Here is a 40,952-nt window from a genome sequence, read left to right on the forward strand (position 1 = left end):
CGCCGCCGCGGTGCCCGAGTCTACCCCCGATAACATGGATCAGTGACTCCCGCAGAACTCGCCGAGGTCGTCCTCGCCGCAGCCCACGCCGTCTTCGACGAGCGGGGACTGGACCGCGCCGCGCTGCCCGCGCAGACCACCGTCGAGCGACCCCGTAATCCGGATCACGGTGACTACGCCTCGACGCTGGCGCTCCAGCTCAGCAAGAAGGTGGGTGTGCCCCCGCGGGAGCTGGCCACCGCGCTGGCCGACGAGCTGGCCAAGGCGCCGGGGATCAAGTCGGTGGAGATCGCCGGGCCCGGCTTCCTCAACGTCCGCCTGGACGCGGCCGCCGCCGGTCAGCTCGCCAAGGTCATCGTCGAGGCCGGTCCGGCGTACGGGCGCAGCGACACGCTCGCCGGTCAGCGGATCAACCTGGAGTTCGTCTCGGCGAACCCGACCGGCCCGGTGCACATCGGCGGGGTCCGCTGGGCGGCCGTCGGCGACGCGCTCAGCCGCCTGCTCCGCGCCACCGGCGCCGACGTGGGCACCGAGTACTACTTCAACGACGCCGGCTCCCAGATCGACCGGTTCGCCCGCTCGCTGCTGGCCGCCGCGAAGGGCGAGCCCGCGCCGGAGGACGGCTACGGCGGCGCGTACATCGCGGAGATCGCCGCCGAGGTGGTCCGGCTGCGGCCGGATGTGCTCGAGCTTCCCGAGGACGCCGCCCAGGATGTGTTCCGGACCGAGGGCGTCCAGCTCATGTTCGCCGAGATCAAGTCCTCGCTGCGCGACTTCGGGGTGGAGTTCGACACGTACTTCAACGAGAAGGACCTGCACGACCGGGGCGCGCTGGACGCGGCGCTGGCCCGGCTGCGCGAGCAGGGGCACGTCTTCGAGTCCGAGGGCGCGACCTGGCTGCGCACCACCGAGTTCGGCGACGACAAGGACCGGGTGCTGCGCAAGTCCAACGGCGAGTGGACCTACTTCGCCGCCGACTGCGCCTACTACCTGAACAAGCGGGAGCGCGGCTTCGACCGGGTCGTGATCATGCTGGGTGCCGACCACCACGGCTACATCGGCCGGATGAAGGCGATGTCCGCGTGCTTCGGCGACGACCCGGCGCGCAACCTGGAGATCCTCATCGGCCAGCTGGTCAACCTGGTCCGCGACGGCGCCCCGGTGCGGATGAGCAAGCGGGCCGGCACCGTGGTCACGCTGGAGGACCTGGTCGACGCGATCGGCGTGGACGCCGCCCGGTACGCGCTGGCCCGCTACTCGGCCGACTCGCCCATCGACATCGACGTGGAGCTGTGGACCCGGGCCAAGAACGACAACCCGGTCTACTACGTGCAGTACGTCGCGGCGCGTACCGCCGGGGCGGCCCGCAACGCGGCCGAGATCGGGCTGACCCGTGGCGACGCCGCCGCGTTCCAGCCGGAGCTGCTCGGCCACGACAAGGAGAACGAGCTGCTCAAGGCTCTCGCCGAGTTCCCGGCCGTGGTGGCCACCGCCGCCGAGCTGCGCGAACCGCACCGGGTGGCGCGCTACCTGGAGGAGAGCGTCGCGCAGGCGTACCACCGGTTCTACGACAACTGCCGGATCGCCCCGCAGGGCGACGAGGAGATCACCGACACCCACCGGGCCCGGCTCTGGCTCAACGACGCCACCCGGGTGGTCGTCGCCAACGGCCTGCACCTGCTCGGGGTGTCCGCGCCGGAGCGGATGTGACGGCATGAGGGCTCACGAGGCGGGCGCGCTGCACGGCGAGATCGGCACCCGGGGGCCGGCCTGGCTGCGTACCCCGGTCGACGTCAACGCCCTGGTGCCGCACCTGTGGCCGCGCAACGTGGCGCGGGGCCCCGGCGGCGCGCTGACGGTCGCGGGCGTGGACGCCGGCGACCTGGCCGCCGAGTACGGCACCCCGGCGTACGTGCTCGACGAGGACGACCTGCGCGAGCGCTGCCGGGAGTTCCGGGCGGCCTTCCCGGACGCGGACGTCTACTACGCCGGCAAGGCGTTCCTGTGCCGCGCCGTGGTCCGGATGATCGCCGAGGAGGGCCTGTTCCTCGACGTCTGCACCGGCGGTGAGCTGGCCACCGCGCTGTCGGCCGGGATGGAGCCTGCGCGGATCGGCTTCCACGGCAACAACAAGTCGGTGGCGGAGCTGACCCGGGCGGTGGACGCCGGCGTGGGCCGGATCATCGTCGACTCGTTCACCGAGATCGACCGGCTCTCCGAGCTGGCCCGCGAGCGCGGGGTACGCCCGATGGTGCTGATCCGGGTCACCGTCGGCGTGGAGGCGCACACCCACGAGTTCATCGCCACCGCGCACGAGGACCAGAAGTTCGGGTTCTCGCTGGCGGGCGGCGCAGCCGCGGCGGCCGCCTTCAAGATCCTCGACGAGGACGTGCTGGAGCTGCGCGGGCTGCACTCGCACATCGGCTCGCAGATCTTCGACGCCAGCGGCTTCGAGGTGTCCGCCCGCCGGGTGCTCGCCCTCCAAGCGCAGATCCGCGACGCGCGCGGCGTGGAGCTGCCCGAGCTGGACCTGGGCGGCGGCTTCGGCATCGCGTACACCACCCAGGACGACCCGGCCTCGCCGCACGAGCTGGCGAAGCGGCTCCGCAAGATCGTCGACGGGGAGTGCGCGGCGGAGAACCTGGCCGTGCCGCACCTGTCCATCGAGCCGGGCCGCGCGATCGTCGGTCCGGCCGTGTTCACGCTCTATGAGGTCGGGACCGTCAAGTCCGTGCCGCTGGGCACTGGCGGTGACGCGGTGGCTGGTCGTGCTTATGTCAGCGTGGACGGGGGGATGAGCGACAACATCCGTACCGCCCTGTACGACGCCTCGTACTCGGCCACCGTGGCGAACCGCACGTCGGCCGCGCAGCCGATACTCGCCCGCGTGGTGGGAAAGCATTGTGAGTCCGGGGACATCGTGGTGAAGGATGAATTCCTGCCCGCTGACGTGCAGCCCGGAGATCTTGTCGCGGTGCCCGGCACCGGGGCCTACTGCCGGAGCATGGCGAGCAACTACAACCATGTCCCGCGGCCGCCGGTCGTCGCCGTCCGCGAAGGTCGGGCGCGGCTGATCGTCCGCCGGGAGACCGAAGACGACCTGCTGGCATTGGATGTGGGATGACCTCACCGGTTCGCTTGGCGCTGCTCGGCTGCGGCACTGTCGGCAGCGACGTGGTCCGGCTGCTGCACGAGCAGTCGGAAGACCTCGCCGCCCGGATCGGCGCCCCGCTGGAGATCGTCGGGATCGCCGTACGCCGGATCGGCCGTGACCGCGGCGACCTGCCGGTCGACCCGGCGCTGTTCACCACCGACGCGCTCGGGCTGATCAAGCGCGACGACGTGGACGTCGTGGTCGAGGTGGTCGGCGGCATCGAGCCGGCCCGGGGCTGGCTGGTCGAGGCGCTGCGCGCGGGCAAGAGCGTGGTCACCGCCAACAAGGCGCTGCTCGCCGAGGACGGCGCGTCACTGCACGACGCCGCCGCCGAGGGTGGCGCCGACCTCTACTACGAGGCGAGCGTCGCCGGGGCCATCCCGCTGCTGCGCCCGCTGCGCGAGTCGCTGCACGGCGACCGGATCACGCGGGTCACCGGCATCGTGAACGGCACCACGAACTTCATCCTCTCCGCCATGGACGCCACCGGCGCCGGGTTCGCCGAGGCGCTGGAGGAGGCCACCGAGCTGGGGTACGCCGAGGCCGACCCGACGGCCGACGTGGAGGGCTTCGACGCCGCCGCCAAGGCGGCCATCCTCGCCTCGCTGGCGTTCCACACCCGGGTGACCGCCGCCGACGTGCACCGCGAGGGCATCACCGAGGTGACCGCCGCCGACGTGGCCAGCGCCAAGGCCATGGGCTGCACGATCAAGCTGCTCTGCATCGCGGCCCGGGGCGTCGACCCCGGGGGCCGGGAGACCGTGAACGTCCGGGTGCACCCGGCGATGATCCCGCTGACCCATCCGCTCGCCAGCGTCGGGGACGCGTTCAACGCGGTCTTCGTCGAGGCCGACGCCGCCGGGCAGCTCATGTTCTACGGCCGGGGCGCCGGTGGCGCGCCCACCGCCAGCGCGGTGCTCGGCGACGTGGTGGCGGTGGCCCGCAACCGCCTCGCCGGGGTGCGCGCGGCGAGCGAGTCGGCGTACGCGGACCTGCCGGTGCGGCCGATGGGGGAGGCGCTCACCCGCTACCACATCAGCCTCGACGTGGCCGACCGTCCGGGCGTGCTGGCCGGGGTGGCCGGCGTCTTCGCCCGGCACGAGGTGTCCATCGCCACCGTTCGTCAGGGGCCGGCCGGCGGCGACGCGGAGCTGGTTATCGTCACCCATGTCGCGCCCGACGCCGCGCTCGCGGCCACCGTGCGTGAGCTGCGCGGACTCGACATCGTCAGGTCGGTGACGAGTGTGTTGCGGGTGGAGGGCGGCGCGTAACCCACGCGTCCCGCCTGATGGTTAGGTCAGGGTGTGCCGGTGACCGGCCGAGCCGGCTGGGTCACGCTGGTGGCAGGCCCCGGAGCGGGGCGACAGAGGCGAGGAGCACGACATGTGGCGGGGACTGATCGAGGCGTACCGGGATCGGCTGCCGGTCACCGAGGCGACTCCCGTCGTCACCCTGCACGAGGGCGACACGCCGCTGCTGCCGGCGCCGGTGCTCTCCGCCCGGGTCGGCGCGGACGTGTGGCTCAAGGTCGAGGGCGCCAACCCGACCGGCTCGTTCAAGGACCGGGGCATGACTGTGGCGGTCTCCAAGGCCGTCGAGGCCGGTGACAAGGCGATCATCTGCGCCTCCACCGGCAACACCAGCGCCTCCGCCGCCGCGTACGCGGCCCGGGCCGGGATCACCTGCGCGGTGCTGGTGCCGCAGGGCAAGATCGCGCTGGGCAAGCTGGCCCAGGCGCTCGTGCACGGCGCGAAGCTGCTCCAGGTGCAGGGCAACTTCGACGACTGTCTCGGGCTCGCCGGCAAGCTCGCCCAGGACTACCCGGTCGCGCTGGTCAACTCCGTCAACATCGACCGGCTGCACGGCCAGAAGACCGCCGCCTTCGAGATCGTCGAGGCGCTCGGCGACGCGCCCGACATCCACTGCCTGCCGGTCGGCAACGCCGGCAACATCACCGCGTACTGGATGGGCTACTCCGAGGACCTGCGCGACGGCAACGCCACGAAGGCCCCCCGGATGTACGGCTTCCAGGCGGCCGGCGCCGCGCCGATCGTCACCGGGCAGGTGGTGCCGGAGCCGTCGACCATCGCCACCGCCATCCGGATCGGCAACCCGGCGAGCTGGACGAAGGCCCTCGACGCGCGGGACGCCTCGGACGGCCTGATCTCGGCGGTCACCGACCGGGAGATCCTGTCGGCGTACCGGCTGCTGGCCCGCGAGGTGGGCGTCTTCGTCGAGCTGGGCAGCGCGGCCAGCGTCGCCGGTCTGCTCCAGCAGGCCGCTGCCGGGCGGGTGCCGGCCGGGTCGCGGGTGGTCTGCACGGTCACCGGGCACGGCCTGAAGGACCCGGAGTGGGCGATCTCCACCGCGCCGGCGCCGGTGACCATCGCCAACGACGCGCTGGCCGCCGCGCGTTCCCTCGACCTGGTCTGAGGGCGAGGCGTCGGCGGGCGGCGCCGGCGGGAGTGTCATCGGCCGGGGCGGATGCCGGGAGTGCCGGGGCGTGCGGCAGACTCAGACACCCCCCGCCGGACACCTCTCAGGAGTGAGTAACGCCGATGTCGCTGCTCGCCAGATTCAGCCTCGCCAACCGGGGCCTGATCGCCCTCGTCGCGTTGGTGACCACGGCCTTCGGCCTGTTCGCCGTGCCGTCGCTGAAGCAGCAGCTCCTGCCGTCGCTGGAGTTTCCCGCCGCGTTCATCGTGGCGACGTACCCGGGCGCCGCGCCGGAGATCGTGGAATCCCAGGTCGCCGAGCCGATCGAGAACAGCCTCCAGGGCATCCCCGGCCTGGACAAGGTCACCTCCACCTCGCGCGAGGGCGCGGTCACGGTCCAGGTGCAGTACGAGTTCGGTACCGACCTGGACGACGTCGTGAACAAGATGGAGACCGCGCTCAACCGGGTCGACTCCCAGCTCCCCGAGGGCGTCGACCCGCAGGTGATCGCCGGTAGCACCGACGACCTGCCCGCCCTGGTGGTCGCCGCGACCGGCGACGGCGACGAGCGGGCGCTGGCGGAGAAGCTGCGCAACGCGGTCGTGCCGGAGCTGGAGGCGCTGGACGGGGTCCGCTCGGTGGACGTCACCGGCGCCCGGGACCAGGTCGTGACGATCACGCCGGACCCGGCGAAGCTGGCCGCCGCCAAGGTGGCGCCGACCGCCATCGCCTCGGCGCTCAAGAGCAACGGCGTGGCGGTGCCGGCGGGCGCGCTCGCCGACGGCGACCGGTCGCTGCCGGTCCAGGTCGGCACCCCCATCCGTACGCTCGACGACCTGCGCGGCATCGTGCTGACCACCGCTCCCGCCGCCCCGGTACGCCTCGGCGACGTGGCGGCGGTGGAGCAGCAGCTCGCCCCGGCCACCTCGCTGACCCGTACCAACGGCAAGCCCAGCCTGGGTATCGCGGTGACCGCCGCTCCGGACGGCAACGCGGTGGAGATCTCGCACGACGTGCGGGACCGGCTGGACGAGCTGGGTGACGCCGCGGGCGCGGAGCTGACAGTGGTCTTCGACCAGGCCCCGTTCGTCGAGCGGTCCATCGAGAGCCTGACCACCGAGGGCCTGCTGGGCCTGGTCATGGCCGTCGTGGTGATCCTGGTGTTCCTGCTGTCGGTGCGCTCCACGGTGGTCACCGCGGTGTCCATCCCGCTGTCCGTGCTGGTCGCGCTGATCGTGCTCTGGTCCGGCGACTACTCGCTGAACCTGCTCACCCTCGGCGCGCTGACCATCGCGGTCGGGCGGGTGGTGGACGACTCCATCGTGGTGCTGGAGAACATCAAACGCCATCTGGAGTACGGCGAACCGAAGCGGGACGCCATCCTGACCGCGGTCCGCGAGGTGGCCGGCGCGGTGACCGCGTCCACGCTCACCACCGTCGCCGTGTTCGCGCCGATCGCTCTGGTGGGCGGCTTCGTCGGGCAGTTGTTCGCCCCGTTCGCGATCACCGTGACGGTGGCGCTGCTCGCCTCGCTGCTGGTGTCGCTGACCGTCATCCCGGTGCTGGCGTACTGGTTCCTGCGCCCGCGCGGCGGTGCCGACGACGCCGCCGCCCGGCGGGCCGCCGAGGAGAAGGAGCTGCGCAACCCGTTGCAGCGGGCGTACCTGCCGGTGATCGACTTCGCGACCCGCTCGCGGAAGACCCGCTGGGCCACCGTCGGTCTCGGCCTGCTCGTGCTGCTGGGCACGTTCGGCCTGGCGCAGAAGCTGGAGACGAACTTCCTGGACGACTCCGGCCAGGACACGCTCGCCATCCGGCAGGAGATGCCGGCCGGCACCTCGCTCGCCGGCACCGACCGGGCCGCCGCGCGGGTCGAGGAGGTGCTGCGGCGTACCTCGGGGGTGGAGACCTACCAGGTCAGCGCCGGTGGTGGGGACAACCCGTTCGCCGGCGGCGGCAGCGACCGGGCCACCTGGTCGCTGTCGCTGTCCGACGACACCGACGCCGCGACGGTACGGCAGGCCCTGCGCAAGGAGTTCGACGCGCTCGGCCCGGAGGTGGGCGAGTTGACGTTCGGCGGCGGGCAGAACGCCTCCGCCAACCAGGTCGAGGTGGTGGTGCAGGCCGCCGACCAGGAGACGCTGGCCCGGGCGGCCGAGGCGGCGCGGGGCGCGCTGGCCGGCACGCCGGGCGTGGAGGACGTGACCACCAGCCTGGCCACCCAGGTGCCGCGCGTCGAGGTGACTGTGGACCGGGTCGCCGCGGCCCGCGCGGGTCTCACCGAGGCGGCGGTGGGGCAGCTCGTCGCGCAGACGTACCGGGGGGCGCCGCTCGGGCAGGTGACGCTGGACGGCTCGACGCAGACCGTGGTGCTGAGCAGCGGCGCCCGGCCGCCGCTCACCGTCGAGGAACTGCGGGCGCTGCGGGTCGGCGCGGTGCCGCTGGACGCGATCGCCGACGTCAACCAGGTCGACGGCCCGCAGCAGGTGACCCGGATCGACGGGGAGCGCAGCGTCTCGGTCACCGGCACGGCGACCGGCTCGAACCTCGGCGCCACCACGCAGGAGCTGCAGAAGCGGCTGGACGCGCTGGACGTGCCGGGTGCCACGTACGTGATCGGCGGTGTCAGCGCCGACCAGGCCGACGCGTTCGCGGACCTCGGTCTCGCGGTGCTGGCCGCCATCGCGATCGTCTTCCTGATCATGGTGGCCACGTTCCGCAGCCTGACCCAGGCGCTGATCCTGCTGATCTCGGTGCCGTTCGCCGCTACCGGCGCGATCGGGCTGCTGCTGGTCACCGGCACACCGCTGGGCGTGCCGGCGCTGATCGGCGTGCTCATGCTCGTCGGCATCGTGGTGACGAACGCGATCGTGCTGCTGGACCTGATCAACCAGTACCGGGCACAGGGCATGGGCGTGACCGAGGCGGTGGTCGAGGGCGGCCGGCGCCGGTTGCGGCCGATCCTGATGACCGCGGTGGCCACCATCTTCGCGTTGCTGCCGATGGCGCTCGGCCTGACCGGTGAGGGCGGCTTCATCTCCAAGCCGCTCGCGATCGTGGTGATCGGCGGCCTGCTCAGCTCGACGCTGCTGACGCTGGTGCTGGTGCCGACGCTCTACACCATGGTCGAGCACACGAAGGGCTCGTTCCGGAACCGCCGGCGGGGCGTTGCCGAGCCGGTCGAGCCGCAGCCGCAGCCGCAGCCGGACCCGGTGCCGGTGCCGGCCGGCGGGGCCGCGGAACGGTCCGGGGAACGGGCCGAGGTCGCGCCGCCGCCGGCCCGCCCGTCGGGCGCGCTTGTCGACGGCACTGATCAGTTCGAGGTGCTGCGCCTGCCCAAGAGCCGCCGCTCGCCGCTTCCGCCCACCGAGTAACGGCGCCGGGAGGGGCCCGTGGGCCCCTCCCGGCGCCTCGGTGCGCGGGACACACCAGAGCGACATCCAGCGGTACGCTCAGTGAGCTGTTGCACACTTTCGGTTCGGGGGCGTGATGGCGGGGGGCGCGGGCCGGCGGGATCGGCGCAGCGTGCTGCGCGGCTTCGCGCTGCTGATCGGGGGTGCCGCGGTCGGCTCCGCCGCGACCGTCGAGAGCACCTGGGTGGCCGACCGCCGGCTTCCGATCGGGGGCGGGCCCGCGAGTGCCACGCTCGGCAGCCGCCACCAGGACGTCGGCGCCGGCGCGGTGCAGGTCGTGTGGGGCGTACGCACCGAGGAGCTCCTGGTGGCGCTCACCTTCGACGACGGCCCGCGCCCACAGTGGACCCCGATGGTGCTCGACACGCTGGCCGAGCACCGGGTGCCGGCCACCTTCTTCCTGGTCGGTGAGCGGGCCCGCGAGCACGCCGCGCTGCTGCGGGGCCGGATGGACGCGCACGAGGTCGGCAACCACAGTTGGGCGCACCGCGACCTGGCCCGGATGGACGCCGCCACCGTCTACGACGACCTGCGCCGCAGCCACGACGCGATCACCGCGGCCACCGGTTCGGCGCCCCGGCTGCTCCGCCCGCCCTGGGGGCACCTGGGCGGTTCGGTGCTGTACGCGTCGGCCCGGCTGGGCTACCGCGTGGTGCTCTGGACGCTCCAGATGGTCGAGGGCGACTTCCCGCACGACCCGGCCGGGCACGCCCGGCGGATCGTCGCCGACATGCGCCCCGGCACGATCCTGCTCGCCCACGACGTGGGCGTCGACTCGCGGCTGGTGGCGCTGCGCGGCCTGCCCGACATGATCGGCGGGCTGCGGGCCAGGGGATACACGTTCGTCACGGTCTCCGAGCTTCTTCGCCGAGCTGCCGCGACCGGGGCGGCCCGGTAGGGTGCCCGCGTGTCGCCGACCCTCTCGGTAGTCGTCCGCAATCGCGACTTCCGCCACCTGTTCCTCGCCCAGCTGGTGGTCTTCGGCGCGGACTGGTTCGTCATGGTGCCGCTGCTGGTGCTGCTGCCCGACCTGACCGGCAGCGGCGTCTGGGGCGCGCTGGTGCTGGCGGTGGACACCGGCACGACGGCGTTGCTGCTCCCGTACGCCGGGACCGTCGCCGACCGGTTCGACCGCCGCACGGTGATGATGGTGGCGAACGTGGGCGCGCTCGCCGGTGTGCTGCTGCTGCTCGGCGTGCGCGGCGCCGGCACGGCCTGGCTGGCGCTGGCGGCGATCGCGCTGGTGGCGGTGGCGAAGGCGTTCTACTCGCCCGCGGCCCAGGCGGCGCTGCCGAACGTGGTCGACCCGGAGGACCTGGCGGCGGGCAACGCGGTCGCCGGTTCGGCGTGGGGCACGATGACGGTGGTCGGCGCCTCGCTCGGCGGCATCCTGAGCGCCGCCGCCGGGCCGTACGCCAGCTTCTGGGTGGCGGCGGTCGGCCTGGTCGCCGCCGCGGGCCTGGCCGCGCTGATCCGCCGGCCGTTGCAGGCGCCGCGCGACCCGGCGGCGGCGGTGCCGCGCACCTGGGCGGCGATCCGGGAGGCGCTGCGCTACATCGCCCACCGTCCGCGCGTGCTGGCGCTGGTGACCGTCAAGTCGGCGGTCGGCCTGGGCAACGGCGTGCTCACCGTCTTCCCGCTGCTCGCCGGGGTGTACGGGGTCGGCGCGGTCGGCGCCGGCCTGCTCTTCGCCGCCCGTGGCGCCGGGGCCCTGGTCGGCCCGATCATGATGCGCCGGGTGCTGAGCAACCGGGCCTGGCTGCTCACCGGCCTGGCACTGTCCATGTCGATGTACGGCCTGGCCTACCTGGGCGCCTCAGTGGTGACCTGGTTCCCGCTGGTGCTGGTCCTGGTCTTCCTGGCCCACCTGGGCGGCGGCAGCAACTGGGTGCTGTCCAACTACGCGTTGCAGGGCGAGGTGCCGGACCGGCTGCGCGGCCGGGTCTTCGCCACCGACATGATGCTGGCGACGCTCGCCATCGCGGTGAGCCAGCTGGTGGTGGCGCTCGTCGTGGACCGGGTGGACGAGCGCACCGTGCTCGCCGGCTGTGGCCTGGTCACAGTCCTGTACGCGATCGGCTGGCGGTTCGCCACCCGGCGGCTCTCGCTCACCGACCCGGTCGACGTGCCGGTGCCGGACCGGGCGGGATGACACGTCGGTCTCACGCTCCGGGCGGTACGGACGGCTTGTCCGCCGTACGTCCTAGCATGAGCCGGTGCCGACCACATTCATCCCCGGCCCGGTACGGGTCCGGGTGCCCGCGACCAGCGCCAACCTGGGCCCCGGCTTCGACGCGCTCGGGCTGGCCCTCGGCCGCCACGACGACGTCACGGCCGAGGTGACGGACGGCGGCGTACGGGTGTCGGTCACCGGCGAGGGCGCCGGCGAGCTGCCGTCGGACGAGCGGCACCTGATCGTCACCGCCATGCGGGCCACCTTCGACGCGCTCGGCGCGCAGCCGGCCGGCCTGGCGCTGGAGTGCGTCAACCGCATCCCGCAGGCCCGCGGGCTCGGCTCGTCGTCGGCGGCGATCGTGGCCGGGGTGCTGGCGGCCCGCGCGCTGGTTGCAGGCGGCGAGCGGCGGATGGACGACGACGCCGCGCTGCGGCTGGCGGCCGAGCTGGAGGGGCATCCGGACAATGTCGCGCCCTGCCTGCTCGGCGGCTTCACGATCGCCTGGACGGAACCGGGCGGGGCGCGGGCGGTGTCGCTGCCGGTGGCGGCGGCCGTGCGCCCGACGGTGTTCGTGCCCGCCGAGCGGGGCCTGACCTCGGTGGCCCGGGCGGCGCTCCCGGCCACCGTGCCGCACGCCGACGCGGCCTCGAACGCCGGCCGGGCGGCCCTGCTGGTGCACGCGCTCACCGCCGACCCCGCGCTGCTGCTTCCCGCCACCGTCGACCGGCTGCACCAGGACCAGCGGGCCCCGGGCATGCCCGCCACGGCGGCACTCGTCGCCGCGCTGCGTGCGGCGGGTGTGGCGGCTGTGGTCAGCGGGGCGGGTCCGACCGTGCTGGCGCTCTCCCGGGTCTCAGCGGACTTCCAGGCGGGAACAGACTGGCGGCGCTGGGAGTTGCCGATAGATGTCAGCGGTGCCCGGGTCATCCGGGGTAGACTTTGACACGCCGAGCGGGGCCCTGTTGCCGCAGGTCGGACGAGGCGATTACGCTCTAGACCTAGCACAGCCGCGAAGCATGCGATCTTCCTGCGGTTCGGCGCACCCCCGAAGCTCTCGGCGGTAGCCCGTCACCCCTGCTCAAGGCCCACGCCGCGCCGCAGTTTCCAAGGTCGCCGCAGACGGCGAGACCTGCTCACCGACGGTGGTGAGTCGGGAAACCACCGGCTGCTGTGTCACAGACTCCCGCGACGCGTCATGCGAGGCGGGTGCACCGAGGCCGCCCGGCCACCTGGTTCCACGACTCCGGGCAGCCCGGCCTATCGAGGGAAGGAATCCATTGAGCGACACCACCGACGTGACGTCGGATGTTTCCAACGTCGCTGGCGATGCCACCACCGCCGCCCCCACGCGCCGCCGGCGTAGCGGCACCGGTCTGTCGGCGATGCTGCTGCCGGAGCTGCAGAGCCTGGCCGCGTCGCTCGGCATCTCTGGTACCGCTCGCATGCGCAAGGGCGAGCTGATCAGTGCGATCACCGAGCGGCAGCAGGGCGGCGCCGCGGCCGGAACCCCTCGACCGCGAGCCGAGGTGGCGGCGGCTGCCGCTCCCGCCCGTGAGGAGGTGCACGCGGAGGTCCGTGAGGAGCGGGCCGAGGCACGCCCCGCCGAGCAGGCGCCGGCCGCCGAGGTGACCGAGGGTCGTACCCGTGGTCGCCGCAGCCGGGCTGCCGCCGCGACCACCGAGGCGCGACCGGCCGAGGCGCCGGTGGCCGAGGCGCGGCCGGCCGAGACGACGCGCGCCGACGAGGCGCCCGCCGAGACCGGCGAGCGGGCCGAGCGTGGCGGTGACCGGGCCGAGCGCGGTGAGCGTAACGAGGGCCGGGGCCGTGAGCGTGCCGAGCGTGGCGGCGAGCGGGCCGACCGTGGCGAGCGTGGCGGTGACCGGGCCGAGCGCGGCGAGCGCAACGACCGTGGTGACCGTGGTGAGCGGGCCGAGCGTGGCGACCGCAACGAGCGGGGCGACCGTGGCGAGCGGGCCGAGCGGGCCGAGCGCGGCGGCGACCGTAACGAGCGCGGCGGTGACCGTAACGACCGTGGCGACCGCAACGACCGTGGCGACCGCAACGACCGGGGTGACCGCAACGACCGGGGTCAGCGCGCCGAGCGGGACAACGACGGCGACGACGACGAGGGCGGCGGCCGGCGGGGCCGGCGCAGCCGGTTCCGGGACCGTCGTCGCGGCCGTGGCGAGCGGGGCGAGGGCGACGGCGGTGGCAGTGGCGGCCGCGAGCCGCAGGTCGGCGAGGACGACGTGCTCGTCCCGGTGGCCGGCATCATCGACGTGCTCGACAACTACGCCTTCGTCCGGACCACCGGCTACCTCGCCGGCCCGAACGACGTGTACGTCTCGATGTCCCAGATCAAGAAGTACGGCCTGCGCCGCGGTGACGCGATCACCGGCGCCGTGCGGGCCGCGCGGGACGGCGAGCAGCGGCGCGACAAGTACAACCCGCTGGTCCGGCTGGACACCATCAACGGGATGGAGCCGGACGAGGCGAAGCGCCGGCCGGAGTTCTACAAGCTCACGCCGCTCTACCCGCAGGAGCGCCTGCGGCTGGAGACCGAGCCGCACATCCTCACCACCCGGGTGATCGACCTGGTCATGCCGATCGGCAAGGGCCAGCGGGCGCTCATCGTGTCGCCGCCGAAGGCCGGTAAGACGATGGTGCTGCAGGCGATCGCGAACGCGATCACCCGCAACAACCCGGAGTGCCACCTGATGGTGGTGCTCGTCGACGAGCGGCCGGAAGAGGTCACCGACATGCAGCGGTCGGTGAAGGGCGAGGTCATCGCGGCCACGTTCGACCGTCCGCCGCAGGACCACACCACCGTCGCGGAGCTGGCGATCGAGCGGGCGAAGCGCCTGGTCGAGCTGGGACACGACGTGGTCGTGCTGCTCGACTCGGTGACCCGGCTCGGGCGGTCGTACAACCTGGCGGCGCCGGCCAGCGGCCGGATCATGTCGGGTGGTATCGACTCCACCGCGCTCTACCCGCCGAAGCGCTTCCTCGGCGCGGCGCGCAACATCGAGAACGGCGGTTCGCTGACCATTCTCGCCACCGCGCTGGTGGAGACCGGGTCCATGGCGGACACGGTCATCTTCGAGGAGTTCAAGGGCACGGGTAACGCCGAGCTGAAGCTGGACCGGAAGATCGCCGACAAGCGGGTCTTCCCGGCGATCGACATCAACCCCTCCGGCACGCGTAAGGAGGAGGTCCTGCTCGCGCCGGAGGAGCTGGCAATCATCCACAAGCTCCGCAAGGTGCTGCACTCGCTGGACTCGCAGGCGGCGCTCGACCTCCTGCTGGACCGGCTCAAGCAGTCCCGCACCAACATCGAGTTCCTGATGCAGATCGCGAAGTCCACTCCGGGCGAGTGAGCTGACGATCCGACGCACGAGGGGCACGGCCGAACGCGGCCGTGCCCCTCGTCGCGTACCGGGCGGCCCGCCCGTGAAGTTTTTCTACGGTTAAGCCGTTAGGTATTGAAACTTCTGTTCACCGTCGGGTTGACTGTCGTCCATGCGAACCCGCAGTCGACCCGCCCGCCTCGCCGGCGTCCTGCTGCTGACGCCGTTGCTGACGATCACCACGCCGGCGCCGTCCGCCGCCACGGCCGCCGGGCCGCCGGCTGCCGCACCGCCGGCCGCCACCGCCGCCGAGGACGCGCCGCGCGCCTCGTCCCGCCCTGACTCCGCCGTCGCGCTCGCCGGTGTGGAACCGGCCGGCGGCCTGGAGACCGCCAAGACCACCCGGCCGGTCGCGCCCGGCCTCGACCTGACCTCCTTCGACAGGTACGACGCGGCCGGCTGGCTGCGCGCCGACGCCCTCACCGCCGACCTGGCCGGCGGGCTCACCGTCGACTACGTCAACTCCGGCGAGGTCACCAAGGACGAGCCGCTGCGCGCCGCGGTGGACCGCTCCCGTGCCGTCGCGGCGGTGAACGGCGACTTCTTCGACATCAACAACTCCGGTGCCGCCCAGGGCGTCGGCGTCCGCTCCGGCGAGCTGGTGCAGTCGCCGGTCGCCGGGCACCCGAACGCGGTCGGGATCAGCGCTCAGGGCATCGGCCGGGTCGTCCAGGTCGGCTTCGAGGGCGCCGCCACGCTGCCCGCCGGGCCGGTGCCGCTGACCCAGTTCAACAACATGGTGCAGCGCGACGGCGTGGGCGTGTTCACGCCGCTCTGGGGGTCGTACACCCGCAGGCGGGCCGTGGAGGGCGCGGCCCGCACGGTCGAGGTGACGGTGACCGGCGGCCGGGTGGCGAACGTGGCCACCACGGCGGGCGAGGGGCCGATCCCGGCCGGCAGCACCGTGCTGCTCGGCCGCGAGGCCGGCGCCGACGCGCTCGCCGCGCTGCGTCCCGGCGACGCGGTGGACCTGACCTGGCGACCGCGCGCCGCCGACGGCGGTGACCTGCGCGCCGCCGTCGGCGGCGGCAACGTGCTGGTCCGTGACGGCGTGGTGCAGAACATCGCCGACGAGTCGCTGGCCCCGCGCACCGCAGTCGGCTTCTCCGCCGACGGGCGCAAGATGATCATGCTGACGGTGGACGGGCGCCAGGTGGACAGCCGGGGCGTCACCCAGACCGAGATGGGCCGCATGATGGCCGAGCTGGGCGCCGCGAACGCGCTCAACCTCGACGGCGGCGGCTCGTCCACGCTGCTCGCCCGGGAGCCGGGCGCGGCCACGGTCCAGGTGGAGAACAGCCCGTCCGACGGCAGCGAGCGGCCGGTGCCGAACGGGCTCGCCGTCTACGCGCCGAAGGGCAGCGGCCGGCTCACCGGCTACTGGCTGGAGACCGCCAGCGACCCGACCGCCGCACCCGGTGTCGCGCCGGTGCGCGGCGGCCGGCCGGACCGGGTCTTCCCCGGCCTCACCCGCCGGCTCACCGCCGCCGGATACGACGAGACGTACGGCCCGGCCGCCGGCGAGCCGCGCTGGCACGCCACCCACGGCCGGGTGGACGGCGACGGCGTGTTCCGGGCCGCCGTCCCCGGCCGCAGCACCGTCACGGCCACCCGGGGACGCGCCCGGGGCACCATCGAGCTGACGGTGCTCGGCCCGCTTGCGCGCATCGACGGCACCGTCGACCGGGTCGGCCTGGACCGGGCCGGCGACACCGGCCTGTTCGGCGTGGTCGGCTTCGACGCCGAGGGCAACACCGCGCCGATCGAGCCGGCCGACCTGAAGCTGGAGTACGACAGCGACCTGCTCTCCGTCACCCCCACCGCCGACGGCAACCTGTCCGTCAAGGCGCTTGCCGCGAGCGGCTCGGCGCTGGTCACCGCCCGGGTCGGCAACCGCAGCACGGTCCTGCCGGTGACCGTCGGGCTGACCGACGTGCCGGTGGCCGGTTTCGACGACGCCGCGTCGTGGAAGTTCAGCCAGGCCCGCGCGTCCGGGTCGGTCACCCCGGCCGAGGGGCACACCGGTGGCGGGCTGCGGATGTCGTACGACTTCAGCCAGTCCACCGGCACCCGGGCCGCGTACGCCGACCCGCCCGCCTGGATCGACGTACCCGGCCAGCCGCAGGCGTTCGGGATGTGGATCAAGGCGAACGGCACCGGCGAGTGGCCGAGCCTGCACCTGCACGACGCGCAGGACACCCAGTTCGTGCTGCGCGGCCCGTACCTGGACTGGACCGGCTGGAAGTACGTCGAGTTCGCCGTACCGCCGGGCGTGCAGTACCCGGTGCGGGTGCGCCGGTTCTACGTGGCCGAGACCGACCCGGCCAAGCAGTACCGCAGCGAGGTGGTGATCGACGACCTGGTGGCCCGGGTCCCGCCGGACGTGCAGGCGCCGCCGGAGCCGAACCGTACCGATCGGGTGGTGCTGCGTGACGGCACTGTGGACGGGGCGCCCTGGCGCTTCGCGGTGCTCTCCGACGCGCAGTTCGTCGCCGCGAACCCGGACAGCGACCTGGTCGCCCAGGCCCGCCGTACGCTGCGCGAGGTCCGCGCCGCCCGGCCGGACTTCCTGATCATCAACGGCGACTTCGTGGACACCGCCTACCCGGCGGACTTCGCGCTGGCCAAGCGCATCCTGGACGAGGAACTGGGCGGCGAGGTGCCGTACCACTACGTGCCCGGCAACCACGAGATCATGGGCGCGCCGATCGACAACTTCCGCAGCGTCTTCGGGGACACCTCGCGCGTCTTCGACCACCGGGGCACCCGGTTCCTCACGCTGAGCACCGCCACCGGGTCGCTGCGCGGCGGCGGGTTCGACCAGGTGGAACTGCTGCGCCGGACGCTCGACCAGGCCGCCGCCGACCGCTCGGTGGGTTCGGTGGCGGTGTTCTTCCACCACCCGCCGCGCGACCCCAGCCCGGCCAAGGCCAGCCAGCTCGGCGACCGCAAGGAGGCGGCGCTCGTGGAGCAGTGGCTGGCCGACTTCCAGCACCGCACCGGCAAGGGGGCGCTGATGGTCAACGGCCACGTCGGCACGTTCCACGCCGACCGGGTGGACGGCGTGCCGTACGTGATCAACGGCAACTCGGGCAAGGACCCGTCCACCCCGGCCGCGCTCGGCGGGTTCACCGGCTGGACCGAGTTCGGGGTGGACCCGGTGACGCCCGGCGAGGCCGAGCGGGCCCGCCGTGACCCGCTGGCCGAGGGGCCGACGTGGGTGAGTGCGGAGACGCACGCGCACGTCGACCGGCTCGCGCTGACCGCGCCCGCGCAGGCGCGCCAGGGCTCGCCGGTGGACGTCACGGCCACGCTCACCCAGCCGAGCGGGCGGCAGGTGCCGGTGGCCGCGCCGGTCAGCGCCGACTGGTCCGGCTCGCCGAGCCTGCACATCGGGGGCGTCGCCGGCATACGTCCGTGGCACGCCGCCTGGTTCGACCCGGCCACCGGCCGGCTGACCGCGCTGCGTCCCGGCGCGCAGATCCTGCTGGCGGTGACGGTGAACGGCGTGAAGGCCGAGGCGACTGTGACCACCGCCGCAGCTGTTCGCGCCCCCGCGGCCTGACCGGACCGGGGCTCCTCATCCTGGGGGAGGAGCCCCGGCCGCACCCCTCGCCCAGTCCGCGCCCCCTCGCCCGGCCCCGGCTCCCGCTCCGCCGATCATGAAGGTGGTCAGGACAAATGGGGCGGGAAGTGCCGCTAAGTTCATGATCGCCGGGCTCGGGGCGGGGCCCGGGGCGGGCGGGTGGTGGGTGGGCGCGGGTGGGCCGGGGGAGTGGGTGGGGTGGGGGTGGGAATGCTGAGGGGTGGGCCGGCGTTGGAGGTGGCGGACCTCCTGTGCCGGGTGGAAGACGCCCGTGGCAGACTGGTCAATCGGCCACCGGTTCCGGTTCACGCCCGAGCCCGTCGTGACGGCGGGGAGCACCGACGGCGACCCGGCGACCACCGACGAAAGGACCGAGGCGACATGAAGCCCAACATCCACCCGGAGTACGCGACCACCGAGGTCCGCTGCTCCTGCGGCAACTCCTTCACGACCCGCAGCACCGCCAAGGGCGGCGCCATCAGCGTCGAGACCTGCAGCGCCTGCCACCCGTTCTACACCGGTAAGCAGCGCGTGCTGGACACCGCCGGCCGGGTCGCGAAGTTCCAGCAGAAGTACGCCAAGGTTCAGGCCAAGAAGGCCAAGTAGCTCCGTCGACGACGCCCGTGTCCGGCTTTTGCCGGGCACGGGCGTTCGTCCGTTTGCGCCGGTTTCATCACCAAGGAGCACCCGCAGCATGAGCAGTGAGCGCCTGGCCGCCCTCCTCGACGAGTACGCCGAGCTGGAGCGGCGGCTGGCCGACCCGGCCATCCACGCCGACCAGGGCACCGCCCGGCGGGTCGGCCGTCGGTACGCCGAACTGGTTCCGCTGCACAAGGCGGCCGGCGAGCTGGAGCAGGCCCGCGCCGACCTGACCGCCGCCCGGGAACTGGCCGCCGAGGACGCGTCGTTCGCCGCCGAGGCGGACACCATCGCCGCCTCCCTGCCGGCCCTTGAGGAACGGCTCGCGGAACTGCTCATCCCGCGCGACCCGCACGACGCCAAGGACGTGATCGTCGAGATCAAGGCCGGTGAGGGCGGCGAGGAGTCCGCGCTGTTCGCCGGGGACCTGCTGCGGATGTACACCAGGTATGCCGAGCGGCACGGCTGGGTCACCGAGGTGATCGACGCGCAGGACTCCGACCTCGGCGGCGTCAAGGACGTCTCGCTGGCGATCAAGAGCAAGGGCGTGCCGGAGGGCGGCAACGGCGTCTGGTCCCGGCTCAAGTGGGAGGGCGGCGTGCACCGGGTGCAGCGCGTACCGGTCACCGAGTCGCAGGGCCGCATCCACACCAGCGCCGCCGGGGTGCTGGTGCTGCCCGAGGCGGAGGACGTGGACGTCACCATCGACCCGAACGAGCTGCGCATCGACGTGTTCCGCTCGTCCGGCCCCGGTGGGCAGTCGGTGAACACCACCGACTCGGCGGTCCGCATCACCCACGTGCCGACCGGCATCGTGGTCTCCTGCCAGAACGAGAAGTCCCAGCTGCAGAACCGGGAGCAGGCCATGCGCATCCTGCGCGCCCGGCTGCTCGCCGCCGCCCAGGAGCAGGCGGACGCGGCGGCGTCGGACGCCCGCAAGGCGCAGGTCCGCACCGTGGACCGGTCCGAGCGGATCCGCACCTACAACTTCCCGCAGAACCGGATCACCGACCACCGCATCGGCTACACCGCGTACAACCTGGACCTGGCCCTGGCCGGCGAGCTGGACGGGGTGCTCGACGCCCTGGCCGAGGCGGACCGCGCGGCCCGGCTGGCCGGCGAGACCGAGCTGTCCCGCCGCTGACCGCACGGGGTGTTAAGCGGGGGCCCTTGCTCTACCGGAGGCGTTAACAGGGGGCCCTTCCTTACCGCTCAGCTCGCCCGCAACCGGGCCTTGGCGCGCAGCATCTCCCGGTCGGCCAGCTCGAACGCGGCGCCGAGCGCCTCCCGGACGCTCACCGTGGTGCTGCCGTCGACCTCCGCGAAGCCGATGGTCACCCCGACCGGCGTGCCCGGCACCAGGGACTCCCAGTCCTCGGTGCGGACGGCCGCCTCGATCCGGCGGGCCACCTCGACCGCCTCCGGCATGACCGTGTCGGGCAGCACCACGACGAACTCGTCGCCGCCGTAGCGGGACACGAAGTCGCCCCGCCGCATCACCCGGTTGATCACCCCGGCCACCCGTTGCAGCACGAGGTCACCCGAGTGGTGGCCGTGGCGGGTGTTCACCGCCTTGAAGCCGTCGAGGTCGCAGACGCCGATCACCACCCGCTCGCCCCGGGACACCACAGCGCCCAGGTAGCGCTCCAGCCGGCGACGGTTGGGCAGGCCGGTGAGCGGATCGGTGAGCGCCTCGCCCTCGTACCGGGCCGCCTCGCGGCGCATCTCCTCGTGGTCGATCCGGGCGGCGATGCCGTCGATGTAGACGTCCCGCAGCCGGTCGCTGCGCTGTGCCGCCAGCCGGAACGCGTGCCGGTCGGCCCGGTGCGCGCCCGCGTGGTCACCGGCCCGGGCCAGCGCCACGCTGCGCAGCCGGGGCGCCTCGGCCGCGCCGAGCGTCTCGGCGGAGACCCGGAGCGAGTCCAGCCGGGTGACCGCCTCGATCGGACGGCCGTCGGCCACCGCCAGGCAGACCTGACCGAGCTGGCGCAGGTCGCGGGCGCGGGCGCTGTCCCCGCCGTGGCCGAGCAGCCGGTTCGGGTCGGCGTCCCCGGCGGACTCCACCCGGTCGCCGAGCGCGGCCCGGCGGGCGGCGGCGTAGCCGTACGCGGCCAGGCTGCTCGGGCGCAGGTTGCCGGCCCGCCCGCCGCGCAGGAACCGGGCCAGGTCGCCGGCCACGTCGCGCAGCACCCGCAGGCAGCCGTCGCTGTCGCCGTTGTGGTCGAGCGCGACCGCGTTACGCAGCCGGATGCCCGGCGCGGCGAACGTCTCCTCGGGGATGCCGACGCTGAGCCCGACCTCCCGGGCGCGCTCGATCGCGCCGAGCGCGTGGCCGTGGAAGCTGAGGTACGAGTACGCCATCGCCAGGTCGTGCCAGCCCCAGGCGGTGTCCCGGTCGGGGGTGTCGTCGGCGCCGAGCGCGCGGGCGGCCCGGACCAGGTGCGTCACGCACCTGTCGAGCGCGCCCTGGTGGTGGGCGGCGAGCGCGGCCAGCGCGTTGAGGTGCCCGTGCAGGTAGGGCTCGGCCAGGTCGCGTACGGCGGCGGAGGCGTCCTCGACGGCCCTGGTGAACTCGGCGGTCCGGCCGAGGTTGATCAGCGCGGACAGGCGTTGCACGAGCGCGTCGGCGCGGGCGTACGGGTCGGCCGTGGTGCGGATGACGCGGTCGAGCAGGGCGCACGCCTCCGCGGACCGGCTGGCTTCCTGGAGGGACCGAGCGCGTCGGAGAGCGTCAACCTGGTCCTCGACCTGGTCGAGCCAGCCCACTCGCGACCTCCCTGCGGTGTGCGCCCGGACGCACCCGTTCGTGAGGTGGGCCGCGACGCCTCATGATTATTGCGTGACAGCACTCCCGCAACACCCGTCCGAAGGGACAGAACGCGAACGCCCCTCGCTGGTGATCAACCGGGTGGCGCGCGCGCTCGCGGCGGCCGGCGTCGAGGCGCCCCGCGCCGAGGCCGAGCAGCTGGCCGCGTACGTCCTCGACGTGCCGCGTGGCCGGCTGGCGCTCGCCGACGGCTTCACCCCGGCGCAGCGTGACCGCCTGGACGCCCTCGTCGGGCGGCGGGTGACCCGGGAGCCGTTGCAGCACCTGCTCGGCTCGGCCGGTTTCCGGCACCTGGAGCTGGCGGTCGGGCCGGGTGTCTTCGTGCCCCGGCCGGAGACCGAACTGCTGGCCGGCTGGGGCGTCGAGCGGGCCCGGGAGCACGCCGCGCCGCTCGTGGTCGACCTGTGCAGTGGTTCCGGCGCGATCGCCCTCGCCGTCGCGCAGGAGGTGCCCGCGGCCCGGGTGGTGGCGGTGGAGCGGTCCCCGGCCGCGCTGGCCTGGCTGCGTCGCAACGCGGCGGACCGGGCCGCCGCCGGGGACCGGCCGGTCGAGGTGGTGGCCGCCGACGTGACCGACCCGGAGCTGCTGGCCGGCCTGGCCGGGCGGGTCGACGTGCTGCTCTGCAACCCGCCGTACGTGCCGAGGTCGGTGATCGTGCCGCCGGAGGTGGCCGGGCACGATCCGGACGAGGCGGTGTTCGGCGGCGCGGACGGGCTGGACGTGATCCGCCCGGTGGTGCGCCGGGCCGCCGAGCTGCTGCGCCCGGGCGGCGTGATCGGCGTCGAGCACGACGACACGCACGCGGAGGAGGTGCCGGCGCTGCTGCGCGGTGACGGCCGCTACGACCGGGTCGAGGAGCACCGGGACCTGGCCGGGCGGCCCCGCTGGGCGAGCGCGTCCCGGCGGGCGGACGGCACCCACCCCGACCCCGGCCGGGCGTGGCAGACTGACTCCTCGTGATGCTCTACGACTGTCGGTCGCTCGCCGACCGGGACCGCGGCATCGCCGCTGCCATCGAGGCCGTCAAGAACGGGGAACTCGTCGTCCTGCCGACCGACACGGTCTACGGCGTCGGGGCGGACGCCTTCACCCCGTACGCGGTGAAGGCTCTGGCGGACACCAAGGGTGGCGCCCGGCAGGCGCCCCCGGTGCTCATCGGCTCCCGGCACACGCTCGACGGCCTGGTCTTCTCGCTGCCCGGCGCGGCCCGCGACCTGGTCGAGGCGTTCTGGCCGGGCGCGCTGACCATCGTGGTGGAGCACTCGCCGAGCCTCGCCTGGGACCTGGGCGACAACAGCGGCACGGTGGCGGTGCGGATGCCGCTGCACCCGGTGGCGCTGGAGGTGCTGCGCGAGACCGGGCCGATGGCGGTCGCCTCGGCGAACAAGGTCGGCCAGCCCGCCGCGCTCACCGCCGAGGAGGCGCGCGACCAGCTCGGTTACGGCGTCCGGGCGTACCTGGAGGCCGGGCCGGCGGTGGACCCGGTGCCGAGCACCATCGTCGACCTGACCGGCGACGTGCCGCGGGTGCTGCGCGAGGGCGCGGTGACGCTGGCGAAGCTGCGGGAGGTCGTGCCGGACATCCTCGACGAGCGGGGGGTCTGAGTGCCGCCCTTCACCGTCCTGCACGTCTGCATGGGCAACATCTGCCGGTCGCCGATGGCCGAGCGGCTGCTGCTGCTCGCGGTCCGCGAGCGGCTGGCCCGCCTCGACGTCGACCCGGCCGGGTCGGACGCGCTGGTGCACAGCCACAGCGCCGGCACCGGCGGCTGGCACGCGGGGGAGGAGATGAACCCGCCCGCCGCCCGGCAGGTGGTCTCGCGCGGCGGCGACACCGAGGGGTTCGCCGCCCGGCGTCTGCGCTCCGATCTGATCGACGCCGCCGACCTGGTGCTCACCGCCACGGCCGACCAGCAGGAGTACGTGGTGGCGTTGCGGCCGGACGCCGCCGCGCGCACGTTCGTCCTCGGTGAGTTCGGCCGCCTGCTCGGCGGGCTGGACCGCGCCGCCCTGCCGCCGGCCGAGCCGACGCCGGACGCGGTCCACGCGCGCGGTGTCGCCCTCGTCGCGGCCGTCGACGCGGCCCGGCAGAACGCCTCCGCGCTGCCCACAGACGATCTGGACGACCCGTGGGGCCGGGGCGACCAGTGCTTCAGCCGGGTCGCGGACGAGATCGAGGAGACGGTGCAGCCGCTGGCTGCCGCGCTGTTGCCCTGAGATTCATCCTTCCTCGCGAACTTTCTGCGCCTTTCTCGGAAGGTGGCGGCCAAAGCGCACATTCGGGCCATTCTGAACGGGTCCGTACGGCCGGCTCCTGCGGGGAGAGCTGATGAACCGGGCCTATCTCGACAAGCTGTTCACCGTTGTGCTGGCCGGCGTGCTCGCCGGACTGGCCCTGGCCGCCGCCGCACTGCCGGCCGCGCTCGTCTTCGGGCTGGGCGTGAAGAACCTGATGCCGTACACGGCGCTGCCGGAGGCGCTCAGGACGCCGCAGCCGGCGCAGCGCTCCAACCTGTACGCGAGCGACGGGCGGACGCTGATCACCTCGTTCTACGTCGAGGACCGGGTGGACGTGCCGGTCGGCGAGGTGGCACCGGTGATGCGCGACGCCATCGTGGCCGCCGAGGACGTGCGCTTCTACGAGCACCACGGCGTGGACGTGCGCGGCGTGGCGCGGGCGTTCACCGCCAACCGCCGCGAGGGCACCCGCCAGGGCGCCTCCACGCTGACCATGCAGTACGTGCGCAACGCGCTGGCCGGTGACCCCCGGCTGACCGAGGAGCAGCGCGCCGCCGCCACCGAGATCACCGTCGGTCGCAAGATCCGCGAGATGCGGTACGCGCTGACGCTGGAACGGCAGGTCGGCAAGGACGAGATCCTCGGGCGCTACCTGAACATCGCGTACTTCGGCGCCGGGGCGTACGGGATCGCCGCCGCCAGCAAGCGCTACTTCTCCACCACGCCGGACCGGCTCACGCTGGCCCAGGCCGCGCTGCTCGCCGGGCTGGTCCGCTCCCCGGCCGACGACCCGATCAGCGGCGACGCCGACTCGGCCCGGCAGCGCCGGGCGTACGTGCTGGACCGGATGGTGGAGACCGGCCGGGTCGGCGCGGCGGACGCCGAGGCGGCGAAGGCGACGGAACTGGCCCTCAAGCCGAACACCACCCCCAACGACTGCGCCGCGGTCTCCGCCGAGCACAACGACTGGGGCTTCTTCTGCGACTGGTTCACGCAGTGGTGGAACGCCCAGCCGGCGTTCGGCGAGACCGCCGACGAACGGCAGCGCACACTGCGCCGCGGCGGCTGGAAGATCGTGTCCTCGCTCGACCCTGACGTGCAGGCCAAGGCGAGCGAGCAGGTGCGGGAGATCTACCCGGAGACGATCGCCCGCGCGGCGCCGACGGCCGTGGTGCAACCGGGTACCGGCCGGGTGCTGGCGATGGCGGTGAACCGCGCCTACGGCGCGGCCGCCAACCCGGACGGGCAGCAGAACTACCCGAACACGGTCAACCAGCTCGTGGCCGGCGGTGGCGGCATCACCGGCTACCAGGCGGGCTCGACGTTCAAGCTGTTCGCGCTGCTGGCCGCGCTGGAGTCCGGGCTGCCGCTGGACACCGAGTTCGACGCCCCGCGCGTCTACGTGACGCAGTACCCGGTCGGCGCCGGCCCGGCGAGCTGCGGCGGCCGGTGGTGCCCGGAGAACGCCAACGCCTCCTGGATGGACGGCGACCGGGACATGTGGGACGCGTTCGGGCGCTCGGTGAACACGTACTTCGCCTGGCTGACCGAGCGCGTCGGCGCGGACCGGGTGGTCGAGATGGCCCAGCGGCTGGGCATCGTGTTCCGCGCTCCGGCGGATGCCCGGATGGCCCGCGAGGGTGCCAAGAGCTGGGGGCCGTTCACGCTCGGCGTCTCCGCCACCACGCCGCTGGACCTGGCCGGCGCGTACGCCGCGGTGGCCGCCGAGGGCACGTGGTGCCGGCCCACGCCGGTCACCTCGATCACCGACCCCTCCGGCCGCAGGGTCGCGGCCGGGAACGCCGACTGCCGGCAGGTGCTGGACACCGAGGTGGCCCGCGCGGCGGCCGACGCCAGCCGCTGCCCGGTCGGCGACCAGTCGATGTACCGGCGCTGCGACGGCGGCACGGCCGAGGAGTTGGCCCCGGGCCTGCGCCGGCCGGTGGCGGGCAAGACCGGCAGCTCGGAGCGGAACGCCACCGAGACGGTCGTGGCGTTCACCCCGCAGCTGTCGGTGGCGACGATCGCCGCGAACCCGGACGATCCCCGGGACGCGGTCGGTGGTGGCGTGCAGAAGCGGCAGATCGCCGCCGTGGGCCGCATCCTGGCGTGGTCGCTGCGCGACGAGCCGGTACGCGACTTCGTCCCGCCGGGCCAGGCCGTGGCCTTCCAGCACACCAGCCCGCGCACCGGCAACTGAGAGTCAGCTCGTCGACCTGCCGTACCGAGCGACCATGGTCCGGACGGCTTCGTCGACGACAGCTGCCGTGCGCTCGGGGGTGACCGTCCAGTCCGGGAGGACCAGGCGCGGCCAGAGCAGGTAATTGGAGATCATCCCGAGGAAGTGCGTGGCGGCCATCTCCGGGTCGGCGACGTCGGCGACCCCCGCGTCGTGTTCGGCCGAGAGGTAGATCCGGACGGACTCGAAGTACGGCAGTTTGCCCTGCGCGAAGTGCGCTCTGGCCAGTTCGGGGAAGCGCGGCAGTTCGGCGATGACGATGCGGAACAGGTCGGTCATCTCCGGCCGGCTCAACAGCGTCGCGTAGTGCCGCCCGAGAACCGTCAAGCCGGCCGCCAGGTCACCGGTGGGCGGCACGTCGGCGACGTCGTTGCGGGCCCACGAGTCGACGACGATCGCGTCGAACAATGCCGCCTTCGTCGGGAACTGCTTGAACAGCGTCGCCTTCGACACGCCGGCGCCGGCGGCGACGCGTGCCAGTGAGGCCCGGTCGTAGCCCAACTCCAGGAAGAGCTCGGTGGCGGCCTGCACGATCAGCGCGCGCTTCTCCTCCGCCACGCGCTGGTGATAGGCCGACGGCGCTGGGGTCATGCGCCCATCGTAGCGAGGTGAGTGGGTTGACTCACCATGTGCGGCGGCGTAGCTTCGAAATGGTGAGTCAATTGACTCACCACCCGTTTCCCGGGTTGTCGTACCGCACGTACCGGAGGATCCGATGTCCCGCTTCGCCAATCAGACAGTTCTCGTGACCGGCGGCACCGGCGGGCAGGGGGCCAGCCACGTTCGCGCCCTGCACGCCGAAGGCGCAAACGTCGTCATCGGTGCGATCGACGCCGAGCGGGGCGCCGGCCTCGCCGCCGAGCTGGGCCACCGGGCACGGTTCGTCTCCCTGGACGTCTCCCGGGAGGAGTCGTGGGCCGCCGCCGTCGCGGAGACCGAGAAGGCGTTCGGCGCGCTCACGATCCTGGTCAACAACGCCGGGGTGCAGAACCCACCGGCCCTCATCGAGTCCACCGACCGGGCCACCTGGGCGCGCATCCTCGACGTCAACCTCACCGGCACCTTCCTCGGCATCAGGGCAGCTGCCCCGGCGCTGCGGCGCGCGGGCGGAGGAGCGATCGTCAACATCGGCTCCACCATGGGCTTCGGCGGCACCGCCTTCTACGCGCCCTACGTCGCCGGCAAGTGGGCGGTACGAGGGCTCACCCGGACCGCCGCGCTGGAGCTTGGCCGCGACAACATCCGCGTCAACGCGATCCACCCCGGCGTGGTCGACACGCCGTTCATCACCGAGCCGGCGGCCGGCAGCGACGCCCCGATCGCCGACTTCTACTCGCCCGAGCCATTCGCCGTACCGCGACTCGGGCAGCCCGCCGACGTCACCGCGCTGCTGTTGTTCCTCACGTCGCCGGACGCCGCCTTCATCACCGGCGCCGAGTACGTCATCGACGGGGGACTGCTCCTCGGCCCCGCGCTGCCGAGCGGCTCTCCGTCCTAACCGGCCGGGTGTTCGGCGCCCCGGGCGATGTTGCGGGCCATGCCGCCGAAGACGACGGCGTGGAACGGGGCCACCGAGGCCCAGTAGAGGTGGCCGGGCAGCCCGCGCGGGAGGAACACGGCGCGCTGGACGTAGCGGCTGCCGCCGTTGCCGTCCGCCTCGGCGCGCATCTCCAGCCAGGCCCGGCCGGGCAACCGCATCTCGGCGCGCAGCCGCAGCAGCTCACCCGGGACGATCTCCTCGACCCGCCAGAAGTCCAGCGCCTCGCCGACCTGGAGCCGGTGCGGGTCGCGCCGGCCCCGGCGCAGCCCGACGCCGCCGACCAGCCGGTCCATCCAGCCGCGCACCGACCAGGCGAGCGGGAACGAGTACCAGCCGTTCTCGCCGCCGACGCCCTCGATGACCCGCCACAGCGCCGTCGGCGGCGCGTCCACCGTCCGCTGCCGCACATCGGTGTACGCGGTGCCGCCCGACCAGCGCGGGTCCGACGGCAGCGGCTCGGCGGGGGCGTCCGGCCCGCTCGCGTTCGACCAGCGCGTCTCCACCTGCGCGTCGCGCACCTTTGTGAGCGCCAGCTCGACCGCCTGGTCGAAGCCGGTCAGCCCGCCCGGCGGGTCCGGCACGTACCCGGCGATGTCGTGCTCGTGCGCCACCGCCTCGTGCACCAGGCTCTCCACCAGCGGCCGGGCGATCGCGTTCGGCACCGGCGTGATCAGGCCGACCCAGTGCGACGACAGGGACGGGGTGAGCGGGCGGACCGGCAGGATGACCCGGGGTCGCAGTCCGGCCACCCGGGCGTACCGCTGCATCATGTCGGAGAACGTCAGCACGTCCGGGCCGCCGATGTCGAAGGCCCGGTTGACGTCGGCCGGCAGGTGCGCGCAGCCGACCAGGTAACGCAGCACGTCCCGGACCGCGATCGGCTGGATCCGGTTGCGCACCCAGCGCGGGGTGACCATCGCCGGCAGCCGCTCGGTCAGGTAGCGCAGCATCTCGAACGAGGCCGAGCCGGACCCGATGATCACGGCGGCGCGCAGCACCGCCGTCGGCACCCCGCTGTCCAGCAGGATCCGCGCGACCTCCGCCCGGGAGCGCAGGTGCGCCGAGGGCAGGCCGTCGCGCTCCGCCGGCTCCGGCCCGCCGAGATACACGATCCGGCGTACGCCGGCGGCGCGCGCCGCCTCGGCGAAGTTCGTCGCCGCCTCCCGGTCGGCCGCCTCGAAACCGCGCTGGCCCAGCGAGTGCACCAGGTAGTACGCCACCTCCACGCCGGCGAACGCGGCCGGCAGCGTCTCCGGCCGGCGCAGGTCGCCCTCGACGATCTCCGCCTCGGCCGCCCACGGCACGTCGCGCAGCCGCCCGGCCGTGCGGGCCAGGCAGCGTACGGAGTGCCCCTCGGCCAGCAGCCGGGGCGCGAGGCGTCCGCCGATGTAGCCGGTCGCACCGGTGACGAGGCATCTCACGGCATCCAGTGTGCGGCTCCGTAGACTCCTTCGCTGTGGAGAACGCGAGGGACACCTTCTGGGGGCCGGACTTCCAGCAGCTCAGTACCGTCGACCCGGAGATCGCCGAGGTGGTGCTGGGGGAGCTGGACCGGCTGCGCGGCGGTCTGCAACTGATCGCCAGCGAGAACCTCACCTCGCCCGCGGTGCTGGCCGCGCTGGGTTCCACGCTCACCAACAAGTACGCCGAGGGCTATCCGGGCCGGCGCTACTACGGTGGCTGCGCCGAGGTGGACCGGGCCGAGGAACTGGCCGTGTCCCGGGCGAAGGAGCTGTTCGACGCCGAACACGCGAACGTCCAGCCGCACTCCGGGGCGAGCGCCAACCTGGCCGCGTACGCCGCCCTGATCCAGCCGGGCGACACGGTGCTGGCGATGGACCTGCCGCACGGCGGGCACCTGACGCACGGCAGCCGGGTGAACTTCTCCGGCAAGTGGTTCCACCCGGTCGGCTACACCGTCCGGCCGGACACCGGACTGATCGACTACGACGAGGTACGCGACCTGGCCCGGGCGCACCGGCCGAAGATGATCATCTGTGGCGCGACGGCGTACCCGCGCCTGATCGACTTCGCCCGCTTCCGGGAGATCGCCGACGAGGTCGACGCGTACCTGATGGTGGACGCCGCGCACTTCATCGGCCTGGTGGCCGGCGGGGCGATCCCGTCCCCGGTGCCGTACGCCGACGTGGTCACCGCGACCACCCACAAGGTGCTGCGCGGCCCGCGCGGCGGCATGATCCTCTGCCGTGAGCCGCTCGCGGCCCGGATCGACAAGGCGGTCTTCCCGTTCACCCAGGGCGGCCCGCTGATGCACGCCGTCGCCGCCAAGGCGGTCGCGCTGCGCGAGGCCGCGCAGCCCGAGTTCCGCACGTACGCCGCCCAGGTCGTCGCCAACTCCCGCGCGCTCGCCGACGGGCTGGCCGCGGAGGGACTGCCGCCGGTCTCCGGCGGCACCGACACCCACCTGGCCCTGCTCGACCTGCGGGAGACCGGCGTGACCGGCGCGCAGGCCGAGGCCCGCTGCGACGCCGCCGGCATCACGCTCAACAAGAACGCCATCCCGTACGACCCGCGGCCGCCGTCGGTGGCCTCCGGCATCCGGGTGGGTACGCCGAGCGTCACCACCCAGGGCATGCGGGAGGGCGAGATGCGCCGGATCGCGGGGCTGATCGCGCGCGCGGTACGCACCGATCCGGGCGCCTCCGGCGGCGCCGACGCGCTGACCGGGATGGCCCGCGAGGTCGCCGAGCTGGTCGCCGCCTTCCCGGCGTACCCCCGATGACGGCGCCACGGGCGGGCGAGCCCGGCGCCATCCGGTCCCGGCTGAACCACCTGCGGCTGCCGCTGCTGGCGTGCGCGGCCCTCGCGGTGGTGGGGGTGCCGGCGGCGGCGCTGCTGCGCGGCCCGACCGGCGCGGCCGGGTTCGCGGCCGGCGTGGCGCTGGTGATCGTCAGCTACCTGATCTCCAGCGTCTCGGTGGCCTGGGCGGACGCCGTCCACCCTCGGATGATCATGTCGGTCGGGCTCGTCACCTACGCCACCAAGATCGTGATCCTGGGCGTGGTGATGGCCGCCGTGGCGGCCACCGGCTGGCCCGGCCTGCCGGCCATGGGCGTGGCCATCATCGCGGCGGTGGTGGTGTGGACCGGAGCGCACCTGACCTGGGCGATGAGGTCCCCGCTGCCCACCTTCAAGCCGCGTGACGACGGCGAGTGACTTTGCGGAATCGTGTCCGGTACGGCGGGTGCCCTGACGGGCGCGACAGGAGTAACGTGGCGCGAGGTTGACGCGCCCGCAGTACGGCCCGCACGCTGCCCGCAGTGTGGGGGGTGCCGCACATCCCCGCGCGCCCCTGCTGATATTGTTCGCCACGTCATGGCCGATGACCCCCACTCCCACAAGTCCGACGAGCACTCGTCGGAGGGTGTGGCAGGCGCCGTCGTGGGTTACCTGCTCGCCGGCATTCTGGTGTGGGGTGGCCTCGGCTGGTTGGCGGAACGGTTCTTCGGTCTGCCAGCCGGCATCGGGGTCGCCGTCGGCATGATGCTCGGCGCGGCCGGGGCGATCTACCTGATCATGAAGAGGCTCAGTGCCTGAGTTCCGGCACACGCGGGTCTGTTGAGTGCGGAGGATGACACGGTGAGCGGACAGCTGGTCGTCGCCCAGGACCTTCCCTGGCCCCCCAGCGTCGGGGATTTCTACCCGCCGGACGTGGCCGGCCCCTGGGTCACCAAGTTCAGCATCATGATCTGGATCGCCGTCGCGCTGCTGATCATCTTCTTCGTGGCCGCGTACCGGAAGCCGAAGCTGGTGCCGGGCAAGGGCCAGTGGGCGGCGGAGGCGGTCTACGGGCTCGTCCGGGACAACATCGCCCGGGAGCAGATGGGTAACGCGGGCATCCGCTTCGCGCCCTACCTCACCGTGCTGTTCAGCTTCATCCTGCTGACAAACATCTTCAGCATCGTGCCCGGCCTGCAGATCTCGCCGAACTCGCACATCGCGTTCCCGATCGTGCTCGCCGCCATCTCGTACGTCATGTACAACTACGTCGGCGTCCGCAAGCACGGCCTCGGGAAGTACCTCAAGCAGAGCCTCATCCTGCCCGGCGTGCCGTGGCCGATGCACTTCCTGCTGATTCCGATCGAGTTCCTGCAGAACTTCGTCGTCCGGCCGGTCACCCTGGCACTGCGGCTCTTCGCCAACATGTTCGCCGGCCACCTGCTCCTGCTGGTCTTCACCGTCGGCGGCTTCGTGATGCTCGGGTCGAGCAGCGTCTTCGTCCAGGCGACCTCGGTCTTCTCCTTCGCGATGGCGATCGTGATGGCCTTCTTCGAGGCGCTGGTGGCGGTGCTGCAGGCATACGTCTTCGTCACGCTGAGCGCCAACTACATCGGCACGTCGCTGGCCGACGAGCACTGAGATCCGGCTCGGCGGGCACCCGGCCCGGCCAAGCATCTGGTACCGACCGCGTACACGTGAGCCCTCACGTGTGAACTAGGAGGAATACCCGCAATGAACGTTCTTGCCGAGATCGGTGGCAACGTCAACACCATCGGCTACGGCCTCGCCGCCATCGGCCCCGGTATCGGTGTGGCCCTGGTATTCGCGGCCTACATCCAGTCGAGCGCCCGCCAGCCCGAGTCGGCCGGCTACAACCGCACCTGGCTGGTGCTGGGCTTCGCCCTGGTCGAGGCGCTGGCGCTGTTCGGCCTGGTGCTCGCCTTCGCCGTTAGCTGACGCGAGCTCCCCCGATCCGGAGGTCTGACATGTATCTCGCCGCCGAAGGCGCGCACAATCCGATCTTGCCGATCTGGCAGGAGATGGTCGTCGGAACGATCTCCTTCGCCCTGCTCGTCTTCGTCCTGCTGAAGTTCGTCATGCCCCGCATGGAGGCGATGTACCAGGCGCGGGTCGACGCGATCGAGGGCGGCATCAAGCGCGCCGAGGCGGCTCAGGCCGAGGCGAACCAGCTGCTCGAGCAGTACCGGGCCCAGCTCGCGGAGGCGCGTACCGACGCCGCCAAGATCCGCGACGACGCGCGGGCCGACGCCGACGGCATCCGGCAGGACATCCTCGCCAAGGCGCGTGAGGAGTCCGACCGGATCATCGCCGCCGGCAAGGAGCAGCTCGCCGCGGAGCGGGCCACCATCGTGCGCGAGCTGCGCACCGAGGTGGGCACCATCGCGGTGGACCTGGCCAGCAAGATCGTCGGCGAGTCGCTTGCCGACGAGGCGCGTCGCAAGGGCACCGTCGACCGGTTCCTGAGCAATCTCGAGAGCACGGGGGCCCGCTGATGCAGGCCGCCAGCCGGGAGTCGTACCGGGCCGGGGCCGAGCGCCTCGACACGTACGTCCGCGGCGCGGAGCCGTCGGCGGTGGCTGCCACCGCCGACGACATCCTCTCCGTCGCCGCCCTGCTGCGGCGCGAGCCGCGGCTGCGCCGGGCGCTCTCCGACCCGGCCCGGGCCGGCGCCGACCGCTCCGGTCTGCTCGGCGACATGCTGCGCGGCCGGATCGGCGCGGAGGCGCTCGACCTGCTCACGTCGATGGTGTCCGGCCGCTGGTCGGCCCCGACCGAGCTGCTCGACGGTGTCGAGCGCCTGGGCGTGGAGGCACTGCTGGCCAGCGCCGACCTGGCCGGCGAGCTGGGCGAGGTCGAGGACGAGCTGTTCCGCTTCGGGCAGGTCGTCGCCGGTTCCGCCGAGCTGTCGAACACGCTCTCCGACCCGATGGCCGCGGTCGAGCGGCGGGCCGAACTGGCCCGGCAGCTGCTCGCCGGCAAGGCCCAGCCGGTGACCGTCAGCCTCGTCGAGGCCGCGCTCGCCGGCTTCGGGGGACGCTCCTTCACCGGTGCGCTCACCCGGCTGGTCGAGCTTGCCGCCGACCGGCGGGACCGTCAGGTCGCGTACGTGACCGTGGCGGCTCCGCTGACCGAGGAGGAGGAGCGACGCCTCGGTGCCCGCCTCTCGGAGATGTACGGTCGGGAGGTCTCCGTCAAGCAGACGGTCGACCCCGACGTGCTCGGCGGGGCGCGCGTACAGGTCGGCTCCGACCTGTACGACGGCACCGTCCTGCGTCGCCTCAACGAGACCCGCAACGCGCTCGCGAAGCGCTGACCAGCGTCTTAGCAGCCCTGATTCGATGCCATCGGACCGGTCGGTACTAGGTATCCCGGGCCCTGAGATACTTAAGGAAGCAGAGGATGGCCGAGCTGACCATCTCGACGGAGGAGATCCGCGGCGCCCTGGAGCGCTACGTCTCTTCCTACACGGCCGACGTCTCCCGCGAGGAGGTCGGCACCGTCGCCGACGCCGGTGACGGCATCGCCCACGTCGAGGGCCTCCCCTCGACCATGACCAACGAGCTCCTGGAGTTCGAGGACGGCACGCTCGGTGTGGCGCTGAACCTCGACGTCCGGGAGATCGGTGTCGTCGTCCTCGGTGACTTCGGCGGGATCGAAGAGGGTCAGCGCGTCAAGCGCACCGGCCGGGTGCTCTCGGTGCCGATCGGTGACGCGTTCCTCGGCCGCGTGGTGAACGCGCTCGGCGAGCCCATCGACGGCCTCGGTGACATCGCCAACGAGGGCTACCGTGAGCTGGAGCTCCAGGCCCCGAACGTGATGTCCCGCAAGTCGGTCGACGAGCCGCTGCAGACCGGCATCAAGGCCATCGACGCGATGACCCCGATCGGCCGCGGCCAGCGTCAGCTGATCATCGGTGACCGGAAGACGGGCAAGACCACCGTCGCCCTGGACACCATCCTCAACCAGCGCGAGAACTGGCGCTCCGGCGACCCGAAGAAGCAGGTCCGCTGCATCTACGTCGCGATCGGCCAGAAGGCCTCCACCATCGCCTCCATCAAGGGGACGCTGGAGGAGGCGGGCGCGATGGAGTACACCACCATCGTCGCCTCCCCGGCCTCCGACCCGGCCGGCTTCAAGTACCTCGCGCCCTACACCGGCTCGTCCATCGGGCAGCACTGGATGTACGGCGGCAAGCACGTCCTGATCGTCTTCGACGACCTGAGCAAGCAGGCCGAGGCGTACCGCGCCGTGTCGCTGCTGCTGCGCCGCCCGCCGGGTCGTGAGGCCTACCCGGGTGACGTCTTCTACCTGCACTCGCGTCTGCTGGAGCGCTGCGCCAAGCTCTCCGACGAGCTGGGTGGCGGCTCGATGACCGGCCTGCCGATCATCGAGACCAAGGCGAACGACATCTCGGCGTTCATCCCGACCAACGTCATCTCCATCACCGACGGCCAGATCTTCCTGGAGACCGACCTGTTCAACCAGGGCGTCCGGCCGGCCATCAACGTCGGTACCTCGGTCTCCCGGGTCGGTGGCGCCGCGCAGGTGAAGCCGATGAAGAAGGTCGCCGGCTCGCTGCGGCTGAACCTGGCCCAGTACCGCGAGCTGGAGGCGTTCGCCGCCTTCGCCTCCGACCTGGACCGGGCCTCCCGGGCTCAGCTGGACCGCGGTTCCCGGCTGGTCGAGCTGCTCAAGCAGCCGAACTACTCGCCGTACCCGGTGCAGGAGCAGGTCGTCTCCGTCTGGGCCGGCACCGAGGGCAAGCTGGACGACGTCCCGGTCGGCGAGGTGCGCCGCTTCGAGTCGGAGTTCCTGCAGTACCTCCGGCACAAGCACGAGGGTGTCCTGGCCTCGATCGCGGACCACAAGTGGGGCGACGACATCATCTCCTCGCTCGACTCGGCGATCACCGAGTTCAAGCAGCTCTTCCTGGGCAAGGAGGAGGAGGTCCGGATCAACGAGGCGCCGGCCAAGCCGCTGGAGGGTGAGCAGTCCCGCGAGACGGTGACCCGCCTGCGCGACGGCGCCGACCGCCCGGCCGAGAGCTGATCCGATGGCCGCCCAGGTACGCGTTCTCCGGCAGCGGATCCGTTCCGCCAAGGGGATGAAGAAGATCACCAAGGCGATGGAGCTCGTCGCGACGAGCCGCATCGCCAAGGCCCAGGCCAAGGTGGCGGCCTCGCTGCCGTACGCCGAGGCGATCACCGGCGTGCTGACGGCGCTGGCCTCGAACGCGCGGATCGACCACCCGCTGCTCACCTCGCGCGAGCGGGTGCGGCGGGCGGGCGTCCTGCTGGTCACGGCCGACCGGGGTCTGGCCGGTGGCTACAGCTCGAACGCGATCCGGACCGCCGAGTCGCTCATCGCCCGGCTGCGCGCCGACGGCAAGGAGCCGGTGCTCTACGTCATCGGCCGCAAGGGCGTGGCGTACTACCGGTTCCGCAGCCGGGAGATCGCGGGAAGCTGGACCGGCTTCTCGGAGCAGCCGACGTTCGCCGACGCCCGCGAGGTCGGTGACACGCTGATCAAGGCGTTCACCGCCGGCGCGGACGACACGGACGGGGACGCCGGTGCCGACGGGATCCTCGGCGTGGACGAACTGCACATCGTCTACACCGAGTTCAAGTCCCTGATGACGCAGAACCCGGTGACCCGGATCATCGGCCCGATGCAGGTCGAGGACCGGCCGCGGTCCGAGGGCGCGCTGCCGGCGTACGAGTTCGAGCCGGAGCCGGAGTCGCTGCTCGACGCCCTGCTGCCGAAGTACATCAACACGCGGATCTTCGCGGCGTTGCTGGAGTCGGCGGCCAGCGAGTCGGCCGCCCGTCGGCGGGCGATGAAGAGCGCCACCGACAACGCCGAAGAGATGATCGAGAAGTACACGCGTGAGATGAACTCGGCCCGTCAGGCCGGGATCACCCAGGAGATCAGTGAGATCGTCGGCGGCGCGAACGCGCTGGCCGCGTCGGGAAGTGAAGTGTGATGACTGTATCCGCAGTTGAGACCAAGACGGCCACGGGTCGCGTGGTCCGGGTCATCGGCCCGGTCGTCGACGCCGAGTTCCCGCGCGACGCCATGCCGGAGCTGTTCAACGCCCTGCACGTCGACGTGACCCTCTCCGGCGGTGAGAAGACGCTGACCCTGGAGGTCGCCCAGCACCTGGGTGACAACCTGATCCGCGCCATCTCGATGCAGCCGACCGACGGTCTGGTCCGCGGCACCGACGTGCGCGACACCGGGGCGCCGATCAGCGTGCCGGTGGGTGACGCGGTCAAGGGCCACGTCTTCAACGCGATCGGCGAGTGCCTCAACCTCACCGAGGGCGAGACCATCGAGGCCGACGACCGGTGGGGCATCCACCGCAAGGCACCGGCCTTCGCGGACCTGGAGCCGAAGACCGAGATGCTGGAGACCGGCATCAAGGTCATCGACCTGCTCGCCCCGTACGTCAAGGGCGGCAAGATCGGCCTGTTCGGCGGTGCCGGCGTGGGCAAGACGGTGCTCATCCAGGAGATGATCACCCGTGTGGCCCGGAACTTCGGTGGTACCTCTGTCTTCGCCGGCGTGGGTGAGCGCACCCGCGAGGGCAACGACCTCATCGCCGAGATGACCGAGTCGGGCGTCATCGACAAGACCGCCCTGGTGTACGGCCAGATGGACGAGCCGCCGGGCACCCGGCTGCGGGTCGCGCTGTCCGCGCTCACCATGGCGGAGTACTTCCGTGACGTGAAGAAGCAGGAGGTGCTGCTCTTCATCGACAACATCTTCCGCTTCACCCAGGCCGGTTCCGAGGTCTCCACGCTGCTCGGCCGCATGCCGAGCGCCGTGGGTTACCAGCCGACCCTGGCCGACGAGATGGGCCAGCTCCAGGAGCGGATCACCTCCGTCCGGGGCCAGGCCATCACCTCGATGCAGGCGATCTACGTGCCCGCCGACGACTACACCGACCCGGCGCCGGCCACCACGTTCGCCCACCTCGACGCGACCACCAACCTGGAGCGGTCGATCTCCGACAAGGGCATCTACCCGGCCGTGGACCCGCTGGCGTCCTCGTCCCGGATCCTCGCCCCGGAGTTCGTCGGCGAGGAGCACTTCGCCGTCGCCACCGAGGTGAAGCGGATCCTGCAGCGCTACAAGGACCTGCAGGACATCATCGCCATCCTCGGTATCGAGGAGCTCTCCGAGGAGGACAAGCTCACCGTCGGGCGCGCCCGCCGGATCGAGCGGTTCCTCTCGCAGAACACGTACGCGGCGGAGCAGTTCACCGGCGTACCCGGCTCGACGGTCCCGATCTCCGAGACCATCGACGCCTTCCGCCGGATCAGCGAGGGGGAGTTCGACCACTTCCCGGAGCAGGCGTTCTTCATGTGCGGCGGCCTGGACGACCTCCGGGCCAAGGCCAAGGAGCTGATGGGCGAGGAGGGCTGAGAGCCCGCTCACACCCACGAGGGCCGTCCCGGCGGAAGCCGGGGCGGCCCTCGCCTGTTCGGCGCAGCGCTCTATCAGATGCCCGCTTCTCCGGCAAGCGGTTCGCCGGATCACGCGCTACCGTTTCTGACACGACTTCACATCCCGGCCGTTGATCTCTGCAACCAAACGGACCCCCGTGCCCGTCTTCCTACCCGAGGGCGCGACGATTGGAGATGCTCGTGGGCGGTAAGGGCGGCACGGATCGCGGCAAGCGGTCCATGTGGCGCGGCGTGCCCCGGTGGGCCCGCGTCTGCACCATCCTCGGCATCGTCATGGTGGTGCTCAGCGGCTCCGTGCTGATCGGCTCACGTGCCCTGGTCGCCCGCTACGAGGGATCGGTGGGCAAGGCCGACCTCTTCGGCGACCAGGCCGCCGGCGCCAACGAGAAGAAGAGCGACATCAAGGGGCCACTCAACATCCTGCTCGTCGGCGTGGACCCGCGGACGTCCACCGCCCGGCCACTGGCCGACTCGATCATGGTGCTGCACGTGCCCGCCAGCATGGACCGCGGCTATCTCTTCTCGCTCCCACGCGACCTGCGGGTGGACATTCCGGCGTTCCCCAAGGCCGAGTACGCCGGTGCCAACGACCGGCTCAACGCGGCCATGTCGCACGGCAGCAACGTGCCGGGCCAGAACCCCAGCACCGTTCAGGGCTTCGAGTTGCTCGCCAAGACCGTGCAGGGCGTCACCGGCATCAAGCGCTTCGACGCCGGGGCGATCATCAACTTCAGCGGTTTCAAGAAGATCGTCGACGCCATGGGCGGTGTCGACATGTACATCGAGCGGGAGGTGCGCTCCGAGCACCTCCAGCCGGACGGCACGCCGCGCCAGCTCAGGCCCGGCGGCGGGGGCTACCTCGGACCGCAGGCGGTGTACAAGAAGGGCAACGCCCACCTCAAGGGCTGGCAGGCGCTGGACTACGTCCGGCAGCGCTACCCCAAGAACGGCGTGCCGGACGGCGACTACGGCCGGCAGCGGCACCAGCAGCAGTTCGTCAAGGCGATGGCGAGCCAGGCGTTCAGCGCCGACGTGGTGACCAACCCGGTCAAGCTGGACCGGGTGCTGCGCGCCGCCGGGAAGTCACTGGTGTTCAACGGCCGGGGCAACAGCGTGGTGGACTTCGGGCTGGCCCTGAAGGACATCCGCCCCGACGCGATCGAGACGATCAAGCTGCCGGGCGGCTCGATCGGCACCGGCGGCAACTACCGGGGCGAGGAACTGCTCGAACCGGCGGAGGACTTCTTCACCGCGCTGCGCACCGAACAGCTCGACGCGTTCCTGCTGGAGCACCCCGACTTCATCCAGAAGACCAAGTAGCCTGAGCGGGTGCGGGGCCGTGGTGGCAGGGCTCTCACCACCCGCGTTGGGTGGGCTGCGGGGGCGCGACTAGACTTTCGGCAATCCGCCGCCGCAGCAAGGAGACAGCGTGGCACAGCAGCTTCACGTCGAGCTCGTAGCCGTCGAGGAGAAGGTCTGGACCGGCGAGGCCGAGATGGTCGTCGCGCGGACGACCGAGGGTGAGCTCGGTGTGCTGCCAGGGCACGCACCGCTGCTCGGCCAGCTCGCCGAACCCAGCCAGGTACGCATCAAGCAGGCCGGTGGCCAGCAGATCGCGTTCGACGTGGACGGCGGCTTCCTGTCGGTGACCGGTGAGGGCGTCACAGTCCTCGCCGAGAGCGCAACCCCCGCCACCCCGGCCCGCTGAGCCGACCCGCCGATGGAGATCGTCGAAGGGATCGGAATCGGCTTCGCGATCGTCGTCGTCGCGCTTCTGATCCTCTTCATCCGGCGGGCCCTGTTCACCCGTAGCGGTGGCATCATCCGGCTGAGCGTCCGGGTCAACACGATCCTCGACGGTCGTGGCTGGTCACCCGGGTTCGGTCGCTTCGTGGGCGACGAGCTCCGCTGGTATCGCATGTTCAGCTTCGCGCTGCGTCCCAAGCGGGTGCTCTCGCGCAAGGGGCTGGCGGTCGAGCGCCGCCGGCTGCCCGAGGGGCAGGAGTGCATGTCGATGCCCGCCGAGTGGGTGATCCTGCGCTGTACCAGCCACCACGCCCCGATCGAGATCGCCATGGCGCGATCCACTGTCACCGGATTCCTGTCCTGGCTCGAGGCCGCCCCACCCGGGGCGGTCTCGCCGCGTCTGGCCTCCCAGGACTGGCCCGCCGCCTGACCGTCCCCGCGCGCGCAACCAACAGCGCCGCCGAGCCCCACCCACCCCGTCACCGCGGACCTCCTCCTCCAGCCCCGCGCGATCTTGCACTTGCGTACCCCACAAACCTCGCAAACAGGGCATGCCAGAGGCCAAAACTGCAAGATCGCGCGGAGGACCTCCCGGGGTCGGCTCTCGTCCCCGTTCTTCTTCGCCGGCTTCTCGTCCCTGCCGCCCAGTCCTCGGAGACCGCCTCCAGCCCGGTCGATCATGAGGTTGGCGGCGACAAACCGGACACCAGCTGCCGTCAGCCTCATGATCGACCGCACTCGGCGGGTGCCCGGGGGGATTTCGCCGGTGATCAAGGGGTTTGTGTTCTCGTTGGCGCAGAAAGCTGCCGCAAAGTCCTTGATCACAGGTGGCAGGGCGCGGTGCTGGGGGCGGGCTGGGGGTTTGGGGTGGGTGTCTGGTTCGGGGGTGGTGGGTGGCACTCTGGGGGTGGAATCGTCGGCGGGTCGGTGGCGTTGTAACCGGGTGAACGACCGAGTAAGGGCTCGCCCCAGGCGGGGCGGTATCCGTGAAGGTCCGGGAATCATCCCGGGCTGCCGGTCGTTGGACATGGTTCCGGCGCCGCGACGTGGCACCCCCTGCCCCGCGAGCAGCCGGTTCCCCCCGAGACTTTTTGAGCGCCTGACGGTGCCACGTGCCCCCCCGGGTGCGTCGACCCCCGAATGGAGCCCCCTCATGAACACGATCCTGCGTAAGAGCGTCCTGGGTATCGCTGGTCTGGCTTTCACCGGTGGCGTGTTCGCCGGTCCGGTCGCGGCCCACGCGGCGGACACCACCCACGCGGCCAAGCCGGTCTCGGCCACCGTGCAGCAGGGCGACAAGCTGGTCCCGCACGGTGTGCA

At 72.5% G+C, this 40,952-nt stretch carries 32 protein-coding genes and 1 pseudogene; 30 read left to right on the forward strand and 3 right to left on the reverse strand.

Annotated features, from left to right (window positions below):
- The first annotated feature begins 42 nt into the window (after nucleotides 1-42).
- The 12 genes from argS (at nucleotide 43) to prfA (ending at nucleotide 19,955) form a co-directional block, all read left to right on the forward strand.
- On the forward strand, nucleotides 43-1,710 hold the full coding sequence (gene argS, locus AB0D28_RS09265; protein ID WP_357383860.1) for an arginine--tRNA ligase: 1,668 nt from the start codon (nucleotides 43-45) through the stop codon (nucleotides 1,708-1,710).
- Nucleotides 1,711-1,714: 4 nt separating this feature from the next.
- On the forward strand, nucleotides 1,715-3,124 hold the full coding sequence (gene lysA / locus AB0D28_RS09270) for a diaminopimelate decarboxylase (RefSeq protein WP_357383862.1): 1,410 nt from the start codon (nucleotides 1,715-1,717) through the stop codon (nucleotides 3,122-3,124).
- Nucleotides 3,121-4,425, forward strand: coding sequence for a homoserine dehydrogenase (locus AB0D28_RS09275; protein WP_357383864.1), 1,305 nt, complete (start codon nucleotides 3,121-3,123; stop codon nucleotides 4,423-4,425). The genes lysA and AB0D28_RS09275 overlap by 4 nt, the downstream gene beginning before the upstream one ends.
- Nucleotides 4,426-4,537: 112 nt before the next feature.
- Entirely contained in the window at nucleotides 4,538-5,587 is a 1,050-nt protein-coding gene (gene thrC, locus AB0D28_RS09280) for a threonine synthase (RefSeq protein WP_357383866.1), read from the forward strand.
- A 125-nt stretch (nucleotides 5,588-5,712) separates the two neighbouring features.
- Nucleotides 5,713-8,964, forward strand: coding sequence for an efflux RND transporter permease subunit (locus tag AB0D28_RS09285; RefSeq protein ID WP_357383868.1), 3,252 nt, complete (start codon nucleotides 5,713-5,715; stop codon nucleotides 8,962-8,964).
- A gap of 115 nt (nucleotides 8,965-9,079) precedes the next feature.
- A complete protein-coding gene (locus AB0D28_RS09290) occupies nucleotides 9,080-9,901 on the forward strand; it encodes a polysaccharide deacetylase family protein (RefSeq protein ID WP_357383870.1) in 822 nt (273 codons plus the stop codon).
- Nucleotides 9,902-9,910: 9 nt separating this feature from the next.
- Complete coding sequence (locus AB0D28_RS09295; protein WP_357383872.1) at nucleotides 9,911-11,155, forward strand: MFS transporter; 1,245 nt, start codon at nucleotides 9,911-9,913, stop codon at nucleotides 11,153-11,155.
- Nucleotides 11,156-11,219: 64 nt separating this feature from the next.
- Nucleotides 11,220-12,122, forward strand: a complete 903-nt coding sequence (thrB, locus tag AB0D28_RS09300) for a homoserine kinase (protein WP_357383874.1) — start codon at nucleotides 11,220-11,222, stop codon at nucleotides 12,120-12,122.
- A 334-nt stretch (nucleotides 12,123-12,456) separates the two neighbouring features.
- Nucleotides 12,457-14,556 (forward strand): transcription termination factor Rho, encoded by a 2,100-nt coding sequence (gene rho, locus AB0D28_RS09305; protein WP_357383876.1) that lies wholly within the window; start codon nucleotides 12,457-12,459, stop codon nucleotides 14,554-14,556.
- A 142-nt stretch (nucleotides 14,557-14,698) separates the two neighbouring features.
- Nucleotides 14,699-18,151 carry a phosphodiester glycosidase family protein gene (locus tag AB0D28_RS09310; RefSeq protein WP_357383878.1) on the forward strand — a complete coding sequence of 1,151 codons (3,453 nt, stop codon included), beginning with the start codon at nucleotides 14,699-14,701 and terminating at the stop codon, nucleotides 18,149-18,151.
- 402 nt (nucleotides 18,152-18,553) lie between these two features.
- Nucleotides 18,554-18,778: a 50S ribosomal protein L31 gene (rpmE, locus tag AB0D28_RS09315; protein WP_184688060.1), complete on the forward strand. Its 225-nt coding sequence runs from the start codon at nucleotides 18,554-18,556 to the stop codon at nucleotides 18,776-18,778.
- Nucleotides 18,779-18,866: 88 nt separating this feature from the next.
- Nucleotides 18,867-19,955 (forward strand): peptide chain release factor 1, encoded by a 1,089-nt coding sequence (gene prfA, locus AB0D28_RS09320; protein ID WP_357383880.1) that lies wholly within the window; start codon nucleotides 18,867-18,869, stop codon nucleotides 19,953-19,955.
- A 68-nt stretch (nucleotides 19,956-20,023) separates the two neighbouring features.
- Here prfA and AB0D28_RS09325 read toward each other — a convergent pair whose 3' ends face one another.
- Nucleotides 20,024-21,577, reverse strand: a complete 1,554-nt coding sequence (locus AB0D28_RS09325) for a GGDEF domain-containing protein (protein WP_357383882.1) — start codon at nucleotides 21,575-21,577, stop codon at nucleotides 20,024-20,026.
- A gap of 73 nt (nucleotides 21,578-21,650) precedes the next feature.
- Between AB0D28_RS09325 and prmC the strand changes: the two genes are divergently transcribed.
- From prmC to AB0D28_RS09345, 4 genes and pseudogenes are all read left to right on the forward strand, one after another.
- On the forward strand, nucleotides 21,651-22,598 hold the full coding sequence (gene prmC, locus AB0D28_RS09330; protein WP_357383885.1) for a peptide chain release factor N(5)-glutamine methyltransferase: 948 nt from the start codon (nucleotides 21,651-21,653) through the stop codon (nucleotides 22,596-22,598).
- A pseudogene (locus AB0D28_RS09335) lies at nucleotides 22,589-23,242 on the forward strand (L-threonylcarbamoyladenylate synthase); the annotation flags it as partial. The gene prmC and the pseudogene AB0D28_RS09335, both read left to right, overlap by 10 nt.
- Nucleotides 23,243-23,854 carry a phosphotyrosine protein phosphatase gene (locus AB0D28_RS09340; protein WP_357383887.1) on the forward strand — a complete coding sequence of 204 codons (612 nt, stop codon included), beginning with the start codon at nucleotides 23,243-23,245 and terminating at the stop codon, nucleotides 23,852-23,854. It abuts the pseudogene before it with no gap.
- A 112-nt stretch (nucleotides 23,855-23,966) separates the two neighbouring features.
- On the forward strand, nucleotides 23,967-26,075 hold the full coding sequence (locus tag AB0D28_RS09345) for a transglycosylase domain-containing protein (RefSeq protein ID WP_357383889.1): 2,109 nt from the start codon (nucleotides 23,967-23,969) through the stop codon (nucleotides 26,073-26,075).
- Nucleotides 26,076-26,078: 3 nt separating this feature from the next.
- On the opposite strand, the gene AB0D28_RS09350 is transcribed toward AB0D28_RS09345, so the two are convergent.
- Nucleotides 26,079-26,705 (reverse strand): TetR/AcrR family transcriptional regulator, encoded by a 627-nt coding sequence (locus AB0D28_RS09350; RefSeq protein ID WP_357383891.1) that lies wholly within the window; start codon nucleotides 26,703-26,705, stop codon nucleotides 26,079-26,081.
- 124 nt (nucleotides 26,706-26,829) lie between these two features.
- On the opposite strand from AB0D28_RS09350, the gene AB0D28_RS09355 reads away from it, so the two are divergent.
- Complete coding sequence (locus AB0D28_RS09355) at nucleotides 26,830-27,612, forward strand: SDR family oxidoreductase (protein ID WP_357383893.1); 783 nt, start codon at nucleotides 26,830-26,832, stop codon at nucleotides 27,610-27,612.
- Here the strand turns inward: AB0D28_RS09355 and AB0D28_RS09360 are convergent.
- Nucleotides 27,609-29,075, reverse strand: coding sequence for an SDR family oxidoreductase (locus AB0D28_RS09360; protein WP_357383895.1), 1,467 nt, complete (start codon nucleotides 29,073-29,075; stop codon nucleotides 27,609-27,611). The two genes, AB0D28_RS09355 and AB0D28_RS09360, sit on opposite strands and share 4 nt — an antisense overlap.
- Before the next feature lie 35 nt (nucleotides 29,076-29,110).
- Between AB0D28_RS09360 and glyA the strand changes: the two genes are divergently transcribed.
- From glyA to AB0D28_RS09425, 13 genes are all read left to right on the forward strand, one after another.
- Nucleotides 29,111-30,397 (forward strand): serine hydroxymethyltransferase, encoded by a 1,287-nt coding sequence (glyA, locus tag AB0D28_RS09365; RefSeq protein WP_357383897.1) that lies wholly within the window; start codon nucleotides 29,111-29,113, stop codon nucleotides 30,395-30,397.
- On the forward strand, nucleotides 30,394-30,831 hold the full coding sequence (locus AB0D28_RS09370; RefSeq protein WP_357383899.1) for a hypothetical protein: 438 nt from the start codon (nucleotides 30,394-30,396) through the stop codon (nucleotides 30,829-30,831). Before glyA ends, AB0D28_RS09370 begins: the two co-directional genes overlap by 4 nt.
- Nucleotides 30,832-30,990: 159 nt before the next feature.
- Nucleotides 30,991-31,212, forward strand: coding sequence for a hypothetical protein (locus tag AB0D28_RS09375; RefSeq protein ID WP_269704359.1), 222 nt, complete (start codon nucleotides 30,991-30,993; stop codon nucleotides 31,210-31,212).
- A gap of 42 nt (nucleotides 31,213-31,254) precedes the next feature.
- On the forward strand, nucleotides 31,255-32,034 hold the full coding sequence (atpB, locus tag AB0D28_RS09380; protein WP_043328655.1) for a F0F1 ATP synthase subunit A: 780 nt from the start codon (nucleotides 31,255-31,257) through the stop codon (nucleotides 32,032-32,034).
- A gap of 93 nt (nucleotides 32,035-32,127) precedes the next feature.
- Nucleotides 32,128-32,352 (forward strand): ATP synthase F0 subunit C, encoded by a 225-nt coding sequence (gene atpE / locus AB0D28_RS09385; RefSeq protein WP_018789141.1) that lies wholly within the window; start codon nucleotides 32,128-32,130, stop codon nucleotides 32,350-32,352.
- Nucleotides 32,353-32,381: 29 nt separating this feature from the next.
- Nucleotides 32,382-32,909, forward strand: coding sequence for a F0F1 ATP synthase subunit B (locus AB0D28_RS09390; protein ID WP_357383902.1), 528 nt, complete (start codon nucleotides 32,382-32,384; stop codon nucleotides 32,907-32,909).
- Entirely contained in the window at nucleotides 32,909-33,730 is an 822-nt protein-coding gene (locus AB0D28_RS09395) for a F0F1 ATP synthase subunit delta (protein ID WP_357383904.1), read from the forward strand. Before AB0D28_RS09390 ends, AB0D28_RS09395 begins: the two co-directional genes overlap by 1 nt.
- 86 nt (nucleotides 33,731-33,816) lie before the next feature.
- Entirely contained in the window at nucleotides 33,817-35,466 is a 1,650-nt protein-coding gene (gene atpA, locus AB0D28_RS09400; protein WP_357383906.1) for a F0F1 ATP synthase subunit alpha, read from the forward strand.
- Nucleotides 35,467-35,470: 4 nt separating this feature from the next.
- Nucleotides 35,471-36,400, forward strand: coding sequence for a F0F1 ATP synthase subunit gamma (locus AB0D28_RS09405; protein WP_354871302.1), 930 nt, complete (start codon nucleotides 35,471-35,473; stop codon nucleotides 36,398-36,400).
- On the forward strand, nucleotides 36,400-37,845 hold the full coding sequence (gene atpD, locus AB0D28_RS09410; protein ID WP_357383909.1) for a F0F1 ATP synthase subunit beta: 1,446 nt from the start codon (nucleotides 36,400-36,402) through the stop codon (nucleotides 37,843-37,845). The genes AB0D28_RS09405 and atpD overlap by 1 nt, the downstream gene beginning before the upstream one ends.
- A gap of 215 nt (nucleotides 37,846-38,060) precedes the next feature.
- Nucleotides 38,061-39,206 carry an LCP family protein gene (locus AB0D28_RS09415; RefSeq protein WP_357383932.1) on the forward strand — a complete coding sequence of 382 codons (1,146 nt, stop codon included), beginning with the start codon at nucleotides 38,061-38,063 and terminating at the stop codon, nucleotides 39,204-39,206.
- A gap of 109 nt (nucleotides 39,207-39,315) precedes the next feature.
- On the forward strand, nucleotides 39,316-39,594 hold the full coding sequence (locus AB0D28_RS09420; protein ID WP_357383911.1) for a F0F1 ATP synthase subunit epsilon: 279 nt from the start codon (nucleotides 39,316-39,318) through the stop codon (nucleotides 39,592-39,594).
- A 12-nt stretch (nucleotides 39,595-39,606) separates the two neighbouring features.
- Nucleotides 39,607-40,062 (forward strand): DUF2550 domain-containing protein, encoded by a 456-nt coding sequence (locus AB0D28_RS09425; RefSeq protein ID WP_357383913.1) that lies wholly within the window; start codon nucleotides 39,607-39,609, stop codon nucleotides 40,060-40,062.
- Nucleotides 40,063-40,952 lie beyond the last annotated feature (890 nt).

Origin of the sequence: Micromonospora sp. NPDC048169, from assembly GCF_040652815.1 — a bacterium.
In the GTDB taxonomy this organism is placed as follows: domain Bacteria; phylum Actinomycetota; class Actinomycetes; order Mycobacteriales; family Micromonosporaceae; genus Micromonospora.

What these genes read in the sequence shown, in the direction of transcription:
- lysA (WP_357383862.1), top strand. Translation starts at nt 1,715, where the DNA reads ATGAGGGCTCACGAGGCGGGCGCGCTGCACGGCGAGATCGGCACCCGG.
- AB0D28_RS09275 (WP_357383864.1), top strand. Translation starts at nt 3,121, where the DNA reads ATGACCTCACCGGTTCGCTTGGCGCTGCTCGGCTGCGGCACTGTCGGC.
- thrC (WP_357383866.1), top strand. Translation starts at nt 4,538, where the DNA reads ATGTGGCGGGGACTGATCGAGGCGTACCGGGATCGGCTGCCGGTCACC.
- AB0D28_RS09285 (WP_357383868.1), top strand. Translation starts at nt 5,713, where the DNA reads ATGTCGCTGCTCGCCAGATTCAGCCTCGCCAACCGGGGCCTGATCGCC.
- AB0D28_RS09290 (WP_357383870.1), top strand. Translation starts at nt 9,080, where the DNA reads ATGGCGGGGGGCGCGGGCCGGCGGGATCGGCGCAGCGTGCTGCGCGGC.
- AB0D28_RS09310 (WP_357383878.1), top strand. Translation starts at nt 14,699, where the DNA reads ATGCGAACCCGCAGTCGACCCGCCCGCCTCGCCGGCGTCCTGCTGCTG.
- rpmE (WP_184688060.1), top strand. Translation starts at nt 18,554, where the DNA reads ATGAAGCCCAACATCCACCCGGAGTACGCGACCACCGAGGTCCGCTGC.
- prfA (WP_357383880.1), top strand. Translation starts at nt 18,867, where the DNA reads ATGAGCAGTGAGCGCCTGGCCGCCCTCCTCGACGAGTACGCCGAGCTG.
- AB0D28_RS09345 (WP_357383889.1), top strand. Translation starts at nt 23,967, where the DNA reads ATGAACCGGGCCTATCTCGACAAGCTGTTCACCGTTGTGCTGGCCGGC.
- AB0D28_RS09350 (WP_357383891.1), bottom strand. Translation starts at nt 26,705, where the DNA reads ATGACCCCAGCGCCGTCGGCCTATCACCAGCGCGTGGCGGAGGAGAAG.
- AB0D28_RS09355 (WP_357383893.1), top strand. Translation starts at nt 26,830, where the DNA reads ATGTCCCGCTTCGCCAATCAGACAGTTCTCGTGACCGGCGGCACCGGC.
- AB0D28_RS09370 (WP_357383899.1), top strand. Translation starts at nt 30,394, where the DNA reads ATGACGGCGCCACGGGCGGGCGAGCCCGGCGCCATCCGGTCCCGGCTG.
- AB0D28_RS09375 (WP_269704359.1), top strand. Translation starts at nt 30,991, where the DNA reads ATGGCCGATGACCCCCACTCCCACAAGTCCGACGAGCACTCGTCGGAG.
- atpE (WP_018789141.1), top strand. Translation starts at nt 32,128, where the DNA reads ATGAACGTTCTTGCCGAGATCGGTGGCAACGTCAACACCATCGGCTAC.
- AB0D28_RS09390 (WP_357383902.1), top strand. Translation starts at nt 32,382, where the DNA reads ATGTATCTCGCCGCCGAAGGCGCGCACAATCCGATCTTGCCGATCTGG.
- AB0D28_RS09395 (WP_357383904.1), top strand. Translation starts at nt 32,909, where the DNA reads ATGCAGGCCGCCAGCCGGGAGTCGTACCGGGCCGGGGCCGAGCGCCTC.
- atpA (WP_357383906.1), top strand. Translation starts at nt 33,817, where the DNA reads ATGGCCGAGCTGACCATCTCGACGGAGGAGATCCGCGGCGCCCTGGAG.
- AB0D28_RS09405 (WP_354871302.1), top strand. Translation starts at nt 35,471, where the DNA reads ATGGCCGCCCAGGTACGCGTTCTCCGGCAGCGGATCCGTTCCGCCAAG.
- atpD (WP_357383909.1), top strand. Translation starts at nt 36,400, where the DNA reads ATGACTGTATCCGCAGTTGAGACCAAGACGGCCACGGGTCGCGTGGTC.
- AB0D28_RS09415 (WP_357383932.1), top strand. Translation starts at nt 38,061, where the DNA reads ATGCTCGTGGGCGGTAAGGGCGGCACGGATCGCGGCAAGCGGTCCATG.
- AB0D28_RS09425 (WP_357383913.1), top strand. Translation starts at nt 39,607, where the DNA reads ATGGAGATCGTCGAAGGGATCGGAATCGGCTTCGCGATCGTCGTCGTC.